General features: G+C 72.9%; 62 protein-coding genes (2 of these 62 only partly in view). 26 read left to right on the top strand and 36 right to left on the bottom strand.

What is annotated here, in order from left to right; genetic code table 11:
- Positions 1-842, bottom strand: partial view of a phospholipase D-like domain-containing protein gene (locus B0I33_RS16630; RefSeq protein WP_106179688.1) — the 5' portion only. Its footprint begins 340 nt before the window's first position; 842 of the gene's 1,182 nt are visible here — the first part of the coding sequence; it begins with the start codon at positions 840-842; its stop codon lies beyond the left edge, outside the window.
- A 325-nt stretch (positions 843-1,167) separates the two neighbouring features.
- On the opposite strand from B0I33_RS16630, the gene B0I33_RS16635 reads away from it, so the two are divergent.
- Genes B0I33_RS16635 through B0I33_RS16670 form a run of 8 tightly spaced genes read left to right on the top strand, consistent with a single transcriptional unit; the run spans position 1,168 to position 8,913 of the window.
- Positions 1,168-2,133, top strand: coding sequence for a DUF6772 family protein (locus B0I33_RS16635; RefSeq protein WP_106179689.1), 966 nt, complete (start codon positions 1,168-1,170; stop codon positions 2,131-2,133).
- Between the two features lie 8 nt (positions 2,134-2,141).
- A complete protein-coding gene (locus B0I33_RS16640) occupies positions 2,142-2,477 on the top strand; it encodes a hypothetical protein (protein ID WP_106179690.1) in 336 nt (111 codons plus the stop codon).
- A 16-nt stretch (positions 2,478-2,493) separates the two neighbouring features.
- Positions 2,494-4,011 (top strand): ABC transporter substrate-binding protein, encoded by a 1,518-nt coding sequence (locus B0I33_RS16645; RefSeq protein ID WP_106179691.1) that lies wholly within the window; start codon positions 2,494-2,496, stop codon positions 4,009-4,011.
- 8 nt (positions 4,012-4,019) lie between these two features.
- Positions 4,020-5,096 carry a LacI family DNA-binding transcriptional regulator gene (locus B0I33_RS16650; protein WP_106179692.1) on the top strand — a complete coding sequence of 359 codons (1,077 nt, stop codon included), beginning with the start codon at positions 4,020-4,022 and terminating at the stop codon, positions 5,094-5,096.
- Positions 5,093-6,019: an ABC transporter permease gene (locus B0I33_RS16655; RefSeq protein WP_106179693.1), complete on the top strand. Its 927-nt coding sequence runs from the start codon at positions 5,093-5,095 to the stop codon at positions 6,017-6,019. The genes B0I33_RS16650 and B0I33_RS16655 overlap by 4 nt, the downstream gene beginning before the upstream one ends.
- Positions 6,016-6,942 (top strand): ABC transporter permease, encoded by a 927-nt coding sequence (locus B0I33_RS16660; RefSeq protein WP_106179694.1) that lies wholly within the window; start codon positions 6,016-6,018, stop codon positions 6,940-6,942. Before B0I33_RS16655 ends, B0I33_RS16660 begins: the two co-directional genes overlap by 4 nt.
- Positions 6,939-7,928: an ABC transporter ATP-binding protein gene (locus B0I33_RS16665; protein WP_106179695.1), complete on the top strand. Its 990-nt coding sequence runs from the start codon at positions 6,939-6,941 to the stop codon at positions 7,926-7,928. Before B0I33_RS16660 ends, B0I33_RS16665 begins: the two co-directional genes overlap by 4 nt.
- The gene (locus B0I33_RS16670) at positions 7,897-8,913 is read left to right on the top strand and encodes an ABC transporter ATP-binding protein (RefSeq protein ID WP_106179696.1); all 1,017 of its coding nucleotides are present in this window, start codon (positions 7,897-7,899) and stop codon (positions 8,911-8,913) included. Before B0I33_RS16665 ends, B0I33_RS16670 begins: the two co-directional genes overlap by 32 nt.
- Positions 8,914-8,963: 50 nt before the next feature.
- Here the strand turns inward: B0I33_RS16670 and B0I33_RS16675 are convergent, their stop codons facing one another.
- From B0I33_RS16675 to B0I33_RS16690, 4 genes are read right to left on the bottom strand one after another with little or no spacing between them, the layout of a single operon-like run.
- Complete coding sequence (locus B0I33_RS16675) at positions 8,964-9,734, bottom strand: 3-oxoacyl-ACP reductase (protein WP_106179697.1); 771 nt, start codon at positions 9,732-9,734, stop codon at positions 8,964-8,966.
- Entirely contained in the window at positions 9,731-11,122 is a 1,392-nt protein-coding gene (locus tag B0I33_RS16680; RefSeq protein WP_106179698.1) for an aldehyde dehydrogenase family protein, read from the bottom strand. The genes B0I33_RS16675 and B0I33_RS16680 overlap by 4 nt, the downstream gene beginning before the upstream one ends.
- A complete protein-coding gene (locus B0I33_RS16685) occupies positions 11,119-11,880 on the bottom strand; it encodes a gamma-glutamyl-gamma-aminobutyrate hydrolase family protein (RefSeq protein WP_106179838.1) in 762 nt (253 codons plus the stop codon). The genes B0I33_RS16680 and B0I33_RS16685 overlap by 4 nt, the downstream gene beginning before the upstream one ends.
- Before the next feature lie 16 nt (positions 11,881-11,896).
- Positions 11,897-13,261, bottom strand: a complete 1,365-nt coding sequence (locus tag B0I33_RS16690) for a glutamine synthetase family protein (protein ID WP_219927199.1) — start codon at positions 13,259-13,261, stop codon at positions 11,897-11,899.
- A gap of 233 nt (positions 13,262-13,494) precedes the next feature.
- On the opposite strand from B0I33_RS16690, the gene eat reads away from it, so the two are divergent.
- Both eat and B0I33_RS16700 read left to right on the top strand, forming a co-directional pair.
- Positions 13,495-14,943, top strand: coding sequence for an ethanolamine permease (eat, locus tag B0I33_RS16695; RefSeq protein WP_106179700.1), 1,449 nt, complete (start codon positions 13,495-13,497; stop codon positions 14,941-14,943).
- Between the two features lie 50 nt (positions 14,944-14,993).
- A complete protein-coding gene (locus B0I33_RS16700) occupies positions 14,994-15,419 on the top strand; it encodes a DUF6098 family protein (protein ID WP_181193329.1) in 426 nt (141 codons plus the stop codon).
- On the opposite strand, the gene B0I33_RS16705 is transcribed toward B0I33_RS16700, so the two are convergent.
- Entirely contained in the window at positions 15,385-15,888 is a 504-nt protein-coding gene (locus tag B0I33_RS16705; protein ID WP_106179701.1) for a hypothetical protein, read from the bottom strand. The genes B0I33_RS16700 and B0I33_RS16705 overlap by 35 nt on opposite strands.
- Positions 15,889-15,916: 28 nt before the next feature.
- Here B0I33_RS16705 and B0I33_RS16710 point away from each other — a divergent pair, with 28 nt between their 5' ends.
- Both B0I33_RS16710 and B0I33_RS16715 read left to right on the top strand, forming a co-directional pair.
- Positions 15,917-16,531, top strand: coding sequence for a TetR/AcrR family transcriptional regulator (locus tag B0I33_RS16710; protein ID WP_106179702.1), 615 nt, complete (start codon positions 15,917-15,919; stop codon positions 16,529-16,531).
- A complete protein-coding gene (locus tag B0I33_RS16715; protein ID WP_106179703.1) occupies positions 16,515-17,354 on the top strand; it encodes an amidohydrolase family protein in 840 nt (279 codons plus the stop codon). The genes B0I33_RS16710 and B0I33_RS16715 overlap by 17 nt, the downstream gene beginning before the upstream one ends.
- Positions 17,355-17,361: 7 nt before the next feature.
- Here B0I33_RS16715 and B0I33_RS16720 read toward each other — a convergent pair whose 3' ends face one another.
- From B0I33_RS16720 to B0I33_RS16755, 8 genes are all read right to left on the bottom strand, one after another.
- A complete protein-coding gene (locus B0I33_RS16720; RefSeq protein WP_106179704.1) occupies positions 17,362-18,423 on the bottom strand; it encodes an NAD(P)-binding domain-containing protein in 1,062 nt (353 codons plus the stop codon).
- Positions 18,424-18,484: 61 nt separating this feature from the next.
- Complete coding sequence (locus tag B0I33_RS16725) at positions 18,485-19,174, bottom strand: SRPBCC family protein (protein ID WP_106179705.1); 690 nt, start codon at positions 19,172-19,174, stop codon at positions 18,485-18,487.
- A 96-nt stretch (positions 19,175-19,270) separates the two neighbouring features.
- Complete coding sequence (locus B0I33_RS16730; RefSeq protein WP_106179706.1) at positions 19,271-20,125, bottom strand: FAD binding domain-containing protein; 855 nt, start codon at positions 20,123-20,125, stop codon at positions 19,271-19,273.
- A complete protein-coding gene (locus B0I33_RS16735; protein WP_106179707.1) occupies positions 20,122-22,563 on the bottom strand; it encodes a xanthine dehydrogenase family protein molybdopterin-binding subunit in 2,442 nt (813 codons plus the stop codon). Before B0I33_RS16735 ends, B0I33_RS16730 begins: the two co-directional genes overlap by 4 nt.
- Positions 22,563-23,114, bottom strand: a complete 552-nt coding sequence (locus B0I33_RS16740; RefSeq protein WP_106179708.1) for a (2Fe-2S)-binding protein — start codon at positions 23,112-23,114, stop codon at positions 22,563-22,565. Before B0I33_RS16740 ends, B0I33_RS16735 begins: the two co-directional genes overlap by 1 nt.
- A gap of 341 nt (positions 23,115-23,455) precedes the next feature.
- Complete coding sequence (locus B0I33_RS16745; RefSeq protein WP_106179709.1) at positions 23,456-24,580, bottom strand: XdhC family protein; 1,125 nt, start codon at positions 24,578-24,580, stop codon at positions 23,456-23,458.
- Entirely contained in the window at positions 24,573-25,691 is a 1,119-nt protein-coding gene (locus B0I33_RS16750) for a vWA domain-containing protein (protein ID WP_106179710.1), read from the bottom strand. The genes B0I33_RS16745 and B0I33_RS16750 overlap by 8 nt, the downstream gene beginning before the upstream one ends.
- A gap of 65 nt (positions 25,692-25,756) precedes the next feature.
- Positions 25,757-26,668 (bottom strand): AAA family ATPase, encoded by a 912-nt coding sequence (locus tag B0I33_RS16755; RefSeq protein ID WP_106179711.1) that lies wholly within the window; start codon positions 26,666-26,668, stop codon positions 25,757-25,759.
- A gap of 126 nt (positions 26,669-26,794) precedes the next feature.
- Between B0I33_RS16755 and B0I33_RS16760 the strand changes: the two genes are divergently transcribed.
- The 3 genes from B0I33_RS16760 to B0I33_RS16770 are packed head-to-tail and all read left to right on the top strand — an operon-like array spanning position 26,795 to position 29,698.
- Positions 26,795-27,931, top strand: coding sequence for a sensor histidine kinase (locus B0I33_RS16760; RefSeq protein ID WP_146147514.1), 1,137 nt, complete (start codon positions 26,795-26,797; stop codon positions 27,929-27,931).
- On the top strand, positions 27,924-29,063 hold the full coding sequence (locus tag B0I33_RS16765) for a hypothetical protein (protein WP_106179713.1): 1,140 nt from the start codon (positions 27,924-27,926) through the stop codon (positions 29,061-29,063). Before B0I33_RS16760 ends, B0I33_RS16765 begins: the two co-directional genes overlap by 8 nt.
- On the top strand, positions 29,018-29,698 hold the full coding sequence (locus B0I33_RS16770) for a response regulator (RefSeq protein ID WP_106179714.1): 681 nt from the start codon (positions 29,018-29,020) through the stop codon (positions 29,696-29,698). The genes B0I33_RS16765 and B0I33_RS16770 overlap by 46 nt, the downstream gene beginning before the upstream one ends.
- Positions 29,699-29,900: 202 nt before the next feature.
- Here B0I33_RS16770 and B0I33_RS16775 read toward each other — a convergent pair whose 3' ends face one another.
- The 10 genes from B0I33_RS16775 to B0I33_RS16820 all read right to left on the bottom strand — a co-directional run bounded on the left by B0I33_RS16775 (position 29,901) and on the right by B0I33_RS16820 (position 37,927).
- A complete protein-coding gene (locus B0I33_RS16775; protein ID WP_106179715.1) occupies positions 29,901-30,476 on the bottom strand; it encodes a nucleotidyltransferase family protein in 576 nt (191 codons plus the stop codon).
- A complete protein-coding gene (locus tag B0I33_RS16780) occupies positions 30,473-31,273 on the bottom strand; it encodes an IclR family transcriptional regulator domain-containing protein (protein WP_106179716.1) in 801 nt (266 codons plus the stop codon). Before B0I33_RS16780 ends, B0I33_RS16775 begins: the two co-directional genes overlap by 4 nt.
- A gap of 10 nt (positions 31,274-31,283) precedes the next feature.
- Positions 31,284-31,670 carry a 4-carboxymuconolactone decarboxylase gene (pcaC, locus tag B0I33_RS16785; RefSeq protein ID WP_106179717.1) on the bottom strand — a complete coding sequence of 129 codons (387 nt, stop codon included), beginning with the start codon at positions 31,668-31,670 and terminating at the stop codon, positions 31,284-31,286.
- Positions 31,667-32,437 (bottom strand): 3-oxoadipate enol-lactonase, encoded by a 771-nt coding sequence (gene pcaD / locus B0I33_RS16790; RefSeq protein ID WP_106179718.1) that lies wholly within the window; start codon positions 32,435-32,437, stop codon positions 31,667-31,669. The genes pcaC and pcaD overlap by 4 nt, the downstream gene beginning before the upstream one ends.
- Entirely contained in the window at positions 32,434-33,771 is a 1,338-nt protein-coding gene (gene pcaB / locus B0I33_RS16795; protein ID WP_106179719.1) for a 3-carboxy-cis,cis-muconate cycloisomerase, read from the bottom strand. The genes pcaD and pcaB overlap by 4 nt, the downstream gene beginning before the upstream one ends.
- Complete coding sequence (gene pcaG / locus B0I33_RS16800) at positions 33,764-34,306, bottom strand: protocatechuate 3,4-dioxygenase subunit alpha (RefSeq protein WP_106179720.1); 543 nt, start codon at positions 34,304-34,306, stop codon at positions 33,764-33,766. The genes pcaB and pcaG overlap by 8 nt, the downstream gene beginning before the upstream one ends.
- A complete protein-coding gene (pcaH, locus tag B0I33_RS16805) occupies positions 34,303-35,043 on the bottom strand; it encodes a protocatechuate 3,4-dioxygenase subunit beta (protein WP_106179721.1) in 741 nt (246 codons plus the stop codon). Before pcaH ends, pcaG begins: the two co-directional genes overlap by 4 nt.
- Before the next feature lie 22 nt (positions 35,044-35,065).
- A complete protein-coding gene (locus B0I33_RS16810; RefSeq protein WP_106179722.1) occupies positions 35,066-36,241 on the bottom strand; it encodes a thiolase family protein in 1,176 nt (391 codons plus the stop codon).
- Positions 36,242-36,326: 85 nt separating this feature from the next.
- A complete protein-coding gene (locus tag B0I33_RS16815; protein WP_106179840.1) occupies positions 36,327-37,055 on the bottom strand; it encodes a CoA-transferase subunit beta in 729 nt (242 codons plus the stop codon).
- A 50-nt stretch (positions 37,056-37,105) separates the two neighbouring features.
- Positions 37,106-37,927: a CoA transferase subunit A gene (locus B0I33_RS16820; protein ID WP_106179723.1), complete on the bottom strand. Its 822-nt coding sequence runs from the start codon at positions 37,925-37,927 to the stop codon at positions 37,106-37,108.
- Between the two features lie 122 nt (positions 37,928-38,049).
- Between B0I33_RS16820 and B0I33_RS16825 the strand changes: the two genes are divergently transcribed.
- Together B0I33_RS16825 and B0I33_RS16830 are read left to right on the top strand one after the other, a co-directional pair.
- Positions 38,050-39,024, top strand: a complete 975-nt coding sequence (locus B0I33_RS16825) for a 2-hydroxyacid dehydrogenase (protein ID WP_106179724.1) — start codon at positions 38,050-38,052, stop codon at positions 39,022-39,024.
- 2 nt (positions 39,025-39,026) lie between these two features.
- Positions 39,027-40,151, top strand: coding sequence for a glycerate kinase (locus B0I33_RS16830; protein ID WP_106179841.1), 1,125 nt, complete (start codon positions 39,027-39,029; stop codon positions 40,149-40,151).
- 54 nt (positions 40,152-40,205) lie between these two features.
- Here B0I33_RS16830 and B0I33_RS16835 read toward each other — a convergent pair whose 3' ends face one another.
- The 6 genes from B0I33_RS16835 to B0I33_RS16860 all read right to left on the bottom strand — a co-directional run bounded on the left by B0I33_RS16835 (position 40,206) and on the right by B0I33_RS16860 (position 44,173).
- A complete protein-coding gene (locus B0I33_RS16835; protein WP_106179725.1) occupies positions 40,206-41,390 on the bottom strand; it encodes a zinc-dependent alcohol dehydrogenase in 1,185 nt (394 codons plus the stop codon).
- A complete protein-coding gene (locus B0I33_RS16840) occupies positions 41,387-42,091 on the bottom strand; it encodes a dienelactone hydrolase family protein (RefSeq protein WP_181193330.1) in 705 nt (234 codons plus the stop codon). The genes B0I33_RS16835 and B0I33_RS16840 overlap by 4 nt, the downstream gene beginning before the upstream one ends.
- A gap of 54 nt (positions 42,092-42,145) precedes the next feature.
- A complete protein-coding gene (locus B0I33_RS16845; protein WP_106179726.1) occupies positions 42,146-42,442 on the bottom strand; it encodes a HesB/IscA family protein in 297 nt (98 codons plus the stop codon).
- Positions 42,443-42,592: 150 nt separating this feature from the next.
- Entirely contained in the window at positions 42,593-43,243 is a 651-nt protein-coding gene (locus B0I33_RS16850; protein ID WP_106179727.1) for a UdgX family uracil-DNA binding protein, read from the bottom strand.
- Positions 43,244-43,250: 7 nt separating this feature from the next.
- Positions 43,251-43,712, bottom strand: a complete 462-nt coding sequence (locus B0I33_RS16855) for a hypothetical protein (protein ID WP_106179728.1) — start codon at positions 43,710-43,712, stop codon at positions 43,251-43,253.
- The gene (locus tag B0I33_RS16860) at positions 43,709-44,173 is read right to left on the bottom strand and encodes a hypothetical protein (RefSeq protein WP_106179729.1); all 465 of its coding nucleotides are present in this window, start codon (positions 44,171-44,173) and stop codon (positions 43,709-43,711) included. The genes B0I33_RS16855 and B0I33_RS16860 overlap by 4 nt, the downstream gene beginning before the upstream one ends.
- Before the next feature lie 259 nt (positions 44,174-44,432).
- Between B0I33_RS16860 and B0I33_RS16865 the strand changes: the two genes are divergently transcribed.
- The 6 genes from B0I33_RS16865 (at position 44,433) to B0I33_RS16890 (ending at position 47,795) form a co-directional block, all read left to right on the top strand.
- Positions 44,433-44,858, top strand: a complete 426-nt coding sequence (locus B0I33_RS16865; RefSeq protein ID WP_342750069.1) for an STAS domain-containing protein — start codon at positions 44,433-44,435, stop codon at positions 44,856-44,858.
- A 74-nt stretch (positions 44,859-44,932) separates the two neighbouring features.
- Entirely contained in the window at positions 44,933-45,418 is a 486-nt protein-coding gene (locus tag B0I33_RS16870; protein WP_245900752.1) for a GtrA family protein, read from the top strand.
- The gene (locus B0I33_RS16875) at positions 45,415-45,786 is read left to right on the top strand and encodes a YidH family protein (RefSeq protein WP_106179730.1); all 372 of its coding nucleotides are present in this window, start codon (positions 45,415-45,417) and stop codon (positions 45,784-45,786) included. Before B0I33_RS16870 ends, B0I33_RS16875 begins: the two co-directional genes overlap by 4 nt.
- Entirely contained in the window at positions 45,783-46,082 is a 300-nt protein-coding gene (locus B0I33_RS16880) for a DUF202 domain-containing protein (RefSeq protein WP_106179731.1), read from the top strand. The genes B0I33_RS16875 and B0I33_RS16880 overlap by 4 nt, the downstream gene beginning before the upstream one ends.
- Positions 46,083-46,272: 190 nt before the next feature.
- A complete protein-coding gene (shbA, locus tag B0I33_RS16885) occupies positions 46,273-46,929 on the top strand; it encodes an RNA polymerase sigma factor ShbA (protein ID WP_106179732.1) in 657 nt (218 codons plus the stop codon).
- A 404-nt stretch (positions 46,930-47,333) separates the two neighbouring features.
- Positions 47,334-47,795 carry an ANTAR domain-containing protein gene (locus tag B0I33_RS16890; RefSeq protein ID WP_106179733.1) on the top strand — a complete coding sequence of 154 codons (462 nt, stop codon included), beginning with the start codon at positions 47,334-47,336 and terminating at the stop codon, positions 47,793-47,795.
- 6 nt (positions 47,796-47,801) lie between these two features.
- Here the strand turns inward: B0I33_RS16890 and B0I33_RS16895 are convergent, their stop codons facing one another.
- The 4 genes from B0I33_RS16895 to B0I33_RS16910 form a co-directional block, all read right to left on the bottom strand.
- Complete coding sequence (locus tag B0I33_RS16895) at positions 47,802-48,785, bottom strand: TIGR03557 family F420-dependent LLM class oxidoreductase (RefSeq protein ID WP_106179734.1); 984 nt, start codon at positions 48,783-48,785, stop codon at positions 47,802-47,804.
- 48 nt (positions 48,786-48,833) lie between these two features.
- Complete coding sequence (locus B0I33_RS16900; RefSeq protein ID WP_106179844.1) at positions 48,834-49,142, bottom strand: WhiB family transcriptional regulator; 309 nt, start codon at positions 49,140-49,142, stop codon at positions 48,834-48,836.
- A 103-nt stretch (positions 49,143-49,245) separates the two neighbouring features.
- Entirely contained in the window at positions 49,246-49,428 is a 183-nt protein-coding gene (locus tag B0I33_RS16905) for a hypothetical protein (protein WP_106179735.1), read from the bottom strand.
- Between the two features lie 93 nt (positions 49,429-49,521).
- Positions 49,522-49,713: an antibiotic biosynthesis monooxygenase family protein gene (locus B0I33_RS16910; protein WP_106179736.1), complete on the bottom strand. Its 192-nt coding sequence runs from the start codon at positions 49,711-49,713 to the stop codon at positions 49,522-49,524.
- Positions 49,714-49,848: 135 nt separating this feature from the next.
- On the opposite strand from B0I33_RS16910, the gene B0I33_RS16915 reads away from it, so the two are divergent.
- On the top strand, positions 49,849-51,216 hold the full coding sequence (locus tag B0I33_RS16915; RefSeq protein ID WP_106179737.1) for an HNH endonuclease signature motif containing protein: 1,368 nt from the start codon (positions 49,849-49,851) through the stop codon (positions 51,214-51,216).
- A 50-nt stretch (positions 51,217-51,266) separates the two neighbouring features.
- On the opposite strand, the gene B0I33_RS16920 is transcribed toward B0I33_RS16915, so the two are convergent.
- The gene (locus B0I33_RS16920; RefSeq protein ID WP_106179738.1) at positions 51,267-52,751 is read right to left on the bottom strand and encodes a flavin-containing monooxygenase; all 1,485 of its coding nucleotides are present in this window, start codon (positions 52,749-52,751) and stop codon (positions 51,267-51,269) included.
- A gap of 59 nt (positions 52,752-52,810) precedes the next feature.
- Here B0I33_RS16920 and B0I33_RS30715 point away from each other — a divergent pair, with 59 nt between their 5' ends.
- Positions 52,811-53,494, top strand: coding sequence for a TetR/AcrR family transcriptional regulator (locus B0I33_RS30715; protein WP_181193331.1), 684 nt, complete (start codon positions 52,811-52,813; stop codon positions 53,492-53,494).
- Positions 53,478-54,644 (top strand): saccharopine dehydrogenase family protein, encoded by a 1,167-nt coding sequence (locus tag B0I33_RS16930; RefSeq protein WP_106179740.1) that lies wholly within the window; start codon positions 53,478-53,480, stop codon positions 54,642-54,644. The genes B0I33_RS30715 and B0I33_RS16930 overlap by 17 nt, the downstream gene beginning before the upstream one ends.
- Positions 54,645-54,720: 76 nt before the next feature.
- Here the strand turns inward: B0I33_RS16930 and hemW are convergent, their stop codons facing one another.
- On the bottom strand, positions 54,721-55,031 hold the 3' end of the coding sequence (hemW, locus tag B0I33_RS16935; RefSeq protein ID WP_106179741.1) for a radical SAM family heme chaperone HemW. It continues 892 nt past the right edge of the window; 311 of the gene's 1,203 nt are visible here — the last part of the coding sequence; its start codon lies off the right edge, out of view; the stop codon is at positions 54,721-54,723.

Consider the following 55,031-nt stretch of genomic DNA (forward strand, 5'->3'; position numbering starts at 1 on the left):
GCGATCGCGATGCGGTAGGTGTCCCATTCGGACATTCCGATACGCAGCGTCGTGCCGGTGGAGCAACCGACCTTCGCCAGGAACTCCACGATCGGGTCGCCGGTGGCCCTCGGGAAGAAGTACGAGGTCACCGTGCCGCCCCGCATGCCCGTGGTGACGGTGTCGTCGAAGTCGGCTCCGCGTTGCTCGGCGGCCAGGTCCTCGAAGTAGGAGTCGTAGGCCTCGTACAGCCGGGTGTTGCCGACGAGCGTGGTGGCGTTGTTCCAGTACGTCGACGAGTTGAGGTCGGTGAAGTTCGCCGAGGACTGCACCACCACGTTCGACCGGCCCCCGGTGCGGGAGAACAGGTAGAACTTGTTGTGCTGGCCCTTGGTTCCGATGCAGGCCGCGGTGTTGCCCTCGGGCGAGGTGTTGCTGCACACGTGCAGCCACGAGTCGCGGGAGGCGTCGGTGCCGAGTTCGGCCCGCAACGCGTCCACGGCGGGGTTGTCGACCTGCCACCCGTCGAGGACGAGCTGCACGTCGACACCCCGCCGGTGCGCGTCGATCAGCTCGGTCGCGAAGTCCGTCCCCGCGTCGCCGGAGATCACGAAGTGCGCGATGCGGATGCGCGAGCCGGCCTCGGCCTGGTGGACCAGGGCGCAGATCCGGCGCACGACGCCGGTGGCGTCTCCCGCCGCCGGGTTGTTGAACACCGCGCCGGTGGCCACGGGCACGTCCGGCGCGTCGCGGCACGGCCGGACGTCCTGCGCCGGCGCGGCTCCCGCCGCCGGGGTGGTGACCAGCGCCGCCACGGCGGCGGTGGCGGTGAGTGTGGAGGTGAGGATCGCTCTGGCACGCATGAATCTCCTCTTCCGGTGGGGACATCTCGCCCGCCGACCACGACGAACGATCCACTCGAGAACGCCGGGGGACCCGGCGCCGGGAGAGTCGCGAACGGACGGGTGCCGCGAGGAGCGCGGACACGAGGTGTGAACCTAAGAGTGAACGTTAACGGGAGCGTTAACGCTAGGTGTCACGATCGTCGCCGTCAAGCTTCCAGTTTCGCCAGCCGAGACCGTTGACTCGGCTCAGTGCGGCGGGTTAGCGTGCTCGCAGCAGTCAATTAGCGCTCACGTGAACGTTCATCCTCCGTCCGGGCGCGCCTTGTCCTCAGGAGCTGAAACCTTGGGCTACACCAGTGATACGGACCTGTCCGCACATCTGCGGCGGGCCATGCTCGACGCCGACCCGGCGTTGTCGCGCTACAACCCGCTTTCGCGCATCCTCGTGTTCGACCAGTTCAACTCGGGAACGCACGGCTGGACGGAACTGATCGGCAACCACGACGGCGAGGGCAACCTCGACACCGTCGACGATCACATGAAGGACTTCCGCCCGCCGCAGCTCAGTTCCTGCACGTTCTTCGATGTGGGCACGCACGGCGCGATGACCGGCACCTACGCGCTGAAGGTGGCCACCCGCCCGCTCGCCGGACACACCGCGGTGGCGATTCGCAGGCTGACGATGGCCCGCAAAGGCCGGGTGCAGTTCGAAACGTACTTCACCTACAAGTCGGAGGCCTCCTCCGAGGAGAACAGGGCGGCCGAACAGGCGGGCGCGGGCGAGTGGGACGGCAACATCCATCCCTCCGAGCAGCAGTTCGGCGCCTTCACCGTGGCCACCGACATCTGCGACACCCGGGGAGTGCGCTACCACACCGTGGTCCGCTACCAGAACACCGACCTGGACAACCGGTTCACCCGGCGCTGGATGTATCCGGTGGTGCCCGAGCCGACGCCGCGCGAACACCTGCAGGGCAAGGCCAAGCTCGGCCCGACCGATGACTTCACCGCGCCCGACCCCGAGGACTGGCGGGCGTTCGGCGAGCCGCAGTCGTTCTGCTACAACGAGGTCCCGACCAAGGTCAACTGGCACTACCTGCGCTGGCAGATCGACACCGAGACCCAGCGCAACGTCGAGTTGCAGGTCAACGACCGGGTCTACGACATGCGGGACGTCCCCGTGCCCGCCTACGAGGACCGGTACGACTCGCTGGACAACCTGCTCAACTTCTACGTCAGCGCCCGCACGCACACGAACGTCCGGAACTTCCTGTTCCTGGACTCGGTGCTGATCTCGGTGGATTGGTAGGTCGTCGCATGCGCCAGTCGCAAACAGCCGTACTCGAGCGGTACCGGGTCCTGCGGGGGGACTTCACCACCGAACCCTTCGAAGCGGGCTGGGCGGGCGAGGCCCGCTGGTTCGTGCAGGTGCTCGAGACCGCCCGGCCGGACACCAGGATCGTCGTCACCACGCAGGTCTCGCCCGACGGCCTGCACTGGTGTGACGCCGGGTGCCCGACCCAGGTCGTGGCGGGCAAGGACATGATCTCGTGGCCCGTCCGGGAGTTCGGACAGTGGCTGCGGATCACCGGGTCCGTCGAGGGGGACGGGGGATCGGCCAAGGTTCAGATCTATCTCACGCTCAAAGAATGAGCATTGGAGAGACACCATGACGACCACCTACAACCGCCGCGGCTTCCTCAAGATCAGCAGCATCGGCCTCGCCGGTGCCTACCTCGCCGCGTGCAGTGTCGGCGGCGGTGACCAGGGCGCGGCGGAGCAGGCGCTGCGGGCGGCGTTCAGCCAGCCCATCAACGACCTCGACCCGCACGGTCCGAGCAGCGTCGACGAGAGCACCCTGCTCGCGGGCCGGTTGATCTACGACACCCTGATCCGCCGCGACGGCGACAAGCTCGAGCCGAGCATCGCGACGTCGTGGGAACAGACCGACCCGAACACCTGGGTGTTCAGGTTGCGCGACGACGTGACCTTCCACGACGGCAGCCCGCTCACCGCGCGGGACGTCAAGGCCTCACTGGAACGGGTCCGCGACGCCGGCACCGCCCAGTCGGCACTGTGGACCTCGGTCACCGAGGTGACGGCCGAGGACGACCACACCCTGCGGGTCGTCACCGACGAGCCGCTGGGCACCATGCCGGTGAACCTGACGCTGATGTTCGTCCTGCCCGCGGACAAGATGGACAACGACGGCTTCTTCGGCAAGCCGATCGGCAGCGGGCCGTTCCGGGTGGAGCGGTTCACGCCGTCCGACGTGCTGGAGCTGTCGGCCGCCGAGTACTGGAACGGCGCACCGAAGCTGGCCAGGGCGAGCCTGCCCTACATCCCGGAGGTCTCCAGCCAGATCACCGCGCTCCGCACCGGCGAGCTGAGCATGCTGTGGCCGGTCCCGCCGGACCAGCTGAACCAGCTCAAGGGCGTGGACGGCATCCGCATGGAGACGGTGCCGAGCTACGCCTACTACTTCACGTGGTTCAACTGCGGCCGCGAGCCGTTCACCGATCCCCGGGTGCGCAGGGCGATGTGGAAGGCCGTGGACATCGCCTCGATCGTCGAGAACCTCTTCGGCGACGGCGCCGAGCGGATGACCGCGCCGATTCCGTCCACCGTGTTCGGCCACGCCCCGCAGCAGCCCTACCCCTACGACCCCGACGGGGCGAAGAACGACCTCGCCGAGGCCGGGCTGGGCGACGGCTTCACCACGTCGCTGATGTGGTTCAGCGACACCGGGCCACTCGCCGACGGGCTGGCCCAGGCGATGATCTCCGGATGGGCCGAGGTGGGGATCACGGTCGAACCGCAGAACCTGGAGAAGGCCGAGTGGCTCCGGCGGCTCAACGCCAAGGAGTTCGACATGGACCTGCAGATCAACACGGTGACCACCGGGGACGCCGACTTCACCCTCGGCAGGCTCTACGACTCCGAGGCCGACCGGATGGGCTACCGCAACCCGGACCTCGACGAGATCCTGCGGGAAGCGCACCGGGACTCGGACCAGCGGCGCCGGGCCGAGCTCTACAGTCAGGCCTGCACGATCGTCTGGGAGGACGCCGTCGGGATCTTCCCCGCGGCGCTGATCAGCACCTACGGCCTGCGCAGTTCGGTGCGGGGCTTCGAGCCGGCCCCGAGTAACCAGCCCGACCTGCGCGGCGTGACGCTCGCGACCTGAGGAGGCATATGGGTGAGTCACGGCGGGTGACCCTGAAGGACATCGCCAAGTCGCTCGGGGTCTCCGTCAACACGGTGTCCCGCGCGCTGACCGACAAGGACAGTGTCGGCGAGGACACCCGCGCCCGGATCAAGGCGGAGGCGCAGCGGCTGGGATACGTGCCCAACTCGATGGCGCGGTCCCTCGTGCTGGGCTCGGCGATGACCCTCGGCCTGGTGATCACCAACCCGTCGAACCCGTTCTACTCCCAGCTCATCAGCACGATCGAGCAACGTGGTCGCGTCCACGGCTACTCGTTGATGCTGCTGGTGACCGAGGAGAGCCCGGAGGTCGACCGGCACGCCGCGGAGACGCTGCTGAGATGGGGCGTCGACGGTGCCCTCGTCGTGCCGGTGCAGGGCGACGGCGAGCACTGGCAACGGCTCGACGACTCAGGTGTCCCGCTGGTCTGCCTCAACCGTGACTTTCCCGAGCTGGACCTGGACTTCGTGGGCGTCGACTACGAGCACGGCGCCTACGAAGCCACCCGCCACCTGATCGACGGCGGCGCGCGCAGGCTGTGCCTGCTGGAGGAGGACCTTCCGATCTCCCCCGTCGAGGACCGCACGGCGGGGTTTCGCCGAGCCCTGGCCGAGTCGGGAATCGGCACGCACCGCGACCCGGTGCTGACGGTTCCCACCCGGCGCAGGGAATCCCTCGCACTTCCCTGGGAACCTGCCGACGCCTACCGGCTGGCGCAGGAGATCGTCCGGGGCGACGACCTGCCGGACGCCATCATGGTCGGCAACGACTACTTCGCGCTCGGGGTCTACCGCGCACTGGCCGAGGCCGGGTTACGCGTCGGCGACGACGTGCTGGTCGGCGGGTTCGGCGATCACCCGTTCGCCGCCTACCTCAGTCCCGCGCTGACCACGGTGCGCCTCCCCGCCGCCGATATCGGCGCCACCGCGGTGGAGGTCCTGCTGCGCCGGATGAGCGGCGAGGGCGGCGAGCGCGGGGACAGTGAGGAAGCCGAGAAACGGCGCGAGCGGTGTGCGCTGGTCGTGCGGGCATCCAGCCGAGCCACAGAAGGTACGAAGACGTGATCATCTACCTCGCACGCCGGCTCTGGCAGTCGGTGTTCCTGATCTTCGGCGCGATCACCATCGTGTTCCTGGTGCTGCGGGTCATCCCGGGCGACCCGGCCACGCTCATCCTGGGCAGCCAGGCCACCCCCGCCGAACTGGCCGCGCTGCGCGAGGAGATGGGGCTGACCGACCCGCTGTTCGAGCAGTACGTGCGCCACCTCGCCGAGGTGGCGCGGCTCGACTTCGGCGAGTCCTGGCGGCTGGGCGGCGACGCCTTCGCCAGCGTGGTCGACCGGCTGCCCGCCACCCTGACACTGGCGGGATACGCACTCGCGCTGACCCTGCTCATCGGCTTCCCGCTCGGCCTGCACGCGGCCCGGCACACCGGGCGCGCCGTGGACAGGGTGGTGTCGTACCTGTCCCTGACGGGTCAGGCGCTGCCGTCGTTCTGGGTCGGCATCATGCTCGTGCTGATCTTCGCGCGGATGCTGGGTGTGCTGCCCGGCACCGCCGACGGCACCCCGGTGTCGTTGATCCTGCCCGCGTTCACCCTCGCGTTGCCGTTCCTCGGCTGGCTGGCACGGCTGGTACGCAACGGCACGCTCGAGGAACTGGGCAAGGACTACGTGCGCACGGCACGGGCCAAGGGCCTTTCCGAGCGGATCGTGTTCAACGTCCACGTCCTGCGCAACACGCTCACCCCGGTGGTCACGGTGCTCGGCCTGGTGCTCGGCAACTTCATCGCCGACGCGGTGATCATCGAGCAGGTGTTCGCCTGGCCCGGCATCGGCTCCCTGCTGATCGACTCGATCGTCAACCGGGACTACGCCGTGGCCGAAGCCGCGATCGTGCTCATCGCGGTGTTCTACATCGGACTCAACCTGCTGGTGGACGTCGCGTACTTCTACCTCGACCCGAGAATCACCCTGGAGACCGTATGAGGTCCACAGCCGCCACGATCGCGGGCTCGGTGCTGGCCCTGTTCGTGCTCGTCGCCGTGTTCGGGCCGTTGCTCGTGCCCTACGACAACGTCACCACCCGGATGGCCGACCGGCTCCTGCCTCCGGGCAGCACCCTGTCCGAGGGCGGCTTCGCCCTGCTCGGGACCGACCAGCACGGCAGGGACGTCCTCGCCCAGGTCGTCGCGGGGTCGCGGGTGTCGCTGCTGGTGGCGGTCACGGTCGTCGTCGTCGGTGGATTCGTCGGCCTGGTGCTGGGCCTGCTCGCCGGGTACTACGGCGGCTGGACCGACACGGTCATCTCCCGGCTCGGCGACATGCAGCTCGCCTTCCCCAGCATCCTGCTGGCGATCCTGCTCGCCGGTGTGCTGGGGCCGAGCCTGACCAACGTCATCATCGCGCTCGCGGTGACCCGGTGGGTGATCTTCGCGAGAGTGGTGCGGGGTTCCGCGCTGACGACCCGCAACCGCGAGTTCGTGGACTCGGCCCGGGTCATGGGGGCGAGCGACGTGCGCATCATGGCCCGCTACATCCTCCCGTCCTGCGTGCAGCCGCTGCTGGTGGCCGCCACCGTGCAGGTCGGGCTGACCATGGTCGCCGAGGCGGCGCTGAGCTTCCTCGGCCTCGGCGTCCCCATCGACCAGGCGTCGTGGGGCTCGACCATCGCCAACGGACGCGACTACCTGGACTCGGCGTGGTGGATCGCGGCCGTACCGGGTCTGGCGTTGACACTGGTGGTGATCTGCGTCGGGGTTCTCGGGGACGCGGCCCGCGACGACTCCGACCCGGCGAAGTCGAGCGGGCTCGGCAGGAAACCGTTGAGGCGGCGGAAGGCCGGAACCCCGGCTGCGGGGTCCACGGCGGCGGAGACGACCGGCGACTCGACGCAGGCGGTGGCCCGATGACCGAACTGCTGACCGTGTCCGATCTCGCCGTCTCGTTCGGCGAGGTCCGCGCCGTGCGCGGGGTCTCGTTCGGCGTCGCCGAGGCGACGACCCTGGCGATCGTCGGCGAGTCCGGCAGCGGCAAGAGCCTCAGCTCGCTCGCCGTGCTCGGGCTGCTCCCGGCACAGGCTCAGGTGACCGCGGGCAGCATCCACTGGGACGGCCGCGACCTCCGCGCGTGCGGTGCCGACGAGCTGCGGCAGCTCAGGGGCACCGACATCGCCATGATCTTCCAGGACCCCCTCAGCGCGCTGAACCCGTCGCTGACCGTGGGCTACCAGATCGGCGAGATGTTCCGCCGCCGTCGCGGGCTCGGGCGGGACGAGGCCCGCCGCCGGGCGATCGAGGCGATGACCGAGGTCGGCATTCCCGACGCCGCGCGCCGGGCGGGCAGCTATCCGCACGAGTTCTCCGGCGGGATGCGGCAGCGGGTGATGATCGCGATGGCGCTGGCGCTGGACCCGCGGCTGCTCATCGCTGACGAGCCGACCACCGCGCTGGACGTCACCGTGCAGGCGCAGATCCTGCGGCTGTTGCGCAAGCGGCAACGCGACGGACTCGCGATGATCATCATCAGCCACGATCTCGGAGTCGTGGCGCGCACGGCACAGTCGGTGGTGGTGATGTACGCGGGCCGCGCCGTGGAGTCGGGCCCGGTCGCCGACCTCTACACCGTTCCCGCGCACCCCTACACGCTTGGGCTGATGGCGGCCAGTCCCTCGGCCCGCGACGCCGGACGCCGGCCCCAGCCCATCGACGGCTACCCACCGGACGGCGCGGCGCTGCCCACCGGGTGCGCGTTCCATCCACGCTGCCCGTTCGCCCGGCAGCGGTGCCGGACCGAAGACCCCGAGCTACGCACCGTCGCCCCGGGCAGGACGAGTGCGTGTCATTTCGCGGAGGAGGTGCTCAGCCGTGGCGGCGCAGTCGGACACCCCCGTGCTTGAGCTTGTCGATCTCGTCGCGGGCTACCGCTCCCGGCAGGGACCGCTCGGCAGGAGCCGTGCGGTGCGGGCGGTCGCCGGGGTGAACCTGGCGGTGCGCGCCGGGGAGACGGTGTGTCTGGTCGGCGAGTCCGGGTGCGGCAAGTCCACGGTCGCGCGGGCGGTGGTGAGCCTGCTCCGGCCGATCGCGGGCGAGGTGCGCTTCGACGGTCGCGACGTCACCGCGCTGGACCGCGCCGGACGCAGGGACCTGCGGCGGCAGGTGCAGTTGGTGTTCCAGGACCCGTACGCCTCACTCAATCCGAAGATGACGGTGCACGACCTGCTCAGCGAGGCGTGGCGGATCCATCCCGGCATCGTGCCGCGCGGCGACTGGGACGCCGAGGTGGCCGCGTTACTCGAACGCGTCGGCCTCAATCCGGGGCACGCGACGCGCTACCCGCACCAGTTCTCGGGCGGGCAGCGGCAGCGGATCTCGATCGCGCGGGCGCTCGCCGTGCGGCCCCGGCTGATCGTCTGCGACGAGCCGGTGTCGGCACTCGACGTGTCCATCCAGGCCCAGATCCTGAACCTGCTGGCGCGGCTGCAGCGAGAACTCGGGGTGGCGTACCTGTTCATCACCCACGATCTCGGTGTGGTGCGGCACTTCGCCGACCGGGTCGCGGTGATGCACCTGGGCACGATCGTGGAGAGCGGGCAGACCGAGCAGGTCTACGAACGGCCCGCACATCCGTACACGCAGGCACTGCTGTCGGCCGCGCCGAGCGTGGACGACTGGCGTGCGCAGGAGGGTGAGGAGATCGTGCTGCGGGGCGACGTACCGTCGCCACTCGACCCGCCGAGCGGCTGCCGGTTCCACACCCGCTGCTGGAAGGCGCGGGACCTGTGCCGGGCGGAGGAGCCCGCGCTCGTCCGCCGCGACACCGATCACCCCGTCGCCTGCCACTTCGCGACGGACGCGCACGTGGTGGCGGCGGACGGTCACTAGCCGCCGCACCGGTCCCCTCCCGCGGGCAGAATGCCTCCGCGGCCGCCCGGCTAGACCGGCGTCACGTACGCGCCGGAGATTCCTCCGTCGACCAGGAACTGCGAAGCCGTGATGAACGACGCGTCGTCACTGGCGAGGAACGCGACGGCCGCGGCGATCTCCTCCGGCTCGGCGAACCGGCCCATCGGCACGTGCACCAGGCGCCGCTGCGCGCGTTCCGGGTCCTTGGCGAACAGCTCCTGGAGGAGGGGCGTGTTCACCGGTCCGGGGCACAGCGCGTTCACCCGGATGCCGTCCCGGGCGAACTGCACGCCCAGCTCCCGGCTCATCGACAGCACGCCGCCCTTCGAGGCCGTGTAGGAGATCTGCGACGTGGCCGCGCCCATCACCGCGACGAACGACGCGGTGTTGATGATCGAGCCCTTCCCCTGCCGCCGCATGTGCGGGATCGCGTACTTGCAGCACAGGTAGACCGAGGTGAGGTTGACCTCCTGCACCCTGCGCCACGCGTCGAGCCCGGTCTCGAGGATCGAGTCGTCCTCCGGCGGGGAGATGCCCGCGTTGTTGAACGCGATGTCGAGCGAGCCGAAGCGGTCGACCGCGGTCTGGAACAGCGCCTCCACCTCGGTCTCGCTGGTCACGTCGACCTGGACGAACTCGCCGCCGACCTCCTCGGCCGCCGCCTTGCCCGCCGCGAGGTCCACGTCCCCGACGACGACCCGGGCTCCGTCGGCGGCGAGCCTGCGGGCCGAGGCCAGCCCGATGCCGCTGCCGCCGCCGGTGACCACGGCGACCCGGTCCTGCAAACGCTTGCCTGTCACTGGTTCCCCTCCCCGTGCGGGTGTTCTGTCGTGTCGATGAACACGTTCTTCGTCTCGGTGAACGACTCGGCGGCGTCCGGCCCCAGCTCGCGGCCGAGGCCGGACTGCTTGAAGCCGCCGAACGGCGTCCAGTACCGCACCGACGAGTGCGAGTTGACCGAGAGGTTGCCCGCCTCGACGCCGCGGGTGACCCGCATCGCCCGGCCCACGTCCCTGGTCCAGATCGAGCCGGAGAGCCCGTACTCGGTGTCGTTGGCCATCGCCACCGCCTCGGCCTCGTCGGCGAACGGCAGCACCGCGACCACCGGGCCGAAGATCTCCTCGGTGACCAGCGGGTCGTCGGGCGAGGCCGGGGTGACGACGGTGGGCGGGAACCAGAAGCCGGCGCCCTCGGGGGCGCTGCCGCGGAACGCGACCGGGGCACCGTCGCCGACGTAGGAGGCGACCTTCTCCCGGTGGGCGGCCGAGATGAGCGGGCCCATCTCGGTGCCCTCGGTGCCCGGGTCGCCGACCACCACGCCGCGCACGGCGGGCTCCAGCAGTGCGAGGAACCGGTCGTAGACCGAGGCCTGCACGAGGATGCGGGAGCGTGCGCAGCAGTCCTGGCCCGCGTTGTCGAACACGCCGTAGGGCGCGGTGGCGGCGGCGCGCTCCAGATCGGCGTCGGCGAAGACGATGTTGGCGTTCTTGCCGCCCAGTTCGAGCGTCACGCGCTTCACGCGCTCCGCGCAGCCGGCCATGATCCGCCTGCCGACCTCAGTGGAGCCGGTGAACACCACCTTCCGGACGAGCTCGTGCGTGACGAACCGCTCGCCGACCACCGAGCCCCTGCCGGGCAGCACCTGGAAGACGTCCTCGGGGATGCCCGCCTCGCGGGCCAGCTCCGCGAGGCGCAGCGCGGTGAGCGGGGTCAGCTCGGCCGGTTTGAGGACGACGGCGTTGCCCGCGGCGAGCGCGGGCGCGAACCCCCACGCCGCGATGGGCATGGGAAAGTTCCACGGCACGATGATCCCGACCACGCCCAGCGGCTCGCAGAAGGTGACGTTGACGCCTCCGGGCACGGGGATCTGCTTGCCGGTCAGCCGCTCCGGCGCCGCGGCGTAGTAGTGCAGCACGTCCCGGACGTTGGCCGCCTCGCCGCGGGCGTTGCCGATCGTGTGCCCGGAGTTGGTGACCTCCAGCCGGGCGAGGTTCTCCAGGTCGGCGTCGACCGCGTCGGCGAACCGGCGCAGCAGCCGGGCCCGGTCGCCGGGCGCCACCGCACGCCACCCGGGCAGTGCCGCGTGCGCCCGCGCGATGGCGGCGTCGGTCTCCTCCGCCGAGGTGAGCGGGACGGAGCGGACCACCTCCTCGGTGGCCGGATTGATCACGTCGACGGTGCCTGTCATCGGTTCGCCTTCTCCGCCTTTCTCGCGTGCTCGCCTGCCTCGACCAGTGCGGCGAACAGCCGCACGTCCTGGAGGTCCTGCTCGGGGTGCCACTGCACGCCGAGCACGAAGTGTTCGCCGGGCAGCTCGACGGCCTCGACGGTGCCGTCGCGGGCCCAGCCCACGGCACGCAGCCCGGCGCCGAGCCGCTCGACGGCCTGGTGGTGGTAGCACTGGCACGCGGCCTCGGGGCCGAGGATGCGCGCCGCCCTGCTGCCCTCGGCCAGGGTCACCACCGTCGAGCCGTACCTGCCGGGCGCGGGCTGGTGCTCGGTGGTGCCGGTGACCTCGGGCAGGTGCTGGGTGAGCGTGCCGCCGAGCGCGACGTTGAGCACCTCCATCCCCCGGCACACGCCGAGCACCGGCAGCCCGCGCGCCAGCGCCGCGTGCAGCAGGGCGAACTCGTACGCGTCGCGTTCCGGCCTGGCGACCGTGCGCGGATGCGGGTCGCGGCCGTAGCGGGCCGGCTGCACGTCGGCGCCGCCCGCGAGCACGAGCCCGTCCACCGCGGCCAGCGCGCCGGTGTCCTCCCCGACCGAGGGCAGCAGCACGGGAACGCCGCCAGCGAGCACGACCGCGTCCACATAGGACCTGGGCAGCAGCGCCGCGGCCGTGTCCCACACTCCCCAGCGGGCCCGCTCGACGTAGGTGGAGATGCCGATGACGGGCCTGCCGGCTCGTGAGTGAAAAACGTGGTTAGAACGACGGTTCTCACTCACGAGGCCGCCGGGGTGCTCACAGTCGTTCGAAGCCACGGACCCGTTCCCAGTCGGTCACCGCCGCGTCGAAGGCGGCCTGCTCGATCCGCGCGGCGTTGAGGTAGTGCTCCACCACGTCGTCGCCGAACGCCGCGCGGGCGAGCTTGCTCTCGCCGAGCAGCCGCGCCGCGTCCCGCAGCGTGGCGGGCACGGTGGGCTTGTCGGACTTGTAGGCGTTGCCGGACAGCTCGGGCTCCAGCGGCAGCTCGTTCTCGATGCCGTGCAGCCCGGCGGCGACGAGCGCGGCGACCGCGAGGTACGGGTTGACGTCCCCGCCCGGCACCCGGTTCTCCACCCGCAGCGAGTCGCCGTGGCCGACCACGCGCAGCGCGCACGTGCGGTTGTCGGTGCCCCACGCGACCGCCGTCGGCGCGAAGCTGCCCGGCACGTACCGCTTGTAGGAGTTGATGTTCGGCGCGAACAGGTAGGTGAACTCGCGCAGGCAGGCGAGCTGCCCGGCGAGGAAGTGCTCCATCAGTTTCGAGAAACCGCCGGGCCCGTCCCCGGCGAGCACCGGCTCGCCCTCGGTGGAGCGGAGGCTGATGTGGATGTGGCAGGAGTTTCCCTCGCGCTCGTTGTACTTCGCCATGAACGTGAGGCTCTTGCCTTCCTGCGCGGCGATCTCCTTCGCCCCGGTCTTGTAGATGCTGTGGTTGTCGCACGTGGCCAGCGCCTCGGCGAAGCGGAAGGCGATCTCGTGCTGGCCCGGGTTGCACTCACCCTTCGCGGACTCCACGTACATGCCCGCGCCCGCCATCTCGTTGCGGATGCGGCGCAGCAGCGGCTCGACGCGCGCGGTGCCGAGCATGGAGTAGTCCACATTGTACTGATTCGCCGGGTCGAGGCCGCGGTAGCCGCGCCGCCAGGCGTCCTCGTAGGAGTCGTCGAACACGATGAACTCCAGCTCCGTGCCGACATAGGCGGCGAGGCCGCGCTCGGCGAGGCGGTCCAGCTGGCGGCGCAGCACCTGGCGGGGCGAGACGGACACCTCGCCGCCGGCGACCCACTCGACGTCGCACAGCACGAGCGCGGTGCCTTCGTGCCACGGGAGCAGGCGGAGCGTGCCGAGGTCGGGCCGGAGCACGCAGTCGCCGTAGCCGCGCTCCCACGACGAGATCTCGAAGCCCGCCACCGTGTTCATCTCGACGTCCACGGCGAGCAGGTAGTTGCACGCCTCGGTGGCGTGGTCGACGACCTCGTTGAGGAAGTACTCGGCGGCGCACCGCTTGCCCTGCAGCCTGCCCTGCATGTCGGTCATCGCGACCAGCACCGTGTCGACGGTGCCCGCCTCGACCAGCTCCCGGAGCCGGTCGAGCGTGAGCATGCCTCGGCTGTTCGTCATCGGGTCACCCTTCCCCGCCATCAGGCCGCCAAAGGTACACGACTAGCCCATTGGCTTTCCTTGCTACCGACCGCACCGACCACTGTCAACCCTCACACCCGGCATCGTCAGCGTCAAGATTTACCCATCGATCACACGGGACACCTTGACAAGCTCGCAGCACTGCACGACTCTCGGCACACCCAAAGGACTGGCCTAGTACCCATTGCGCCCACCAGCGACGGGAGCCGGACGTGGCAGAACACAGAGAACATGTCGAGTACAGCCAGGTCGACGACAACTACCTGCGCGAACGCCAGCTGAAACGCGGCGCCGCGGGCTGGCTGCTGCTGGCCGGCCTCGGCGTCTCCTACGTCATCTCCGGCGACTTCGCGGGCTGGAACTTCGGCCTGGACGAGGGCGGCTGGGGCGGGCTGCTGATCGCGACCGTGCTGATGGCCGTGATGTACGGCTGCATGGTGTTCGGCCTGGCGGAGATGTCGTCGGCGATGCCGGTGGCCGGCGCGGGCTACGGCTTCGCCCGGCGCGCGCTCGGCCCGCTCGGCGGCTTCGCGACCGGGGTCGCGATCCTCATCGAGTACGCCATCGCGCCCGCCGCGATCGCCATCTTCATCGGCGGCTACATCGAGACGCTCGGCCTGTTCGGGCTCACCAGCAGCTGGCCGGTCTTCCTCGCCTGTTACGTCATCTTCATCGGCATCCACCTCTACGGCGTCGGCGAGGCGCTGCGCCTGATGTTCGGCATCACGGCGGTCGCGGTGCTGGCGCTCGTCGCCTTCGTCGCCGGCATGCTCCCGAAGTTCTCCTTCGACAAGCTGTTCGACATCGTGCCCGACGAGTCCGCCGTGGGCGCCAGCGCGTTCCTGCCGTTCGGCATCACCGGCGTGCTGGCCGCGCTCGTGTACGGCATCTGGTTCTTCCTCGCCATCGAGGGCGTGCCGCTGGCCGCCGAGGAGGCGCGGGATCCGCAGAAGGACATGCCGCGCGGCATCATCGCCGGCATGGGCGCGCTGGTCGTGTTCGCCGCGCTCATCCTGCTGGTCGCGCCCGGCGCGGCGGGTTCGAGCGCCATCGCCACCTCCGACAACCCGCTGCCCGCCGCGGTGCGCGCGGCCTACGGCGGGGACAACTTCCTCGCCCAGTTCATCAACTACGTCGGGCTCGCCGGGCTCGTCGCCAGCTTCTTCTCCATCATCTACGCCTACTCGCGGCAGCTGTTCGCGCTGTCCCGTGCGGGGTACCTGCCGCGCTGGCTGTCGCGGACCGGCAACCGCAAGACGCCCTACCTCGCGCTCATCGTGCCGGGCACCGTCGGGTTCGTGCTCGCCGCCGCCACCCAGGACGGCGCGCTGCTCATCAACATCGCGGTCTTCGGCGCCACCGTGTCGTACGTGCTGCTGAACCTGTCGCACATCGTGCTGCGGGTCCGGGAGCCCGGTCTGCCGCGGCCGTACCGGACACCGGGCGGCGTGGTGACCACCGGCGTGGCACTCGTGCTCGCGATCGCGGCCGTGATCGCGACGTTCTTCGTCGACGAGGTCGCCGCGGCGATCACCGCGGCCATCTTCCTCGCCGCCATCGCCTACTTCTGGTTCTACAGCAGGCACCGGCTGGTGGCCGCGGCGCCCGAGGAGGAGTTCGCCGCGATCGCGCGGGCCGAGCACGAGCTGGAACGCGACTGAGGCACACCGGGGACGCGTTTGGCTCCGCCCCCGCGGGGCAACCGGACGGCATGGCCACGGAGATGTTCACCGTCCACACGCTCCGCGAGCTCGCGGAGCTGACCACGCTGGGGGTGGCGCCGTACCTGCGGTACTCCCCCGGGCCGGAGTCGGACGCCGGGCGGCCGAGCACCGACCACGAGAGCGGGCTCGCGCTGCCCGGCGTCTCCGTGAACCCGCTCGCGGCACCCGGGTGGTGGACGCTGCCGCTGGAGGACTGGCTGGCCCGGCGCGTGTGCCAGTACCTGCGCGAGGTCAGGGAGGGCGCGCGGCCGTGGCTGCTGTCGGGCCGGGTGGTGGACTTCGGTCCGGACAACGAGCCGCTGCTGGTGGACGTCGAGCCGGTGGCGTGGGTCGACGCGGCGCTGGTCGAACAGGCCCGGCAGCGCTACCGGGCGCGGTTCAACGTGGGCGCGCAGACCCACGAGGACCGATGAACGCCCGCAGCAGGCGGACGTAGGGCGACCACCGCGCCGGGGCGCGCACGTCACCGCGGACCGCCCGCTCGGCACGGTCGAGCGAGTCCTCGATGAGCGCGTCGTGCAGGGGACGCCACAGCAGTGGCCACGTCAGCCAGGCCGGGGTGCGCAGGCGGATCCGCAGCAGGTGCCGCAGCTCCGTCTCGTCCGGGCCGAGCGGCACGGTGCTGAACTCGTGGAAGCCGTCGAAGCCGCGCGGCGCGGTGAACCGGAACCGCACGCACCGGCCGGGGACGTACGCCCCGACGTGGTACCGCACGGGGCCGTGGCCGCCCACGGCGCCGGTCCCGAGTGCCCGGTCCAACCGCATCCGCGGCCAGTGCGCGACCGGCCAGAGCACGTCGTCCGGCCCGGCGAGGGAGTCGAGGAGCCTGCCTACCTCGGCCTCACCCGCGGGCAACCGGCGGACGTGGAGGTTGTGGACCATGCTCGTATTAGAGCATAGTCTCTAAAACATGGGCAGGCCGCCGAGACACACCGCCGACGATCTCCTCGACGCCGCCGTCCGGCTGTTCGCCGCGGGGGGCGCGCGGAACGTGACCATGTCCGCCGTCGCGCAGGAGGCCGGGGCGGCGAGCGGATCGGTGTACCACCGGTTCGCCGACCGCCCGGCGTTGCTGGCCGCCCTGTGGGTGCGCACCGTGCGGCGGTTCCAGGCGGGCTGGTTCGAGGTGCTGGCCCGGGAACCACCGCTGGAGGCCGCCGTCGCCAGCCTGGCCCACACGGTGCGCTGGTGCCGCGAGCATCCCGGCGAGGCGCAGGTGCTGTACGCGGGCAGGCGGGCGTTCGGCGACGACGAGTGGTCGGTCACCGATCGCGCCGCCGCGGAGCGGACCGACCGCGACCTCGAGGGCGCACTGCGGAACGCCCTGCGCAGGCTGCGCCCGGCCACCGGGCTCGGCCGGGACGAGCTGCTGCTCGTGCTGGTCGACCTGCCCTACGCGGCCGTGCGGCGGTACCTGACCCGGAACGCGGTCCCACCCGCACATCTGGCCGGCCTGGTCGCCCGCACCGGGCGCACGTTGCTCACCGCCGAGACCGAGGGAGACACCGATGGCAGACAACGCTGAGACCTCTGTTGCCACCGAGGGCATCGTGGACGCCTGGATGCAGCAGCCCACCGCCCGGTTCATGGACCAGCCGTGGCTGGAGACGCTGCTGCGCTGGACCGGGCTGGAACGGCGGGTGCCGCCGGTGGCGGCCACCGTCGCGGCGATGGACGAGGCGGGTGTCTCGCGCGGGCTGCTCAGCGCGTGGCACGGGCCCACCGGCTCGCTCATCTCCAACGACGAGGTGGCCGAGGTGGTGCGCGCGCACCCCGGCCGGTTCGCCGGGGTGGCCACTGTGGATCTCACCGACCCGATGGGCGCGGTGCGGGAGATCCGCCGCTGCGTGCGGGAGCTGGGCTTCGTGGCGGTGCGGGTGGTCCCGTGGCTGTGGAACCTGCCGCCGAACGACCGGCGCTACTACCCCGTCTACGTGGCCTGTGTGGAGCTGGGCGTGCCGTTCTGCACCCAGGTGGGGCACACCGGGCCGCTGTGCCCCTCGGAGCCGGGCAGGCCGATCCCCTACCTCGACGAGGTGCTGCTCGACTTCCCCGAGCTGGTGGTGGTCGGCGGGCACGTCGGGTACCCGTGGATCCACGAGGTGCTGTCGCTGGCGACCAAGTACCCCAACTTCCACGTGGACACCTCGGCGTACGTGGTGCGCAGGCTCCCGCCGGAGCTGGTGGAGTTTCTCCGCGGGCGGGGTCGCGACCGGGTGCTGTTCGGCAGCAACTACCCGATGCTCACGCCGGGCCGGTGCCTCGACGGGCTCGGCGAGCTGGGGCTGGACGACGAGGCGAGGGCGCTGTTCCTCGGGGGCAACGCGCGCCGGGTGTTCCGGCTGTGAACGCGGTTCAGCCGCCGAGGGTGGCGAGCAGCTCCCGGACGGCGGCGCGCCCGGCGCGGTTGGCGCCGATGGTGCTGGCGGAGGGGCCGTAGCCGACGAGGTGCAGCCGTGGCTCGGCGACCACCCGCGTGCCGTCGAGGCGGATGCCGCCGCCCGGCTCGCGCAGCCGCAGCGGGGCGAGGTGGTCGAGCGCGGCGCGGAACCCGGTCGCCCACAGGATCGCGTCGGCACGCTGGCGGGAGCCGTCGGCCCACTCCACGCCGTCCGGGGTGATGCGGGTGAACATCGGCTTGCGGTCGAGGATCCCGGCCGCGCGGGCACGGGCGACCTCCGGCGTGTTCAGCAGCCCGGTGGCGCCGACGACGCTGCGCGGGGGCAGGCCCGCCCGCACCCGGCGGTCCACCTCGGCCACCACCGCGCGGCCGTACTCGGGCGTGAACTCGCCGTCGCGGAACACCGGCGGCCTGCGGGTCACCCAGGTGGTCCCGGCGGCGACCTCCGCGATCTCCAGCAACAGCTGCACGGCGGACGTGCCGCCGCCGACCACGACGACGTGCTGACCGCGGAACTCCCCGGCACCCCGGTAGTCGGCCGTGTGCGGCTGGCGGCCGGTGAACGTCTCCCGGCCCGGGTAGTACGGCAGGAACGGCCGGTCCCAGGTGCCCGTGGCGTTGACGATCCCGCGCACGGCCCACGACTCGGACGGGCTCTCCACCAGGAAGCGCCCGTCCTCGGTGCGGCGCACGGCGAGCACGTCGACCGGGCGCCGGACGGGCAGGTCGAAGGTGCGCTCGTAACGGTCGAAGTACTCGGCGACGACCTCGGCCGCGGGCCTGCCGGGGTCGGCGGCACCGAGCGGCAGGCCGGGCAGGTCGTGGATGCCGTGCACCCGGCCCAGCCGCAGCGACGGCCACCGGTACTGCCAGGCGCCGCCGGGGCCCTTGGCGTGGTCGAGGACCACGAACCCGGAGCCGCCCGCCAGCCCGGCCCGGCGCAGGAACCAGGCGGCGGACAGCCCCGCCTGGCCCGCCCCGATGACGGCGACGTCGGTCTCGTGATCCGCCCGCATGCCCGGTACAACACCGCCGCCGCCCGCACCCTTCCCCGCGGCTGGACGGGGGACTCGCGGGTCAGCGGCGGCGCAGCGCGCGCACGATGGCGATCACCGCGAACAGGGCGGCGACACCGGCCAGGACGGGAGCGAGGCGTTTGGCGACGGAGGCGCCCGCGTAGTCGAACAGGTCGATGGCCTCCGCCTCGCGCGCGGGCTCGGCCGACTCGATCCTGGGTTTCTCCTCCGCGGCCGGGGGCGCCGCCGCGGCCGCTCCGGTCTCGGTGGCGGGCTTCTCGGCGGCTCCCGGGGTGGTCTCCACTCCCGCCGCGCCGAGCTCCCCGGCGAGGTTGAGGGCGAAGTTGTCGAGGATCTTGCTGCCGACCTCGGCGATCATGCCGCGGCCGAACTGCGCGGGACGGCCGGTGACGTTGAGATCGGACGCCACGGAGCCCTTGGTGGACTCGCCCTCGGCGGTCAGCGTCACGGTGACCGTGGCGGCGGCGGTGCCCGCTCCCCTGGCGTCCTTGCCGGAGGCCTTCATCACCAGCTTGCGGGCCTGCTCGTCCTTCTCCAGGAACTCGCCCGACCCCTTGTACAGCAGGGAGACGGGGCCGAGCTTGACCTTCACCGTGCCCTTGAACGTGTCACCCTCCACGGAGCTGAGGGTGGCGCCGGGCATGCACGGCGCGACGCGCTCGGGGTCGAGCAGGGCCTTCCAGACGTCGTCGATCGGTGCCGGGACGCTGAACTTGTGGTCGAGCCGCACAGGCCGACCTCCTCTCTGGCGGAACTCGGGAGCCGACGGGAGTGAAGGCCACCTTCACTGCGCTGAACGCAGTGAAGGTGGCCTTCACTGCCCGTCTCAGCCTGCCATGGCGGCCGTGATGGCGCGCCCTGTGAGCACCCGGGCCAGCTGCTGCCGGTACTCGACGTCGGCGTTGCCGTCGACGGTCGGGCTGGTGCCCTCGGCCGCGTGCTCGGCCGCCGCCCGGATCGCCTCCGGCGTGGCCTCCTGCCCGACCAGCGCCTGCTCGACGCCGCGCGCCCGTACCGGGACCGAGGCCATGTTGGTGAGCCCGACCCGCGCCTCGGCGATCCGGCCGCCCTCGGTCCGCACGGCCGCCGCGACGGCCACCATCGACCAGGCCTGCGCGACCCGGTTGAACTTCTCGTAGTGCGCGTGCCAGCCGGTGTGCTTCGGCACCCGGACCTCGACGAGGATCTCCTCCGGCGCCATCGCCGTCGTGAAGAAGTCCTGGAAGAAGTCCGCCGCGGCCACCGTGCGCCTGCCGTCCTGCCCGGCGATCACCATCTCGGCGTCCAGCGCGAGCGCCGGGGCGAGCAGGTCACCCGCCGGGTCGGCGTGCGCGAGGGAACCGCCGAAGGTGCCCCGGTGCCGCACCTGCGGGTCGGCCACCGTGTCGGTCGCCTTGACCAGCAGCAGCGCGTGCTCGGCGAGGAGCGGGTCGCGCTGCACGTCGTAGTGCGTGGTCATGGCCCCGATGACGAGCGCGTCGCCGTCGTCGCGGACCCCGCGCAGCTCGGGGATCCGGCCGAGGTCGACGACCGTGGTCGGCGCGGCGAGCCGCATGCGGAGCACCGGCAGCAGGCTCTGCCCGCCGGCGATGACCTTGGCGTCCTCGCCCGCCTCGGCGAGCGCCCGCACCGCGTCGTCCACACTGGACGGCGCAACGTAGTCGAACGGGGCGGGAATCACCGCGCACCTCCCTGTGTGGAGTCGATCGAGCCGAGGCCGCCACCGGCTTCGGCTCCCGGACCACCGGCCGCGGACCGGCCGGTGCGGATGGCCTGCCACACCCGCATCGGGGTGAGCGGCATCTCGATGTCGTCGACCCCGAGGTGCCGCACCGCGTCGACCACCGCGTTCACCACGGCGGGCGTCGACGCGATCGTCCCCGCCTCGCCGACGCCCTTGACGCCGAGCGGGTTGGTGGTGGACCGCGTCTCGGTGCGGTCGGTGGTGAACGAGGGCAGGTCGGCGGCCGACGGCAGCAGGTAGTCGGCGAACGTGCCGCTGGTGAGGGTGCCGAACTCGTCGAAGACGGCCTCCTCGTACAGCGCCTGCGCGATGCCCTGGGCCAGGCCGCCGTGGATCTGGCCCTCCACGATCAGCGGGTTGACCACCGCGCCGACGTCGTCCACGCAGACGTACGAGCGCAGGTGCACCCTGCCGGTCTCGGTGTCGACCTCGGCCGCGCACAGGTGGGTGCCGTGCGGGAAGGAGAAGTTCTCCGGGTCGTACACCGCCTCGGAGTCCAGCGACGGCTCCATGCCCTCGGGCAGGTCGTGCGCCATGAACGCGGCGAACGCGACGTCCTGGATACCGGTCGACTTGTCGGTGCCGCGCACGGTGAACCTGCCGTTGGCGAACTCGAGGTCGTCCTCCGCGCACTCCATCATGTGCGCGGCGAGCGGTTTGGCCTTGGCGATGACCTTCTCGGCCGCCTTAACCACCGCGATGCCGCCGACCGCCAGCGACCGGGAGCCGTAGGTGTCGAGGCCCTTGTGCGACGACTGCGTGTCGCCGTGCAGCACCTCGACGTCGTCGAACGGCACGCCGAGCTGGTCGGCGACGATCTGGCTCCACGCCGTCTCGTGGCCCTGGCCGTGCGCGGACGATCCGGTGACGACCTCCACCTTGCCGGTGGGCAGCATGCGGATCGCCGCGTGTTCCCAGCCGCCCGCGCCGTAGTCGAGGGAGCCGAGCACCCGCGACGGCGCGAGACCGCACATCTCGGTGAACGTGGAGATGCCGATGCCGAGCTGCACCGTGTCGCCCCGCTCGCGCCGCTCCCGCTGCTCGCGGCGCAGCCCCTCGTAGTCGAACAGCTGCATGGCCCGCTCGGTGGCGGCCTCGTAGTTGCCCGAGTCGTAGGTGAGCGTGGAGACGGTGGTGTACGGGAACTCGTCGTGCTTGATCCAGTTCTTCTCGCGCAGCTCCATCGGGTCCATGCCGAGCTCGGCGGCGAGCTCGTCCATCATCCGCTCGATGCCGAAGGTCGCCTCCGGCCTGCCCGCGCCGCGGTAGGCGTCGGTGAGCGTGGTGTTGGTGAACACGTTGGTGCACGCGAAGTGGTACGCCGGGATCTTGTAGATGGCGTTGAACATGAACGCGCCGAGGATCGGCACGCCGGGGCCGACGAGTCCCAGGTAGGCGCCCATGTCGGCGAGCAGCTCCACCTTCAGCCCGGTGACCGTGCCGTCGCGCCTGGCCGCGATCGTGAGGTCCTGGATCTGGTCGCGGCCGTGGTGCGCGGCGACCATCGTCTCCGACCGCGACTCGGTCCACTTCACCGGCTTGCCGAGCTTCCGCGCGACGAGCAGTGCCATGATCTCCTCGGGCAGCACGGCGATCTTGCCGCCGAAGCCGCCGCCGACGTCCGGCGCGATCACCCGCAGCTTGTGCTCGGGGATGCCGAGCGTCAGCGCCGCCATCGTCTTGAGGATGTGCGGCACCTGGGTGGCCGACCACATGGTCAGCTGCGCGGCCGTCGGGTCCACCACGCACGAGCGGGGCTCCATGAACGCGGGTACCAGGCGCTGCTGGCGGAACCGGCGCTTGACGACGACCTCGGCCTCGGCGATCGCCTGCTCGACGTCGCCGCCCGAGCCCGCCTCCCCGGAGTCGAACTTCCAGACCGCGTTCCGGTTGGTGCCCAGGTCCTCGTGCACGAGCGGGGCGCCCTCGGCGAGCGCGTTCTCCAGCCCGAGCACGACGGGCAGGTCCTCGTACTCGACGTCGATCGAGGCGAGCGCGTCCTCGGCCTCGGCGGCACTGCGCGCCACCACCACGGCCACACCCTCGCCGGCGAAGTTGACCTCTCCCTGCGCGAGCACCGGCCGCCGGGGGGAGGCCATGTCCGGGGTGATCGGCCACGCGCACGGCATGCCGATCGAGCCCTCGGGGTCGAGGTCGTCGGCCGTGTAGACGGCCAGCACGCCGGGCATCTCCTTGGCCGCGGAGGTGTCGATGCTGACGATCTTCGCGTGGGCCTCGGTGCTGCGCAGCACCGCGAGGTGCACGAGCCCGGGCAGGGTGAAGTTGTCGGTCCACCGGGTGCGGCCGGTGATGAGCCGGGCGTCCTCCTTGCGGAGCCGGGCCCGCCCGACCTCGGGTTCGAGGGTGGAGGTCATCACTCACCACCCCCGCCGACGCTCGACGCCGCGCGGCCGGCCGCCGACTGGTCGCCACCGGCGACCCGCTCGGCCTCCGGGCCCGCGCCGGGACGCATGTGGTGCGCCGCGTCCTGCACGGCGCGGATGATGTTCTGGTAACCCGTGCAGCGGCACAGGTTGCCCTCGATGCCCTCGCGGACGGCCTGCTCGTCCGGGTCGGGGTTGTCGGCGAGCAGGTCGATCGACTGCATGATCATGCCGGGAGTGCAGAACCCGCACTGCAGGGCGTGGTTGTCGTGGAACGCCTGCTGCACCGGATGGAGCGTGCCGTCGCGGGCGAGACCCTCGACCGTGGTGACCTCGCAGCCGTCGGCCTGCACGGCGAGCACGGAGCACGACTTCACGCTGTGCCCGTCGAGATGGACGGTGCAGGCACCGCAGTTGCTGGTGTCGCAGCCGACCACCGTGCCGACCTTGCCGAGTTGCTCGCGCAGGTAGTGCACGAGCAACGTGCGGGGCTCGACATCGTCGGTGTAGCGGGTTCCGTCAACGGTGACGGTGATGCGCATGGGGCCTCCTGTGGTGGCACGGCCCGCCGCGCGAGCGGGCCGAGGGGAACGGCCTTGGCCGACCACCGCGCAGGTGATCGGCCTCACAGAAAGCCTGCTACTTCTGTCCCCCGGGGACAACCCCCCGGCTGGAGAGGTCGCCCGCGATGATCAGCAGACGCGGCGCCGATCGGGGGTTTCGCCCGCGGATGCGGACGATGATCGCCCGATCGATACCATCTTCTCAGCTTCGCGCGACGATCATGTCAAACATCACCACGGCACCGCGCCGAGCGGTGAATGGCCCATTCCCCGCGCTGGGCGCCAGGAATGTGCCATTCACCGCGTTCACCACCCGCCGGTCAGCGGTCCTCCTCGCCGTGGATGCGGCCGTCGAGATCGGTCAGCCGCCGCCCGCCGCCACCCCAGCGCAGCGCGATGATCTCCGCGGCGATCGAGACGGCGGTCTCCTCCGGGGTGCGCGCGCCGAGGTCGAGCCCGATGGGCGAGGCGAGCCGCTTGAGCTCCGCGTCGGTGAGACCCGCCTCCCGCAGCCGGGCGATGCGGTCGTCGTGCGTGCGCCGCGAGCCCATCGCCCCGACGTAGCCGACGTCGAGCCGCAGCGCGACCTCCAGCAGGGGCACGTCGAACTTCGGGTCGTGGGTCAGCACGGTGACGACCGTGCGCCCGTCGATCCGGCCCGCGTCGGCCTGCGCGCTGAGGTAGCGGTGCGGCCAGTCCACGACGACCTCGTCCGCCTCGGGGAACCGGCTCCTGGTGGCGAACACCGGCCGCGCGTCGCAGACGGTCACCTCGTAGCCGAGGTAGGCACCCATCCGCGCCATGGCGGCGGCGAAGTCGATCGCGCCGAAGACGAGCATCCTCGGCGGTGGCTCGAAGGTGTTGACGAACACCGCCATGCCCTCGCCGCGCCGCTGCCCGTCCGGGCCGTAGTGCAGGGTGCCCGACCGGCCGGTGGCGAGCAGGCCGCGCGCGTCGTCGAGGACGGCGTCGTCGATCCTGGCGGAGCCGAGCGTGCCGGTCGCCCGCTCCGGCCAGACGATCATCCGCCTGCCCAGCAGGCCGGCGTCGGTGTGCTCGACGGTCGTCACGACGGCCACCGGCCGCTGCGCGCGGACGGACTCCACCACCTCGCCCAGTTCCGGCATCGACTCGCGGCTCACCGGCTCGACGAAGATGTCGATGATGCCGCCGCAGGTCAGGCCGACCGCGAACGCGTCGTCGTCGCTGACCCCGTAGCGCTGCAGCACCGGGACACCGTCGTCCATCACCTGCCGGGCCAGCTCGTACACGGCGCCCTCGACGCAGCCGCCGGACACGCTGCCGACCACCTCGCCGTCGGCGCCGACCAGCATCGCGGCACCCGGTGCGCGGGGCGCCGAGGAGAACGTCGCCACCACGGTGCCCACACCCACGGTCTCCCCCGCCGCCCAGCGGCGGTGCAACTCGTCCAGCACGTCATGCATCTCGGATCTCCACGAGCAGTCGTTCCAACGTGGCCAGGCTGTGCCCGGCCAGCAACCGATCCAGGTGCGGGAGCGCGGCGGCGATGCCGGACTGCACGGGAGCGTAACCGGCCCGGCCCGCGTGCGGGTTCACCCACAGGACCCGGTGCGCGAGCCGCCGCAACCGGGCCGCCTGCTCCCCGAGCAGGCTCGCGTCCCCGCGTTCCCAGCCGTCGGAGAACACCACGACCACCGCGCGCCGCGCCATCCCCCGCTGGCCCCACCGGTCGAGGAACGCGCGCAGGTTCTCCCCCAGCCGGGTGCCGCCCGCGAAGTCGGGCACGGCGTGGCCCGCGGCGAGCATCGCGCGCTCCGGGTCGCGCTGGCGCAGCTGCCGGGAGACCCGGGTGAGCCGGGTGCCCAGCGTGAACGTCTCGACGCTCGCGGGCGCGGCCCGGGTGACGACGTGCGCGAACCGCAGCAGCGAGTCGGCGTAGGGGTTCATCGAGCCGGAGACGTCGACCAGCAGCACGAGTCGCCGGGTGCGGGGACCGTGCCGGGAGTAGGCCAGGCGGCCGGGCTCGCCGCCGCGCGCCAGCATGGCGCGCAGGGTGCGGCCGGGGTCGAGCCTGCCCCGCCGTGCCTGCCGGTACCGCAGCGACGAGCGCGTGGACAGCCGCGGCCGGAGCCGCTCGAACAGCTCCCGCAGGTGCCTGCGCTCCGCCGGGCTGAGCTCGCCGAGGTCGCGGTCGCGCAGCACCTCGGTGTCGCTGGCGGCGACGCTGAGCTGCTCCCCGTCGCTGTCGGCGGCGCCCTCGCCCTCGTGCTGGGCCACGAGCGCGGCGAGCTTCGGCGGCTGCGGGCGTTGCGCGGTGGAACGGCTGCGGCGCGGCGGGTCGGCGTCGAACCACGCGGCGAAGGCCTGGTCGTAGCGGGGCAGATCGTCGGGATCGGCGCACAGGGTGAGCCGGCCCGCCCAGTAGAGCTGGGCCGGGTCGGCGACGTCGAGGCGCTCGACGGCGGCGAGGTAGGCCTGCACGCGGTGGGCGTCACAGGCCAGCCCGGCCTCCCGCAGGGCCGTCGCGAAACCGACGAGACCCGGCAGCGGATCCGTGGTGGCCGAGGGCGTCATCCCTCCATTGTGCGCCGGGTCGCGGGCGGGTGACGGGACGAGAACCGCGGTTCCCGCACGGGTGCTCAGCCGAGCAGGGTGTCGAGACGGGCGCGGACGCGGTCGAGGTCCTCGCTGTACTTCAGCACCGCACCGAGGGTGGCCGCGGCGGCCGCGGCGTCGAGCTCGGCACGGTCCAGTGCCGCGAGGGCCCGCGCCCAGTCGAGGGCCTCCGCGACGCCGGGCGGCTTGAGCAGCTCCATCCCGCGCAGCCGGTGCACGGCCTCCGCGACCTGCCCGGCCAGCCGTTCCCCGATGCCGGGCAGGCGGCTGCGCAGGATCGCGATCTCCCGCTCGACCGACGGGTGTTCCAGCCAGTGGTACAGGCACCGGCGCTTGAGCGCGTCGTGCACCTCCCTGGTGCGGTTGGACGTGAGGATCACCAGCGGCGGGACCTCGGCACGCACCTCGCCGTACTCGGGGATGCTCACCGCGTTCTCGCTGAGCAGCTCCAGCAGGAACGCCTCGAACTCGTCGTCGGCGCGGTCGATCTCGTCCACCAGCAGCACGCACGGCGCGGAGGTCAGCGCCCGCAGCAGCGGCCGCGCCAGCAGGAACCGCTCCGTGTAGAGCGACTGCTCGGCCGTGTCGACGTCCAGGTGCCCGCCCTCGGCGGCCTCGAGCGCGCGCAGGTGCAGCAGCTGGCGGGGAAAGTCCCACTCGTAGAGGGCCTGCGCGGCGTCGATGCCCTCGTGACACTGCAACCGGATCAGCGGCAGCCCGAGCCCGTCGGCGAGCGCCACCGCGAGCGACGTCTTGCCGGTGCCGGGCTCCCCCTCGCAGAACAGCGGCTTGCGCATGCGGATCGCCAGGTAGGCGGCGGTGGCCACCCCCTCGTCGGCGAGGTAGCCGATGCCTTCCAGGACGTGGGCGAGCTTCTCGGGCGAACCCGCCGGCTCCGTCGTCGTGTCCGTCGTGTCCGTCGTGTCGCCTGTCACGACTGCCAGCGTAAAGGCTCGCCGCCGGGGCGGCCCCCGTCACCATGTGCCCGAAGGTGCCCACGGCGCGTGCCCCGGGCCGGTAACGTCACGGGGCACGTGGCCTGTGACGGGTGGGTGGGCGAGGTGACCGGACAGACCGGTGAGTCCGCGCGGCTGCTGTGGCGGTTCGGCCGCCGCTACGCCGCCGCGCTGCGCGTGGCCACGCTGCTGCCCATCGGGACGATCGCCCTGCTGCGCGCGTCGCCGGAGCGGCTCCCCGCCACCGCGGGCGTGGTCGCCGTGGCCGCGCTGTGGACCTGCGGGTACGGCTGGTGGCTGCGCAGGGCGAGCGGCCGGACCGGGTGGCGGCCGGTCGCCCTGGACACCGCGGTGCTGCTCGGGGTCGGCACGAGCGTGCTCTGGACCGACGCGCTGGCGGACACCAACTCGGCCTGGCTGCGGTTGCTCGTCACCTTCGCGTGCGTGACCGGCCAGTGGCACACCGCTCCGCTGACCGGCGCCGGGCTGGCGCTCGCCGCCAACGGCGGGCTGCTCACGTTCCTCACGCTGGCCGGGGCGGGCCCCGGCGCGCTGCGCGCGCAGGTGTGGGCGCTGGTCGCCGCGGCCCTGTCCCGGGTGGCGTGGATCCTGGTCGAGCGGGCCGCCCGGCGGGCCGACCGGGACGCCGCGGAGGCCGACCGGGCACGTCGCGAGGCCGCTGTCGCCGCGGCCGTGCGCGCCGGCGAACGAGAGCTGGCCAACGCCCTGCACGACACCGCCGCCACGACGCTGCTCATGGTCGGCGCCGGGCAGGTGCGCGCGGACTCCCCCTGGCTGGCGGCGCAGGCGCGCCGCGACCTGGACCGGCTGCGCTCCGACGGGGCCGCCGGGCCCGAACGGGCCGACCTGGTGGAGCTGCTGCGCACCGGCCTGGACGCGGGTCCCTTCACCGTCGAGTTCACCGGTCCGGACAGCCTGCCCCTGCCCTTCGCCGTCGCCAGGGCGGTCGCCGACGCGACCGGCGAGGCCCTCACCAACGTCCGCAGGCACGCGGGCACCGGCCGGGCCGTCGTCCGGCTCGACGGCGGCCCGGCCGGGCTGCGGCTCGACATCGCCGACGAGGGGGCCGGTTTCGTCGTCGGCGACGTCCCGGCCACCCGCCGCGGGCTGCGCGACTCCGTGCGCGGCCGGATGGACCGGATCGGCGGCACCGTGACGGTCACCTCCGCCCCGGGTGCGGGCACGCTCGTCCGGCTGGAATGGTGCGCCGATCATGGCTGAGCGCACCGGCGCCGCGACGCGGGCCCGGCTGCACCACGGCCTGCGGATCGCGACGCTGCTGGTCGCCACGGCCATCGTGGGCGGTCTCGGCCTGACCAACCTGCTGCGGAACCTGGACCGCTACGAGTCCGCGACCGCGCAGCTCGTGGCGATCGCGGCACTGGCCGCGGTGCTCGCCACCGACGCCGTGCTGGTGGTACTGCGCCGTCCGTGGTGGTCCCGGGCTCGCCTGCCCGCCGTGGCCGTGGTGCTCGCGGCGTCCGCGCTGTCCTACGCCACCCTCCCCGAGGGTCGGACATCGACCACTGTGGACTGGGCGTTCGGAGCCGCCAACTGGGTGGGGCTTGTCGTGCTGCTCGACCGTCCACTGCGGAGCCTGCTGGCCTTCCTCGCGGCCCACGAGCTGACCGCGCTGCTGCACCTCCTGTCGCTGGAGGAACCGACCAGGGCGGCGCTGCTGCGGTTCGCCACCGGGTCGGTGAACGTGATCGGCTACCCGCTGTGCGTCGCCGTGGTGACCGTCGCGCTGCGCCGGATCGGCACCGCGGCGGCGCGGGCCCAGCGGGAGATCGAACAGGTGCGGACCGCGGAGGCCGTCGCGGTGGAGTCGCACCGGCGCCGCCGGCAACGGTTCGCCGAGCTCTCCGGCAGCACCGTGCCCCTGCTGGAAGGTCTCGCCGACGGCTCGCTCTCCCCCGCCGACACCGGCGTGCGACGGCGCTGCGCCATCGAGGCGGCGCGGATGCGGCGCCTGTTCGCGGAGATCGACACGGTCGCCGACCCGCTGCTGCACGAGCTGCGGCACTGCGCCGACATCGCCGACCGCAGGGGCGTGCTGGTCGACTTCGACGCACGCGGCCGGTGCCCCCCGTTGCCGGTGCCGGTGCGCCGGGACCTCACCGAGGCCGCGCTGGCCGCACTCGCCACGGCGGGCTCGTGGGCGCGCGTCACCGTCGTCGGTGAGCCCGCGCTCGTCTCGGTCAGCGTCGTGGCCGACTGCGGCGGGATCGCCCCGCCGGAGCCCGCGTCGGACGGGATCCGGGTGGAGACGTTCCGCGACGACGACCTGACATGGATGGAGGTCACATGGCAGCAGCCGACCGGGTCACGGACCGGCAGATCACCGCGGTGATCGTCGACGACCACGCCGCGATCGCCGCGGGCGTCCGAGCCTGGTGCGAACGGGCCACCCCGCCGATCGACCTGGTCGACGCCGAGGGCAGGCTCGCGTGGGTGTGGACCGGCCGCGGGGCGGCCGCCGACGTGGTCATCTTCGACCTCGAGCTGGTGCCGGGCAGACCCGACTTCGGCGCGCTCCGCAGGCTCGTGGACCACGGCCGCCGCGTCGTCGTCTACTCGCAGCACGCCGACAACGCGACCGCGATCAAGTGCGTCGACCTCGGCGCGCTCGCCTACCTCACCAAGCGCGAGGGCGCGGACCATCTCGTGCCCGCCATCCGGGACGCCGCGGCCGGCAGGCCGTACACCGCCCCGTCGCTGTCGGGGGCGCTCATGTCCGACAACGCACCCGACCGGCCCCGGCTGTCGACCCGGGAGACCGAGGTCCTGCGGGCCTGGTTCGCGTCGTCGTCGAAGGAACTGGTCGCCAGGAAGCTCGACATCACCGTGAAGACGGTGGACACCCACATCGCCCGCGTGCGGGTGAAGTACGCGAACGCGGGCCGCGCGGCCCGGACCAAGAGCGACCTGGTCAGCAGGGCACTCGAGGACGGGCTCATCACGCTCGCCGAGCTGAACACCCCGTGAGCGGCCGGCGCGCCCGCGAACGCGACCGGACCGTGACCTGCCTGTCGGGTGTTCACCGGACAGTGGGACGCGTTCGCCGCTTCTAGACTCGGACCGGTCGCGGCACGGTTCGCCGGGGGGGGTAGCGCGCCGTGCCGTGCGGGGTACCTGCCAGCCCGCGGGCTGGCAGGTACCCGGTTTCGTCGCGGGGACGAGCCGGGGCTCAGTGCCCGGCCAGGTCGGCCGGGGTGTCCACATCGGTCCCCCGGCCGAGGTCGCCGCACTCGACGAGCCGGACACCGGGCCGCCCGGCGAGCCAGCGGCGCGCGCCCCGGTCCCCCGCCGCGGTCGCGGCGATCCCGGGCCACCAGCGGCGCCCGAACAGCACCGGATGACCCGGCGACCCGGCATAGGAGGCCCGCGCCACCGCCTCGGGACCGGAGTGCGTCAGCAGGCGGGCGACCACACCCGGACCCACCCACGGCAGGTCCACCAGGTGCACCAGCGCCGCGTCCGGCTCCGGCTCCAGAGCGGCGAGCGCGCCCAGCCCGGCCCGCAGCGAGGCCCCCATCCCCTCGGCCCAGTCAGCCGCCTCCACGATCCGCACGCCGTCCGGCACCAGCGCCCGCGCCTCCGCCGCCCGCGCGCCGAGCACGACCACGACCGGATCGCAGCCGCCCTCGGCCAGGACCCGCGCCCCGCGCGTCACCAGCGCCTCCCCGGCCACCTCGACGAGCGCCTTCGGCAGCCCGAACCGGCGCCCCGCCCCGGCCGCCAGCAGCAGGCCCGCCGTCGTCACCGGACCGCCGCCCCGGCCGGCGCGGTCATCGCCAGATCGTCGGAGATCCGCCGCGCCGCGGCGAGCAGAGAGGGCAGCAGCTCCGCGCGCACCGACTCGGGTGTGGTGCGGCTGGCGTGCGTGGACAGGTTGACCGCGGCGACCACCGCCCCGTGCCGGTCGTGGACCGGCGCCGCCACCGAGCGCAGCCCCTCCTCCAGCTCCTGGTCGACCAGCGCCCAGCCCTGCCGCCGGACCGCGGCCAGCTCCGCGCGCAGCTCGTCCGGCGAGGTGATCGTGCGCGCGGTGAACCGGGTGAACCGGGCCTGCCGCAGGTACTCCGCCAGCTCCGCCTCGCCGAGGCCGGCGAGCAGCACGTGCCCCATCGACGTGGCGTGCGCGGGGAACCGGGTGCCGACGTTGATGCTCACCGCCATGATCCGCGACACGGCGACCCTGGCCACGTACACGATGTCGGTGCCTTCCAGCACGGACACCGAGCTGGACTCGTGCACCTCGGCGGACAGCCGCTCCAGGTGCGGCTGCGCCACCTCCGGCAGCGACAGGCTGGACAGATAGGCGTAGCCCAGCTCCAGCACGCGGGCGGTGAGCGAGAAGAACTTGCCGTCCGTGCGCACGTAGCCGAGGTCCGCCAGGGTCAGCAGGAACCGGCGGGCCGCCGCCCGGGTCAGGCCGGTGGCCTTGGCGACGTCGCTGAGCGTCAGGACCGGCGATCCCGCGTCGAACGCCTTGATGACCGCCAGCCCCCGCTCCAGCGACTGCACGTGGTGCGCGCCCCGCTCACTGCCTTCCGCCATGGCACCCAACCTATCCGGAGGGCAGCTCACCCAGCTCGGCCAGCGTGCGCTGCGCGATCGCGAACGCCTCGTTCGCCGCGGGCACCCCCGCGTACACCGCCGTGTGCAGCAACACCTCGGCGATCTCCTCCGGCGTGAGCCCGTTGCCCACGGCGGCGCGCACGTGCATCGGGATCTCGCCGTGGCAGTGCAGCGCGGTGAGCACGGCGAGCGTGACGCAGCTGCGGGTGCGGCGGTCCAGACCGTCCCTGGTCCAGACCGAGCCCCACGCGGCCCGGGTGATGTAGTCCTGGAACGGCGCGGTGAACGCGGTGGTGCCCGCGACGGCCCGGTCGACGTGCTCGTCGCCGAGCACCTCGCGCCGCACGCGCATGCCCTCGTCGTGCCAGTCGCTCACCGGACCGCTCCGAGGTGTCCCAGGACCAGCTCGTTGACGTGCGCGGCCTGCTCCACGTTGGCCAGGTGGGCCGCTCCGGGCACGACCTCCAGCCGCGCCCCGGGCACCGCCTCGGCGATGCGCTCCCCGTGCCCGGCGGGCGGGGTCGCGGGATCGTCGGCGGCCGAGATCACGAGCGTCGGGGCCGCGATCTTCGGCAGGTCGTCGAGCACGTCCATCGAGCCGATCGCGTGACAGCAGGCCGCGTAGCCCTCGGCGGGCGTCGCCGCGGTCATGTGGTGGTACTCGCGGGCCAGCTCCGGGTGCCTGGCCCGCCACTCGTCGGTGAACCAGCGCTGGATGCTGGCGTCGGCGATGGCGGCCATGCCCTGAGTGCGCGCCTGGCGGGCCCGCTCCTCCCACATCGGCGGATCCCCCAGCCGCGGCGAGGTACAGCACAGCACGAGTCGGTCGATCCGGTCCGGCTCGTGGATGCCGAGCCACATGCCCGTCATGCCGCCGAGGGAGAGCCCGACGAAGTGCGCCCGCTCCACGCCGAGCGTGTCGAGCAGCTCCACCACATCACCCCCGAGGTCGGCGAGCGTGCAGGGCGCGTCCGGCACGGGCGTCCTGCCGTGCCCGCGCGGGTCGTACCGCACCACCCGGTACCCGGCCGAGGTCAGCGGGCCGACCTGCGGGTCCCACATGCTGAGGTTGCTGCCGATCGATCCGGAAAGGACCACGACCTCGCCGTCGGCCGGGCCCTCGGCGACCTGGTTCACCCTCACAGCCTCTCCTTTCGCTCGCGGTGCGCGGCCAGGGCCCGCTCGACGAAGACCCCGGCGCTGCCAAGGTAACCAGCCGGATCCAGCAGCTCGTCGATGCGGTCGGCGGACAGGTGCGCGCCCACCAGCGGGTCGGCGGCGAGCAGCTCCGCCAGCGGAGCCTCCCCGGCGGCGGCCCGGCGGCTGCACGCCGTCACCGCGTCGTGCGCCGCCAGCCTGCCCGCCACCGGCGCCAGCTCCGTCGTCACCCGCTCGGCGAGCAGCAGGCCGCCGCTGCGCTCCAGGTTCGCCCGCATCCGCGCCGGATCCGCGCGCAGCCGGTCCAGGCTGGTGCGCAACCAGTGCACGGCGGAGCCGGTGCCGCGCCACAGGTCGGTGAACGGGCGCCACTCGGCGTGCCAGGAGCCCGCCGCCCGCTGATGCTCGTGCGCCATGGCGGCGAACAGGTTCGCGGCCAGCCCCGGCGCCTGCCGAGCGCTCGCCAGCGCCGCGACCGCGGCCACCGGGTTGCGCTTGTGCGGCAGGGTCGAGGAGCCGCCGCTGCCCTCGGGGCCGTCCTCGCGCACCTCGGCCACGTCGGTCTCCGCCAGCAGGACCACCGAACCGGCCACGCCCGCCACCGCGCCTGCCGCCTCCGCGAGCCCGCCCGCGATGTCGGCGATCACCGTGCGGTCGGTGTGCCACGGCAGCACCGGCTCGGCCAGGTCCAGCCTGCGGCTCAGCGCGGCCAGCACCGCGGGCCCGTGCTCGCCGAGGGAGGCCAGCGTGCCCGCCGCCCCGCCCAGCTGCGCCGGGAAGCGCAGGCGGCGCAACCGGTCGGCGGCCGCGTCCAGCGACGTCAGCCAGCCCGCCACGGCCAGGCCGAACGTCACCGGCAGGGCGTGCTGCAGCAACGTCCGGCCGGCCTGCACCGTCCCGGCGTGGCCCGCGGCGAGACCGGCCGCCGCGTCGGCGGCCGCGTCGAGGTCGGCCAGCAGCGGGCCCAGCGCCCGCCGGGCGACCAGCATCGCCGCGGTGTCCACCACGTCCTGGCTGGTCGCGCCCCGGTGCACGTGCCGGGCCGCCTCCCCGCCGACCCGCTCGGTCAGCGCCCGCACCAGCGGCGCGGCCGGGTTGCCCACGCCCGGGGCGCGACCGCCGATCTCGGTGGCGTCGTAGTGCTCGGCGCGGCACTCCGCCGCGATGGCGTCGGCGTGCTCGCGCGGGACGAGACCCACGTCCGCCTGCGCGCCGGACAGCGCCGCCTCGAAGTCGAGCATGGCCTGCAGCCACGCCCGGTCGGCCACCTCGGCCGGCACCGGGCCCGCCGCCAGGATCGGGTCGAACAGTTCAGACATCGAAGAACACTGTCTCGCCCGCACCCTGCAGCCGCACGTCGAAGCGGTAGCCGTCCTCGGTCCGGGTGGCGATCAGCGTGTGCCTGCGCTCCTCGGGCACCGCCGCGAGCACGGGATCGTCGGCGTGCGCGTCGGCGTGGTCGGGGAAGTAGACGCGGGTGACGACCCGGTGCAGCAGCCCGCGGGCGAACACCGAGACGTCGATGTGCGGCGCCTCGTCCGGCAGCGCGCCGGGCAGCACCGTGCGGATGGCGTACTCGCCGTTGTCGTCGGTGGGGCACCGGCCGAAGCCACGGAAGCCGGGCTGAGCACCCCGCGGGTCGTCCGGGTGGTCGAAGCGGCCGTTCGGGTCGGCCTGCCACGTCTCCACCAGCGCGTCCGGCACCGGCGTGCCCGCGCCGTCGATGATCGTGCCGCGGATCCACACCGCGCCGGGAGTGCCGTCCTCGACCACCGCGGGGCCGTCCGGCCACGGCAGGCCGAGCGAGAGGTAGGGACCGACGGTCTGCGACGGAGTGCTGCCGAGCCGGCTCATGCGTCCTCCTCCTCGTTCTCGAACGGCGTCGCCTCCCGGCCCCGCAGCACGATGTCGAACTCGAACGCCAGCGCCCACTCCGGCACCGTGCGGCCGAGGTCGAAACGCGAGATCATCCGCTGCCGCGCCTTCTCGTCCGGCACCGAGTTGAAGATCGGGTCCTGGGAGAACAGCGGGTCGTCGGGGAAGTACATCTGCGTGACGAGCCGCTGCGGAAACGCCCGGCCGAACACGGAGAAGTGGATGTGGGCCGGCCGCCACGCGTTGTCGTGGTTCTTCCACGGGTAGGCGCCCGGCTTGATGGTGACGAACTCGTAGCGCCCCTCGTTGTCGGTGATCGTGCGGCCGACGCCGTCGAAGTTCGGGTCCACCGGGCACGGCCAGTTGTCCCACACGTGCTTGTACCGCCCGCCCGCGTTGGCCTGCCAGATCTCCACCAGCGAGTGGGGCACGGGCCTGCCGTCGCCGTCGAGCAGCCTGCCGTGCACGATGATCCGCTGCCCCTGCGGCTCCTCGGGGTGCTGCCGGGTCAAATCGTGGTCCAGCTCCCCCAGCCTGCCGGGGCCGAGCAGCGGGCCGGTGACCTCCGTGAGCTTGTGCGGCAGCAACACCAGCGGCTGCTTCGGGTGCCGCAGCGAGGTGGACTTGTAGCCGGGCGAGTCCAGCGGCGGATGCGTGCCCTCCGGATCCCTGCGGTACCTCGGCAGGATGAGCCCCGACTCCGCTGACGTGGTCATGCAACCTCCTTGTCCATGCCGACTACGCCTCGAGCACGACGGCCAGCCCCTGGCCGACGCCGATGCAGAGGGCGGCGAGGCCCCAGCCGCCGCCCCGGCGGCGCAGCTCGTGGGCCAGCGTGCCGAGGATCCGGCCACCGGACGCGCCGAGCGGGTGGCCGATCGCGATCGCGCCGCCGTTGACGTTGACGATCTCCGGGTCGAGCTCCGGCCAGTCGGCCAGGCACGCCAGTGACTGCGCGGCGAACGCCTCGTTCAGCTCCACCACCGCCAGGTCGGCCCAGCCGATGCCAGCCCGGTCGAGCGCGATCTCCGCCGCCCGCACCGGCCCGATGCCGAACACGTCCGGATCCACGCCGGCCGCGCCGCGGCCCGCGACCCTGGCCAGCGGGGCGAGCCCGAGCCGGTCGGCGCCGGCGCGGTCACCGAGCAGCACCGCCGAGGCACCGTCGTTCAGCGGGGACGCGTTGCCCGCGGTGACCGTCCCCTCCGGACGGAAGGCGGGCTTGAGCTTCGCGAGCTTGTCCACTGTGGAGTCCGGACGGATGCCCTCGTCACGCTCCAGACCCGTGTCCGGGACCGGGACGACGTGGCTGTCGTAGAAACCCTCGTCCCAGGCGCGCGCGGCGTTGCGGTGGCTGCGGACCGCGAACTCGTCCTGCTCCGCGCGGCCGATCCCGTAGCGCTCGGCGAGCAGCTCGGTGCTCTCCCCCAGCGACACCGTCCACCGCTCGGGCATCCTCGGGTTCACCATGCGCCAGCCGAGCGTGGTGGAGTACAGGGTCTCGTGCCCGCCGGGGAACGCCTTGCCCGGCTTGGGCAGCACCCACGGCGCCCTGCTCATCGACTCCACGCCACCGGCCACCAGCACGGACGCGTCGCCCACCGCGATCGTCCTGCTCGCCTGCATGACCGCGTCCAGGCCGGACCCGCACAGCCGGTTCACCGTGCTGCCCGGCACGCTGGTCGGCCAGCCCGCCAGCAACGCCGCCATCCTGGCCACGTTGCGGTTGTCCTCCCCCGCCCCGTTGGCGTCGCCGAGGATGACCTCGTCGACCGCCGAGGGGTCGAGGTCGCCGCGCCGTGCGAGCCCGCTCAGCACGTGCGCGGCGAGGTCGTCGGGGCGCACGCCGGACAGGGCGCCGCCGTAGCGGCCGAACGGCGTGCGCACGGCATCGAGCACGAAGACGTCGTTCACCGTGCGCCACCTCCCGGGCGGGCCACCGAGGCTCCCCGAGGTGGCATGGGGTGCGCTGAGTGGAACGGATGCCGCATGGAGGAGATCACTCGCTCGCCGCCTTGAGCGCGCGCAAGGCGGCCAGCTCCTCGGGAGTCGGCTCCGCGGTACGCGACAGGTCCGGCGAGGTCACCAGCTCCCACCCGGTGGCCTCGCGGACCTGCTCGACCTCCACCCCCGGATGCAGCCGCGTGAGCACCAGCTCGGCGGTCTCCGGGTCGGGGCGGAACACCCCGAGGTCGGTGATGACGAGCGTGGGACCCGCCCCGCGCAGGCCGAGCCGCTCCCGGTCGCCCCTGCCCCGGCCGTGCCCGAACGAGGTGACGAAGTCGACCCGGTCGACGAAGCTGCGCCTGCTCTGCCGCACCACGACGAACACCTCCCTGCAGGAGGCCGCGATCTCCGGCGCGCCGCCCGCGCCGGGCAGCCGCACCTTCGGTTGGGCGTAGTCGCCGATGACCGTGGTGTTGATGTTGCCGAAGCGGTCGAGCTGGGCGGCGCCGAGGAAGCCGACGTCGATCCGGCCGGGCTGCAGCCAGTAGTTGAACACCTCGGGCACGCTGATCACCGCGTCGGCGGTCTCGGCGAGGATGCCGTCACCGATCGAGGCGGGCAGGCGGCCGGGCTTCGAACCGAGCGTCCCGGACTCGTAGATGAGCACCAGGTTCGGCGCGTGGCTGCGGCGGGCCAGGTTCGCCGCGGTGGAGGGCAGGCCGATGCCGACGAAACAGCGCTGGTCGTCCCGCAGCGCGCGGGCGGCCGCGATCGACATCATCTCGTCGGAGGTGTAGGCCCGCTCCGCTTCCGTTCCCGCGTGCACCGCGCTCACGTCGCCACCTCCTCCACGCCGAACACCTTCTCGCGAAGCCACGCCTCGAACGAGTCCCGATTTCGCCCAATGGAATCCCAGTACTCGTAGTAGTCGTTGTCGCGGTCGTAGTAGCCCTGCGCGTACGACGGGTGCGCACCACCCGGCACCTCGGCGACGCACGTGACCGCCCAGGAGGGCAGCACCACGCCGCCGGGCACCGGCTCCAGCTCGTCGACCACCTCCTCGACGGTGACGAGGCTGCGCCGCGCCGCGAGCACGGCCTCCTTCTGGACCCCGACGAGGCCCCAGATCTGCACGTTGCCCGCCCGGTCGGCGCGCTGCGCGTGGATGATCCCGACGTCCGGGTTGAGCGCGGGCACCGCGGCGAGCCGTTCCCCGGTGAACGGGCAGGTGATCTGCTTGATCGTCGCGGTGTGCTCGGGCAGGTCCGTGCCGGAGTAGCCGCGCAGGACCGCGAACGGCAAGCCGGAGGCCCCCGCGACGTAGCGGTTGGCCATGCCGGCGTGGCTGTGCTCCTCGATCTCCAGCGGCGCCGGCCAGCCGTGCTGGACGGCGTCGCGGAAGCGGTGCAGCGAGCCGACGCCCGGGTTGCCGCCCCAGGAGAAGACCAGCTTGCGCGCGCACCCGGCGCCGATCAGCTGGTCGTAGACGATGTCCGGCGTCATCCGGACCAGGGTCAGCTCCCGCCGCCGCTGCCGGATGATCTCCTGCCCCGCCGCGTGCGGGATCAGGTGCGTGAACCCCTCGAGCGCGACGGTGTCACCGTCGTGCACCAGCCTGCGCACGCCCTCGGCGAGCGAAACGATCTCTGCCACGGCACACCTCGGATCGTTCGTATAGCGAACATATGTTCTTCATGAGAACTTATCCGGCTCGGATGCGCGCGTCAACGCCAGTAAGGTGACCAGCACGGCACGGCGGCACACGGGAGTGGTGGATGACCTCGGCACGACCTCGGATCGTGGTGACGAGAGCGATCGCGGAACCGGCGATGGACCTGCTGCGGGAGACCGGCGACGTGTGGCGGCCGGAACCGGACCGGCAGTTGCCCGCCGAGGAGCTGCACACCGCCGTCGCCGGAGCGGACGCGATCGTCAGCACGCTGGCCGACCGTGTCGACGGGGCGCTCGCCGACGCCGCGGGACGGCGGCTCCGGGTGATCGCGAGCGTCGCCGTCGGGTACGACAACGCCGACGTCCGCGCACTCGCCGACCGGGGGGTCGTGTTCACCAACACGCCCGGCGTGCTCACCGACGCCACCGCCGACCTCACGTTCGGCCTGCTGCTCTCGGTCACCCGCAGGCTCGGCGAGGGCGAGCGGCTGCTCCGCGCGCGGCGCCCGTGGCGGTTCCACCTCGGTTTCCTGCTCGGCACCGGCCTGCAGGGCAAGACACTCGGCATCGTCGGCCTCGGCCAGATCGGCCAGGCCGTCGCCCGCCGCGCGCTCGCGTTCGGCATGGACATCGCCTACACCGGCCGCCGCCGCGCCCCCGCCGACGTGGAGCGGGAGCTGCGGGCCCGCCACCTGCCGTTCGCGGAGCTGCTGCGGACCGCCGACGTCGTCTCCCTGCACTGCCCGCTGACCCCGGAGACCCGGCACCTGATCGACGCCGAGGCGCTCGCCACGATGAAACCGGCCGCGTACCTGCTCAACACCACGCGCGGCCCCGTCGTCGACGAGGCGGCGCTGGCCCGGGCGCTGCGCGAGGGCGTGATCGCGGGGGCCGGGCTCGACGTCTTCGAACGGGAACCGGAGGTGGAGCCCGGCCTGCTCGACCTCGACAACGTCGCGCTCGCGCCGCACCTCGGCTCGGCGACCGTCGAGACCCGCACCGAGATGGCCCTGCTCGCGGCCCGCAACGTCGTCTCGGTGCTCCGCGGCGAAGGGCCGATCACGGAGGTGAAGGCGTGACCATGCGCGTGGTCGTGGCACCGGACAAGTTCAAGGGCAGCCTGACCGCCGTCGAGGCGGCGGAGGCGATCGGCGCGGGCGTGCGGGACGCCGTCCCCGGCGCCGAGGTCACCCTGTGCCCGGTGGCGGACGGCGGGGAGGGCACGCTCGACGTGCTGCTCGCCGCCGGGGGCAAGCGGGTCGACCTCCGGGTGCGCGGACCGCTCGACGAGCAGGTCGACGCCTGGTACGTCGTGCTGGACGGCACCGCCTACGTCGAGTCGGCGCGGGCGTGCGGCATCGAGTACGTCGACCCGAGTTCCACCACGGCGCTGGCCGCGCACACCTACGGCGTCGGCGAGCTCGTCGGGCACGCCCTCGACGGCGGCGCCCGGCGGATCGTGCTCACGGTCGGCGGCACGGCCAGCACCGACGGGGGCTCCGGCATGCTGCAGGCGCTCGGCGCCCGGGTGCTCGACGCGCGCGGTGAGCCGGTCGGGCTCGGCGGCGGCGCGCTCGGGGCGGTGGCGAGCGTGGACCTCACCGCCGTGCGGCGGCGGCTCGGCGACGCCTCGGTGCGGGTGGCCACCGACGTGACCAACCCCCTGCTCGGTCCGGACGGGGCGGCGGCCGTGTTCGGCCCGCAGAAGGGCGCCACCCCCGCCGACGTCACCCGGCTGGACGACGGGCTGCGGCTGTGGGCGAGTGCGCTGACGCGGGCGGGCACGATCGCGGTGGCGGATCTGCCCGGCGCGGGCGCGGGCGGCGGGGTGGCCGCCGGAGCGATGGCGGCGCTGGACGCGCGGGCGGAGTCGGGTTTCGAGCTGGTGGTGGAGCTGACCGGGGTCGGCGACGCGCTGCCCGGCGCGGGCCTGGTGATCACGGGCGAGGGCTCCCTCGACGCGCAGAGCCTGTCCGGCAAGGCACCCGCCGGGATCGCCGTGCGGGCCCGCGAGCACGGCGTGCCCGTGCTCGCCATCGCGGGCCGGGTGGCGCTGGACCGCGCCCGGCTCGCCGAGGCGGGCATCGCCGGGAGCCGTGCGCTGGTCGACCACGCGCCGTCCGTCGAGCACGCGCGGCGCGAGGCCTACCCGCTGCTGCGCGCGCAGTCGGCGGAGCTGGTCCGGGAGTGGCTGGCCGGCTCGTGAGTGAGGAACGTGGTAAGAACAACGTTTCGCACTCACGAGGGGTGACCAGGCACGTTATGGTTTGAGGACGACCTTGATGGCGCCGTCCTGCTTCTTCTGGAAGAGGTCGTAGGCCCGGGGCGCCTCGTCCAGCGGCAGCTGGTGGGTGGCGAGGTCCTCGACCCCGAGCGGGTCGCCGTCACCGGCCAGCAGCGGCATGATGTCGTCGGTCCACGCGCGCACGTTGGCCTGGCCCATCCGGAGCTGGATCTGCTTGTCGAACAGGTCCATCATCGGCATCGGGTCCACCATCCCGCCGTACACGCCGGACAGTGAGATCGTGCCGCCGCGGCGGACGGTGTCGATCGCGGCGTGCAGCACGCTGAGCCGGTCGACGCCCGCCTTCTCGGTCAGCCGCTCCGCCAGCGGGCCCGGCAGCATGCTCGCGAGCTGCTGGGCGAGGTGGCCGAACGGGGCCCCGTGCGCCTCCATGCCGACCGCGTCGATCACCGCGTCGGGCCCGCGACCGCCGGTGCGCTCCCTGATCTCGGCGGCGATGTGCTTGTGCTGCCGGGCGTCGACGGTCTCGACACCGTGCCGCTCGGCCATGCGCAGCCGCTCGTCCACCAGGTCGACGCCGATCACCCGGCCCGCGCCGCGGTGGCGCGCGATCCGGCTCGCCATCTGCCCGATGGGGCCGAGCCCGAACACGGCGACGCTGCCCCCTTCGGGGACGGCGGCGTACTCGACGGCCTGCCACGCGGTCGGCACCACGTCGGAGAGGTAGAGGAACCGCTCGTCGGGCCCCTCGGCGGGCACCTTGACCGGGCCGAAATGCGCCTGCGGCACGCGCAGGTACTCGGCCTGCCCGCCGGGCACCTGGCCGTACAGCTTCGTGTAGCCGAACAGCGCCGCACCCTTGTCGTGCTCGCGCACCTGGGTCGTCTCGCACTGCGTGTAGAGCTTCTGGTCGCAGAAGAAGCAGTGGCCGCACGCGATGTTGAACGGCACCACGACCCGGTCCCCGGGGGCGAGGCCGGTGACCTCGCTGCCGACCTCCTCCACGATGCCCATCGGCTCGTGCCCGAGGATGTCCCCCGGTTCCATGAAGGCCCCGAGCACCTCGTACAGGTGCAGGTCGGAGCCGCAGATCGCGGTCGAGGTCACCTTGATGACCGCGTCCGTCGGTTCCTGGATCCGCGGATCGGCCACGGTGTCCACTCGCACGTCACGCTTGCCCTGCCAGGTCACGGCCCTCATCGGCGCTCCTTGTCGTCGCTGGCACGTCGGTCCTCAACGGCAGGCGCCCACCCGTCCGCCACACTCCCCGTGCCCGGCAGGTGGGCCCGCAGCCAGAAGGACGCGAGCACCGCGACGCCCTCCAGCGCCTCGCGCTGCTCGAACAGGTGCGTGGCGCCGGGGACGATCCGCAGCTCGTGCGGACCGCCCAGCAGGGCGCCCGCGCGCTGGCTCTCCCGCAGACCCGGCTTGTCGCCCTCCCCCACGAGGAACAGGACGGGAGCCGTGACGCGGTCCAGCCAGGGCCCGGCCAGGCCGGGCCTGCCGTCCCTGACGACGACGGCGTCTATCCACTGTGGATGGTCAGCGGCCGAGACCAGCGCGGCCGCGGCGGCCGCGCCCGAACCGAACAGCGCCAGCGGGAAGTCGCCGGGAACCATCCGGCCACGCACCTCGTCGAGCACGCCCAGCAGGCGCGTGGCGAGCAGGTCGACGTCACCGTGGACGTCGTCCCTGCCCTCCTCACGAGGGTCGAGCAGATCGGCGACGATCGTCGCCAGCCGGTTGTCCTGCAGGGTGCGGACCACCGCGTCGATCCGGGGGCTGTGCCTGCAGACGGCGGAGTCGTGGGCGAGGACGATCGTGCCCGTCGCGTCCGCGGGAACGGTCAGCTCGCCCCGGACCGTCACGCCGCCGGTGTCGGCCGCGATGGGCACGGTCATCGGTGGTCACCTCCTCGCGGCGGCATACCACCGATGACCCGCACCCAAACGGGCTCAGCTCTCCGGCTGCTGCATCACCGCGAAGCTCAGCTGGCCCTGGTCGTCCTGCTGGACGTCGAGGACCTTGTCGTCGAGGAAGGAGGCGGCCTGCGGCTCCAGGAACACCCTGGCTCCGCTCTCGGTGCCGAGCACCTGGTCGCCTTCCTCGGGTGCGGGTGCGACGGAGAGGGCGAGCTGGGCACCCTGGTCCGTCTCCTCCTGGACTGCGAACCGCAGGCCCGCGGCCTCCTGGCCGTCCTGCGCGGTCAGCGCGCTGATCGCCTCGGCGGCAGCGTCGGTCATGGCGAGCATGTCGGTTTCCCTTCGTTGCTTTCCTGGGCTGCTTTCAAAGGCACTGCAGGGCCCACCGTAGGCGTGTCCTGCCGCGCGCGCTCCCCCCACCACGGGTTCCCGGCTTCGGCGCAGATCAGCGGCGCGCGGACCCGCCGTCGGAGTTCGGAATCAGAGCGCACCGGCGACCTCGCGCAGGTCGGCCACCAGCAGTCCGTAGGCTCGCTCGCGCTCGTCGTCCGGGGCGCGGAGCACCGCCGAGGGGTGCGCGGTGGCGAGCACCCGGGGCGGGCGGGGCAGTTCCCCGCCCAGCGCGTCGAGAAGTTCACCCCGCTGGGTGCTCACCCGGAAGGAGGGCCCCAGCAGGGCCTGCGCGGCGGTGGCGCCGAGGCACACGACCACCTCGGGGTCCACCGAGGACAGCTCCGCCACCAGCCACGGGCGGCACGCCACGATCTGCGACCGCGACGGTTTCCTGTGGATGCGCCGCGTGCCCCGCTCGGCCGGGGTGAACCGGAAGTGCTTCACGGCGTTGGTGACGTAGACCGTGCCCCGGTCGATGCCCGCCTCCTCCATGGCCCGGTCGAGCAGCCCGCCCGCGGGTCCCACGAACGGCTCGCCCGTGCGGTCCTCCCGGTCGCCGGGGACCTCCCCGACCATGACCAGCCTGGCGTCCTCGGGTCCGGCGCCGAACACCGTCTGCGTCGCGTCCTGGTAGAGGTCGCAACCACGGCAGCCACGGGCGGCCTCCCGCAGGTCCCGCACCCCGGCGGCGGACCCGGTGTCAGGCAGGTACCGCTCGGCGCCTTCGTACCGGACCATGGCCGGATCAGGTCCGTTCGCCGGCCAGCCCGTCGGCCCACAGCAGGGCGTGGAAGACCGCGTCCAGCCTGGCCAGTGGGTCGGGGTCCGCGGTGACGAGGCCCACCTGGAAGCGGGCGTCGGCGAGGTCGTCGTTGAGCGCCGCGAGGACCGCGCGCAGCACCGCCCGCAGCGCGGGCTGGACCTCGTCGATGGCCACCGCCGCGTCGGCTTCGTCGAGCACGTCGACGGCGTACATCGCGTCCTGGCTCCCGGTCGCGGCCGGGTCCGCCCGCCGCCGCAGCGCGTGCACGATGATCGCGACGAGCTCGAACAGGACCGGCTCGAACAGGTGCCGCTGCGGCGCGCGCCTGCCGACGAGCCCGCCCAGCAGCCCCGCGAGCACGCCGAGGTCGTTGTGCCGGGTGACGGTCAGCATTCGGTCGGTGAGGCTGCGCACGCTGCGCACACCGAGTTCCCCGGCGTTCATTCCTCGTCGCTCCTCGGAGTCCGGATGCCGTCGGCCACCGACCCGCCTGCCAGGTCGGCGTTCTGGCTGCGTTCGGTGCGGCGGGAGCCGGGCTCGGCCAGCTCGTCGTCCGGCGGCACCGGCTCGACGTCCTCCCGGACGTAGTCGATCGACTCGTCGAGCTCGGGGGCGGGAGTGGCCGCGATCGGGCGGTCCGGCACCGCGGGCTCGGAGACGTCCGGGCGCTCCTCGCGGAGCCGCTCGTCGAGGCTCTCCCCCTGCTGCTGCTCGAAGGGCGTCGTGCCGTGCGCGTCGGCCTCGGACCAGTGCTCGGGCGGTTCGACGCCCTCCTCGAGCGGATCGACGTCGAGGCGGTCCTCGTCGAGGTCCTCGGCGCTGTTCAGCGCCGCCGGATCGCTCTCCGCGCCGTCGGGGACCCCGGTGTCCTGGGGCGGGGTCGCGGGGTCCTTGCCCTCGGTCATCGGCCCTCCTCCTCACGATGCGGTGCTCCGGCTGTACCCGCACCCGATCGGGGGCAAACGCCTTTAGCTCCCGTGCGAAATCCGTGTCAAGCCACAGCGGGCAACCTTGCCAAGACTGTGATCGCATCCCTACGGTTGGAGAAGCGGTTGAGCAGACAGCCGTGCCGGGCGAGTCCCCACCGCGCGTCCGCCATACGCGTCCGTGGCACCTCTCCCCGCAGCTCGCCTTCTCCCGTCCACCCATGGAGGGAACTCAATCGTGCACAGCACCGACTCGACCATGTCCACCACCCAGCCGGCGGCCGTGCCCGCCCAGGCAGGCACGGCGTCCCACGGCATGCACATCGACGCCGAATCGCGCGACGGCCTGCTGCTGGCCCGGATCTCCGGCGAAATCGACCTGCTCTCCGCTCCCGAGCTCCGGACGTTCGTGGAGAAGGCCACCCGGGACCACGCACTGGTGCTCGATCTCGACGGGGTCGGGTTCCTCGGCTCCGCGGGGCTCTCGGTGCTGGCCGAACTGGCCGAGAAGGCCGAGAACGGTTCGGGGACCGGCATCCGCTGGGCCGTCGTGGCCACGCGGCGCGTGGTCCTGCGGCCGCTGGAGGCCACCGGCCTGGACGCGCTCATGCCCGTCTGCGCCAGCCAGGAGGAAGCCGTGGCGGCTGTCACCACCGAAGGGTGACGGTCGGCGGCGTCACACCGTTTATACGGTTTCCTAACTTCACACATTTCTGAAACGCCACTACTGTGCTGGGTATGGCGATGTCGTTCCCGGCGTACGCGATACCCGGCACGGTGCGGCGTCCGGTGCCGTCCGGGCGGAGCGCCGGCCTGGGCAGGCACGCCGTGTGGTACGTGGCGGCCGGAGCCGTCACCACCCTGTTGCAGGCGCTGCTGTTCCTCGCGCTGCGCGAACCCCTGGGTTCCCTCGTCGCGAACCTGCTCGCCATCGCCGTGACCACCGTGGCCAACACCGAGTTCCACCGGCTGGTGACGTTCGCGGGCGCCTCCACCCGGCCGGCCCGCGAGTCCGTGCAGGCCATGGTCGCCTTCGCCTTCTACGCCGGCTCCGGCTCGCTCGTGCTGCTCATGCTGCACGGCCTCGCCGACTCGCCGTCGGCACTGCTCGAGACGGTCGCGCTCGGCGTGACGAGCGCCGTGGGCGGGATCGCCCGGTTCCTCGTGCTCCGGTACTGGGTGTTCCCGCACGGCCCGCGGCGTACCGCGAAGATGACCGTGTGACGGGACGAGACGACGACGCCGCGGAGCGCGCCCAGCCGGAGGAGTCGGAGCCGGACTACCGGTTCACGCTGGCCAACGAACGCACGTTCCTGGCGTGGATCCGCACCTCGCTCGGCCTCGTGGCCGGTGGTGTCGCGGTGCACCAGCTGGTGCCCGGCCTGGCCGCCGCGGGCCCGCGCACCCTGCTCGCCACGCTGACCATCGGCCTCGGCGCCCTGCTGGCGGCGGCGAGCTATCCCCGGTGGCACCGCGTGCAGCAGGCGCTGCGCCGGAACCAGCCGCTGCCCCGCAGCTGGCCGCTCGCCGTCCTCGCGGGCGGCGTCCTGCTGATCACGGTGCTCGCCGGCGTCCTGGTCGTGACCGGATGATCGAGGGCCTGCAGCCGGAGCGCACGGGACTGGCGTGGCAGCGGACCGCCCTGGCCGCGGCGGCGGCCGCACTCATCCTGCTGCACTCGGCGGCCCGCTCGGGATGGGGAGCGCTGACCGTGCCCGCGGCCCTCGCCGGTGTGAGCGCCGTCGCGCTCGCGCTCGTCGGCGGCAGACGGGAGCGGCTCCTGCGGCACGAGGACCGGCCACCGCCACCGCGACCGGCGGCGGTGGCCGCATCGGCCGTACTGGTGACCGCCACGGCCGCCGCGGCGGTCACCGCGATCGTGTGGTGACCGTTCGTGCATCCGGGGCAACTTTTGTTGATATCTGGATTACCCGGCCGGGGGCACCTAGGATCACACACAGTGGTCGCCGCGCCGATTGGCTCCCCCGCACCCGCCGGCTCGCGACCCGGAGTCCACCCGGCGCCGTCCTGGACCCTGACGGCGGCACACACGAAGCGACATGGTCTGGGAGCCGGCTATGCACAGTGTTGCCACCCCTGTCACCCCGCCCGCGCCGCCGTCCGGTCGACGCGCGGACGCTGACACCAGCGCCAACTCCCCCGATCGGCTGACGAAGAGCGCGCTGGACCCCGTCGTGCGCGCCGCCGCGACCGGCGACCGCACCGCCGTACGCGACCTCGTGGCCCTGATCAGCCCGGTCGTCGTGCGCTACTGCCGCGCCCGGCTCGGCAGGCGCACGCTCGGCTATCTCTCTGCCGACGACGTCGCGCAGGAGACGTGCGTCGCCGTGCTCCGCTCGCTGCCGGTGTACCAGGACCGCGGCGGCTCGTTCCTCTACCTGGTGCACGCGATCGCCGCGAACAAGGTCGCCGACGCGTTCCGGCTGGCCTCCCGCGAGCGCACCGACCCCACCGCGGAGGTCCCCGAATCGAGCACGGACGGTAACGAACCGGAACGCCGCGCCCTCAATGTCGACCTCGGCCACCGCCTCGGCGGTCTGCTCGAGCAGCTTCCCCCGGCCCAGCGGGACATCGTGATCCTGCGCGTGGTGGCCGGGCTGTCCGCCGCGGAGGTCGGCGAGGCGCTGGGCATCTCGGCGGGCAACGTGCGCACCTCGCAGCACCGGGCGCTGAGCAAGCTGCGGACGCTCATCGCCGGGGAGGACGAGTTCTGAGCCCGCCGGATTCGCGGGCCTGCCCGCTGGTGAGCCGCCCGGCCCGGCGCACAGCGGAGCCCGCTTTCCGGTAGTGTGCGGGCGATCTTTAAAGTGGTCCACGAGCGGTTGAGCAACCAGCCGCAGCGCGCCAGGTAACCGCCGGAACCCCGGCTGGGCCTGGCGCTCGCGCGAAGCGAGACGCTGCGTGCTGCGCCGCCGCTATCTCCCGGCCGGTCGCCGCTGCCGGAGTGTCCTCGCGTCCGCGCGATCTCGCGCCTGCCGACCGAGGGGAGCCACCATGACCCGACAGCCCACGCCGTCCCACCCGTGCCGCCTCCGGGCGCACTGAGCGGGGACGGTCCGACGCGGTGGGATACACCACGGGTAGCGCAGCATCCGAAGGCTCGGGCGGACACGCCGAGTTGAGCGCGCAGGTCGACTCGCTCCAGGAGGAGCTGAACGGGTTGCGCCGCGCGCTCCGCACGCGCGCCACCATCGAGCAGGCGATGGGCGTGCTGGTCGTGTCGCACCGGTGCTCCCCCCAGCAGGCCTTCCGGATCCTCGTCCGGCTGTCCCAGCAGCACAACATCAAGCTGCACCGGATCGCGCAGGTGCTGGTGCGGCTGGCCGCCCGCGTGGAACCGGCGCAGATCGAACCGCTGCTGCGGCGGGCCGCCGCCAGCAACTCCGTGCCGTTCGTCGGGCCCGATGCCCACGAGGACACCGGGCCCGACGAGGGGGTGATCGAGCTCGCCCGCAAGCTCGTGGACGCCGAGGGCGAGGAGGCGGCGAAGGAAGCGCTCACCGCCCTGTTCGAGCTTCTCGTCGACCGTGGCTGGGTGCCGCCCTACGAGGTGCTGGCCGGACTGCGCGTGCGCTCCTGACCGGGCTCACCCGGGGGCGGCCTCGCGCAGCGCGGGCAGCAGCCGCGACGTCGCGGCGTCGAGGAAGCCGTCCTGGTGCTCGCCGCCGACCTGGACGAGCGCCAGATCGGTGAACCCGGCCTCCCAGAACGGCTGGGCGGCCTTCACCACGGCCTCGACGTCGTCGCCGCACGGGATCCCGTTCGCCACGTCGTCCTCCGTGACGAACTGGGTGGCCGCGGCGAAGGCGGCCGTGCCGGGCAGCTCGGCGTTGGCCTTCCAGCCGAGACCGAACCAGCGGAACTGCTCGCGGGCCCTGCGGACCGCCGCCGACCGGTCGCTGTCCCAGCTGACCGGCAGCTGCGCGAGCTTGCGCGAGGGCTCCTCACCGATCCCGCTCCGCTCGGCGTCCCAGGCCCGGCACAGCTCGGCCTTCGGCTCGACGGCGATCATCGCGTCGGCGACCGGCGCGAACCGGCGCACCCCCTGCGGGCCGGAGACCGCCACGCCGATCGGGGTCCGGCGCTCCGGCAGGTCCCACAGTTTCGCCGAGTCGACGCGGAAGTGGCTGCCCGCGAAGTTGGTGTAGCCGCCGTCGAACAGCTCCGCGATGATCTGCACCGCTTCCCCGAGCATCTCGTGGCGGACGTTCACCGGCGGCCAGCCCTGGCCGACGACGTGCTCGTTGAGGTTCTCCCCTGCCCCGAGCCCGAGCGTGAACCGGCCGCCGGACAGGATCTGCATGGTGGCGGCCTTCTGCGCGACGACGGCGGGGTGGTACCGCATCGTCGGGCAGGTCACGAAGGTCATCAGGTCGACCCGCTCGGTGACCTCGCCGACCGCGCCGAGAACGCTCCACGCGTAGGGCGAGTGGTCCTGTTCGTCCAGCCACGGCGAGTGGTGGTCGCTCATCACCTCGAAGTCGAAGCCCGCCCGCTCGGCGGCGGCCGCGTACCGGACCAGATCCCGTGGGCCGGTCTGCTCACACAGGAGCGTGTACCCGAATCGCACTGATTCCCCCTTGTTCGGCCCCCGTTCGGGCCGCTCGCTCGGCCTGCCTCAGCTGGCCGCGGCCTCGAGCTTCTCGAGCTTGCGGCGGCGCGCGATCGCGTCCCGCCGCTCGGTCTCGTCCAGTCCACCCCAGACGCCGAACGGCTCCTGCACCGTCAGCGCGTGATGCCTGCACTCCACGATGACCGGGCAGCTCTGGCAGATACGTTTCGCGCGGGCCACCCGGTCGGCCCGCGCGAATCCGCGCTCTCCGTCGGGATGGAAGAACACGGAGCTGTCGAGATTCCGGCAGTTGCCGTGTCGTTGCCACTCCCAGACCTCCGCCACCGGAGCCGGCAGCCGGGACGTGTCCGCCATCCTGATCACCTCCGTGTCGAAAAAACGCATGTCGTGGGCGCCGGGCGCCGTCACTGGCGCGCGTATACCCCGGGCGTGGAGAACTCACACCTCGAGATCGCGTTCACGCCATCGGCCGCTGCTCGTCCTCGTCGTCGATCGGGACGGCGGCCTGTTGCTCGGCGGCGTCGGCCGGGTTGGCCTCGAACGGCATCGGCGTCTCCGTGGGGTCATCCCCGCCCTCGCGCACCGGGTGCCGCTGCTCCTCCACGTCGGCCTCGGGCTCGAGATCACGCTTGTCGTCCATGGCCGCGGAGGTACCCCGGACGGCGGCTTCCCAATCCCGCGAGTCCCCCGCCCGGCCGCGCGAGCCCCCCGCTCCGGCCCGCGAGTGCCGCACTCAGAACCGCGAGTGCCGCGCCCGGCTAGTCCGGATGGACGTACTGGACGTGCCGGACCGTGCGCAGCGGGACAGCGTCAGCCGCCGGAACCCCGGCATGCCCGCGATGAGGGGCCGAGCCTCGGCGAACGCCGATTCGAACTCGGCGGCGCGACCGGGCTTCACGTGCAGCAGGGCGTGTTCGAGGAGCACGGGACCGTTCTCGCAGCCGGCACGCCGTCACGTTCGGCCGAGGCCGGGACCTTGCTGCTCCAGTGGTGGCGTGCGGCGGGGCACTTCACCTGATCGTGTCGAACATATGTTCGAGTATCGTGCTAGCCTGGGAGCGTGTTCGAGTCCACCAGTCTCCCCGCACCGGCTGAGCCATGGCGGCTCAGCGACCACCAGCTGGCCACCGCGCTGGTCGAGCAGGAGCGGGTGCTGCGCCGCGCGCACGCGCACATCCTGCGGCTGCTCGCGGAGGGTGAGCGGCGTGGTCTGGGCCGCGCGCTGGGCTATCACGGCATGGCCGGACTCCTGCGCGAGGAACTGCACCTGTCCGCCCGGGAGGCTCGCGCACGCCTGGCCGACGCGGCACACACCCAGCCGCGTTCCGGCCTGTCCGGGGAGACGCGGCCCGCCCCGCTGGCCGACGCGGAGGTGGCGCTGGCGGCCGGGGCGATCGGGCCGGAGCACGTGCGGGCGCTCGGCGAGATCGTCGACCGCTGCCCCGCGGCGCTGCCGGACGCGGCGCGGGCGGCCTCGCTGCGCACCCTGCTGGATCTGGCCACGCAGGCCTCCCCGGACGAGGTGCGCCGCGCCGGGCGCCACCTGCTCGCCTACTGGCAAGCCGACGGGCAGCCGCCCGGCGAGCGCGACCTCGCCACACCCGCCCGGACGTTCCGCTACCGCCACCGTCGCAACGGCGACCTGGAGTTCTCCGGCACCCTCGACGCCGAAACCGGCGCGACCCTGGAGGGCCTGTTCGGTCCTCTCGCCAAACCGCGCCCCGCAGGCGAGAACGGCGCGCCGGACGACCGGACCGCGGAACAGCGACACGGAGACGCGCTCGCGGAGATCATCGAGTGCGCCGCCCGCGCCGACGACCTCACCGTCCAGGGCGGTGAACGCGCCGTACTCACCGCCACCATCACGGTGACCGAGCTCGAGAACCGAGCCAACCGCGCCGTGCTCGACGTCCCCGGCCACACCAGCCTCGACCAGCTCCGCAGACTCGCCTGCGAAGCCCGCATCGTGCCCGCCATCCTCGGCAGGCACGGGGAGCCGCTCCACCTCGGCCGCGGCGCCCGCCTGGCCACCACCGCCCAGCGCCGGGCACTGGCGCTGCGCGACCGCGGCTGCGCCTTGCCCGGATGCGACCGGGGACCGAAGTGGACCGTGGCGCACCACGTGGTGGCGTGGCAACACGGAGGGACCACCGACATCGACCTGCTGGTGCTGCTGTGCGCCCGGCATCACCGCGTCATCCACCACACCGACTGGCAGGTCCGGATCAACCCCGCCGACGGACTGCCCGAGTTCGTCCCGCCGACGAGGATGGACCCTCACCGCAGACCGTTGCGCAACGGCGCACACCACGCGGCCAGCACCGCCGCGGCGGCACACCTACCGTCAGCCCGGCCGGACGGGCGAACGAACTCGCGGCGGCGCGCCCGGGGCCAGTGCGCCGGGCGGGCGCGAGCACCCGCGCCGTGACGTCACCGCACCCCGTCTCGTGGCGGTATCCCTCGCGGCGAAGTCCCGCATCAGGCCACCGCCGCCCGCCGGGGCGCCGTCGTGAACTCGTACTCGCCGGGATCCACATGCCGTGTCCGCAGCCAGTAACGCCAGGTGAACCCCGGCCAGATCGTCCGGTTCACGCCGTGGGAGTCGAGGTACCAGCTCGTGCAGCCGCCGGTGCTCCACACGCCGCGCGCGAGCCTGCGCTGGATCTCGGCGTTGAATCGCCGCTGCACCGGCTCCTTCACCTCCACCGCGGTCGCGCCCCGCTCCCCGGCCAGGCGCATGGCCTCGGCGGCGTACCGGATCTGCGACTCGATCATGAACACCACCGAGTTGTGTCCCAGCCCGGTGTTGGGGCCGAGCAGCAGGAACAGGTTGGGGAAGCCGGACACGGTCACGCCGAGGTGCGTCTGGATGCCCTCGGCACGCCACTGCTCGGCGAGGTCCCGGCCGTTCCGGCCCCGCACGCGCAGCGACTCGAACGCGTCGGTGACGTGGAAGCCGGTGCCGTAGACGATCGCGTCGGCGGCGCGCTCGACCCCGTCACCGCCGACGATGCCGTGCGCGGTGACCTCCCGGATGCCGTCGGTATACAGGTGCACGTTGTCGCGAGTGAGCGCCGGATAGTAGGTGTTGGACCCGAGCACCCGCTTGCAGCCGAGCCGGTAGTCCGGCGTGACCTTCCGGCGCAGCTCCGGGTCGGCGATGCTGCGCTCGATGTGCCGCCTGCCCAGCCACTCACCGGCCCGCAGCAGCTCGGGGTGCCCGTTGAAACCGAGCGCGAACGACTCGTTCAGCCAGTACAGCGCGGCGCGGTAGGCGTTGCGGGCCAGCGGTGCCCGGCGGAACAGCCGCTTCGCCCACTCCGGGATCTCGCCACCCGGCCGCGGCAGCACCCAGGGTGGGGTGCGCTGGTAGACGTCCAGCCGGGCGACGCGCGGCGCGATCTCCGGCACGAACTGCACCGCGCTGGCCCCGGTGCCCACCACGGCGACGCGCTTGCCCTCCAGCGGGTAGTCGTGGTCCCAGCGCGCGGAGTGGAAGGCGGTACCGGCGAAGTTCTCGGCGCCGGGCAGCTTCGGGATGTTCGGGATGTGCAGCGCGCCGCTGCCGTCGACCAGGAACCGGCCGCTGAACTCCGCTCCCGAGGCGGTCTCGACATGCCAGCGCTGCGCGGCCTCGTCCCAGCGTGCCCCGGTGGCCTCGACGCCGAACCGGATGCTCCGGCGCAGGTCGTAGGTGTCGGCGACCCGCCGCAGGTACGCCCAGATCTCCGGCTGCCCGGAGAACGACCGCGACCAGTCGGGGTTCTGCGCGAAGGAGAAGGAGTACATGTGCGAGCGGATGTCGCAGGCGCAGCCCGGGTAGGTGTTGTCCCGCCACGTGCCGCCGAGGTCGTCGGCCTTCTCCAGGATGACGAAGTCGTCGCGACCCTCCTGGCGCAGCCGGATGGCCATGCCCAGCCCGGAGAAACCGGAGCCGATGATCACCACGCCCGTGTCCGTCATCCCGCACCGCCTCATATGGGTTACCACCGGTATCCGTTACTTCGAGTACTATCCGACCCGTGACCGAGAGTGTCAACCGTCACCACGACGGCCGGGCGGAACGCTGGCGGGCGCATCGCCTCGCCCGCAGGGCCGAGTTCGTCGACGCCGCGTTCCGGGCGTTCGACCGGCTCGGCCCCGGCGCGGGGATGGCGGACATCGCTCGCGAGGCCGGGGTGGCCAAGCCCCGGCTGTACCGGCACTTCGCCGACCGGGCGGCCCTGGTGGCGGCGGTCTCCGAGCGGCTGTCGGCGCTGGTCTGGGAACACCTCGGCCCGGCGCTGCGGGAACCGGCACCGATGCGGGTACGCGTGCGGGAGAGCCTGCGGGCGTACTTCGCCGTGGTCGACGAGCACCCCAACGTGGTCCGGCTGGTCTGCCGCGCCCGCTCGACCGACGTGGTGGCGGGCGACCGGGGCGCCGCGGCGGGTGCGATCGCGTCGATGTTCGGCGAGTACCTGAAGGTTTTCGGCGTCACGTCGGCGGGCACCGAACCGTGGGCGCACGGCGTCGTCGGCGCCGTGGAGGCGGCGAGCGACTGGTGGCTGGAGCACCCGGCCATGACCCGCGACGAGATCGTCGACTACCTGACCACGCTCGTCGGTGGCGCGATCGAGGCCGCGCTGCGGTCCGAAGGCGTCGACCTCGACCCCGACGAGCCCCTGGATCTGACCGGGAAGGAGCGGCATGGCAACCGATCGTGAACACGACCTCGTCCTGTTCGGCGGCACCGGGTTCACCGGTGGGCTGACGGCCGAGTACCTGGCACGGCACGCCCCGAAGGACCTCCGCTGGGCGCTGGCCGGGCGGAACAGGCAGAAGCTGGAACGGCTGCGCGCGCGACTGGCCCGGATCGACGCGGCGTGCGAGAAGCTCCCGCTGCTGCAGGCCGACGCCGCCGACCCGGAGTCGCTGCGGCAGGTCGCCGCCGCGTCCCGCGTGGTGGTCACCACCGTCGGCCCCTACACGCTCCACGGCGAGCCGCTGGTGGCGGCCTGCGCCGAGAACGGCACCGACTACCTCGACCTCACCGGCGAGCCCGAGTTCGTCGACCGCATGTACCTCGCCTACGACGCGGCGGCCCGGCGCACCGGCGCCCGGCTGGTCCACGCGTGCGGGTTCGACTCGATCCCCTACGACCTCGGCACCTACTTCACCGTGCGGCAGCTGCCCGAGGGCGTGCCGCTCTCCGTCACCAGCAGGCTCCGCGTCCGCGCGGAGTTCTCCGGCGGCACGTACTCCTCCGCGCTCACCATCGTGTCCCGGTCCCGCGACGCGGCCCGTGCGGCGCGGGAGCGCCACCGGGCGGAGCCGAGGCCCGAGGGCAGGCGCATCCGCACCACGACCGCGCGGCCGCACCGCGCCGACGGGCAGTGGCTGCTGCCGATGCCGACGCTGGACCCGAGGATCGTCGCCCGCTCGGCGGCCGCACTGGACCGCTACGGACCCGACTTCGGCTACCGGCAGTACGTCGCGCTGCGGCGGCTGCCCACCGTGCTCGCGGCCGGTGCGGGCGTCGGGCTGCTCGCGCTGCTCGCGCAGATCCCGCCCGTCCGCGACGCGCTCGGCAGGCTCCGCAAGCCCGGCGAGGGGCCCAGCGAACGGCGCAGGGCGAAGTCGTGGTTCCAGGTGCGGTTCACCGGCGAGGGCGGCGGCACCCGGGTCGAGACGGAGTTCGCGGGCGGCGACCCGGGCTACGACGAGACGGCGAAGATGCTCGCCGAGTCCGCCCTGTGCCTGGCACTGGACGACCTCCCCGCCACGGCGGGCCAGGTCACGACGGCGCAGGCGATGGGTGACGCGCTGCTCGACCGCCTCGTCCGCGCGGGCCTCACGATCCGCACCCTGCCCTGACCCACCCCGCCCCGAGCAGTGAATGGCACATTCCTCGCGGTGAACGCAGGGAATGTGCCCTTCACTGCCGGGCGGGTCAGGGGGCCAGGCGGCGGACCACGGCGTCGGCGAGCAGACGGCCCCGGTCGGTGAGCACGGCCCGGCCCGCCGCGCGGGCGGCCGGGTCGAGCAGCCCGTCGGCGGCCGCCTCCGCCGCCGCCCGCCTGCCGTCGTCGTGCAGCACGCCGAGCGGCAGCCCTTCGGCGAGCCGCAGCTCCAGCAGGACGCGCTCCAGGTGGCGGTCGGCTTCGGTGAGCACCTCGTGCCCGGCGACGGGCAGGCCGCCGTCGGCAAGGCGGGCGGCGTAGCGCGCGGGGTGTTTGACGTTCCACCACCGCACGCCGCCGA

This window comes from Prauserella shujinwangii (genome assembly GCF_003001955.1).
GTDB classification, from domain to species: domain Bacteria; phylum Actinomycetota; class Actinomycetes; order Mycobacteriales; family Pseudonocardiaceae; genus Qaidamihabitans; species Qaidamihabitans shujinwangii.

Coding starts and splice junctions, on each gene's coding strand:
- B0I33_RS16640 (WP_106179690.1), top strand. CDS start 2,142: ATGCGCCAGTCGCAAACAGCCGTACTCGAGCGGTACCGGGTCCTGCGG.
- B0I33_RS16645 (WP_106179691.1), top strand. CDS start 2,494: ATGACGACCACCTACAACCGCCGCGGCTTCCTCAAGATCAGCAGCATC.
- B0I33_RS16650 (WP_106179692.1), top strand. CDS start 4,020: ATGGGTGAGTCACGGCGGGTGACCCTGAAGGACATCGCCAAGTCGCTC.
- B0I33_RS16660 (WP_106179694.1), top strand. CDS start 6,016: ATGAGGTCCACAGCCGCCACGATCGCGGGCTCGGTGCTGGCCCTGTTC.
- B0I33_RS16665 (WP_106179695.1), top strand. CDS start 6,939: ATGACCGAACTGCTGACCGTGTCCGATCTCGCCGTCTCGTTCGGCGAG.
- B0I33_RS16680 (WP_106179698.1), bottom strand. CDS start 11,122: ATGACAGGCACCGTCGACGTGATCAATCCGGCCACCGAGGAGGTGGTC.
- B0I33_RS16690 (WP_219927199.1), bottom strand. CDS start 13,261: ATGACGAACAGCCGAGGCATGCTCACGCTCGACCGGCTCCGGGAGCTG.
- B0I33_RS16700 (WP_181193329.1), top strand. CDS start 14,994: ATGGCCACGGAGATGTTCACCGTCCACACGCTCCGCGAGCTCGCGGAG.
- B0I33_RS16705 (WP_106179701.1), bottom strand. CDS start 15,888: ATGGTCCACAACCTCCACGTCCGCCGGTTGCCCGCGGGTGAGGCCGAG.
- B0I33_RS16710 (WP_106179702.1), top strand. CDS start 15,917: ATGGGCAGGCCGCCGAGACACACCGCCGACGATCTCCTCGACGCCGCC.
- B0I33_RS16715 (WP_106179703.1), top strand. CDS start 16,515: ATGGCAGACAACGCTGAGACCTCTGTTGCCACCGAGGGCATCGTGGAC.
- B0I33_RS16720 (WP_106179704.1), bottom strand. CDS start 18,423: ATGCGGGCGGATCACGAGACCGACGTCGCCGTCATCGGGGCGGGCCAG.
- B0I33_RS16735 (WP_106179707.1), bottom strand. CDS start 22,563: ATGACCTCCACCCTCGAACCCGAGGTCGGGCGGGCCCGGCTCCGCAAG.
- B0I33_RS16740 (WP_106179708.1), bottom strand. CDS start 23,114: ATGCGCATCACCGTCACCGTTGACGGAACCCGCTACACCGACGATGTC.
- B0I33_RS16745 (WP_106179709.1), bottom strand. CDS start 24,580: ATGCATGACGTGCTGGACGAGTTGCACCGCCGCTGGGCGGCGGGGGAG.
- B0I33_RS16750 (WP_106179710.1), bottom strand. CDS start 25,691: ATGACGCCCTCGGCCACCACGGATCCGCTGCCGGGTCTCGTCGGTTTC.
- B0I33_RS16765 (WP_106179713.1), top strand. CDS start 27,924: ATGGCTGAGCGCACCGGCGCCGCGACGCGGGCCCGGCTGCACCACGGC.
- B0I33_RS16770 (WP_106179714.1), top strand. CDS start 29,018: ATGGCAGCAGCCGACCGGGTCACGGACCGGCAGATCACCGCGGTGATC.
- B0I33_RS16780 (WP_106179716.1), bottom strand. CDS start 31,273: ATGGCGGAAGGCAGTGAGCGGGGCGCGCACCACGTGCAGTCGCTGGAG.
- pcaB (WP_106179719.1), bottom strand. CDS start 33,771: ATGTCTGAACTGTTCGACCCGATCCTGGCGGCGGGCCCGGTGCCGGCC.
- pcaG (WP_106179720.1), bottom strand. CDS start 34,306: ATGAGCCGGCTCGGCAGCACTCCGTCGCAGACCGTCGGTCCCTACCTC.
- pcaH (WP_106179721.1), bottom strand. CDS start 35,043: ATGACCACGTCAGCGGAGTCGGGGCTCATCCTGCCGAGGTACCGCAGG.
- B0I33_RS16815 (WP_106179840.1), bottom strand. CDS start 37,055: ATGATGTCGATCGCGGCCGCCCGCGCGCTGCGGGACGACCAGCGCTGT.
- B0I33_RS16825 (WP_106179724.1), top strand. CDS start 38,050: ATGACCTCGGCACGACCTCGGATCGTGGTGACGAGAGCGATCGCGGAA.
- B0I33_RS16830 (WP_106179841.1), top strand. CDS start 39,027: ATGCGCGTGGTCGTGGCACCGGACAAGTTCAAGGGCAGCCTGACCGCC.
- B0I33_RS16835 (WP_106179725.1), bottom strand. CDS start 41,390: ATGAGGGCCGTGACCTGGCAGGGCAAGCGTGACGTGCGAGTGGACACC.
- B0I33_RS16840 (WP_181193330.1), bottom strand. CDS start 42,091: ATGACCGTGCCCATCGCGGCCGACACCGGCGGCGTGACGGTCCGGGGC.
- B0I33_RS16845 (WP_106179726.1), bottom strand. CDS start 42,442: ATGCTCGCCATGACCGACGCTGCCGCCGAGGCGATCAGCGCGCTGACC.
- B0I33_RS16850 (WP_106179727.1), bottom strand. CDS start 43,243: ATGGTCCGGTACGAAGGCGCCGAGCGGTACCTGCCTGACACCGGGTCC.
- B0I33_RS16855 (WP_106179728.1), bottom strand. CDS start 43,712: ATGAACGCCGGGGAACTCGGTGTGCGCAGCGTGCGCAGCCTCACCGAC.
- B0I33_RS16860 (WP_106179729.1), bottom strand. CDS start 44,173: ATGACCGAGGGCAAGGACCCCGCGACCCCGCCCCAGGACACCGGGGTC.
- B0I33_RS16870 (WP_245900752.1), top strand. CDS start 44,933: ATGGCGATGTCGTTCCCGGCGTACGCGATACCCGGCACGGTGCGGCGT.
- B0I33_RS16880 (WP_106179731.1), top strand. CDS start 45,783: ATGATCGAGGGCCTGCAGCCGGAGCGCACGGGACTGGCGTGGCAGCGG.
- shbA (WP_106179732.1), top strand. CDS start 46,273: ATGCACAGTGTTGCCACCCCTGTCACCCCGCCCGCGCCGCCGTCCGGT.
- B0I33_RS16900 (WP_106179844.1), bottom strand. CDS start 49,142: ATGGCGGACACGTCCCGGCTGCCGGCTCCGGTGGCGGAGGTCTGGGAG.
- B0I33_RS16905 (WP_106179735.1), bottom strand. CDS start 49,428: ATGGACGACAAGCGTGATCTCGAGCCCGAGGCCGACGTGGAGGAGCAG.
- B0I33_RS16920 (WP_106179738.1), bottom strand. CDS start 52,751: ATGACGGACACGGGCGTGGTGATCATCGGCTCCGGTTTCTCCGGGCTG.
- B0I33_RS16930 (WP_106179740.1), top strand. CDS start 53,478: ATGGCAACCGATCGTGAACACGACCTCGTCCTGTTCGGCGGCACCGGG.